Genomic DNA, 46,484 nt, shown 5'->3' with positions numbered 1-46,484 from the left:
GAACGACTAGAAGGGGATTTTTTGGCTGAATTGGACATAACCAAGGTGATTTGAGTGAAACAATTTAGGAAATTGTCTCTTCTCATTTTCACCCCTTTTGTCCACTTTCATTTGACGACGTACAGTTTTTGGGTAGGATTTATGCGTAATGTACAAGTGCTTAATAGTCAGCAGATTGAAGGTGCTTGGGATTATTATAAAGAACAAAGTTGGTTAGATGAAATGCGTCAACAAATTGCCAATATTGATTCTACACAAATAGACTTTTCCAACTATGTAGGAGAAGCAATCTTTAATATTCGATTCAAGCCGGAAGAGGTGACAATATACTCTGATCCAATAAAAATAGGGAAGGAAAACCCGGTAGTGAGTTTCCAACGATATAAATTTATTGGAGTTCAAGATGTGGTCGTTCCAGAAGTGATGCAGGAAGAGTCGTTTCATTTTAGAACTGGAGAATATGGAACGAGTGATAGAGTATTAACCTCAGAATACGATAGACCAGCCAAGACAATTCAGTTAGCTAAGCAACATAATAACCTCTGTCAAAAATTATATAAATATCTTGTAAGTGTTTATGGATCAAATAATGTGGGTAGAGAAAATAGAACTCTTTACAATACATCCATCGATATTGTTCGTCGTGATGGTACTAAACTATACTTCTACGAGATTAAAACTTACCCGTCTCTAAAGCAAAATATTCGTGAAGCTATTGGGCAGCTACTCGAGTATTCTTATTGGCCGATGGGGCAATTAGCACATGAATTAATAATTGTTACTGAGTTACCCGCAGATCAGGAGACTCTCGATTATATTTACAATCTCCGAGTGAGGTTGAACCTACCTATATCGTATCAACAATTCGATTTATCTAACAACAAACTACAAGAGTAGAAAAGAATAGCTAGTAGCTTATACTATACATCGGCTTCTTCTGCATACTCCTCATATTCCTCTAGAACTGTATCTTTCATATACTCGAGCCTCTTCTCTCTCGAAAGCTCATATATAGACTCATAGGAGAGAAAAGTACAGGATTCCGCTAGAGGACCTCTATCAAGAAATGCAAATATGGGTCTTGATATTTCTTGTAATACCTTTTCTTTCCGATCCGTAGGAGCAACTATGTGAGCGCAGATGTTAAGGTTAGGCTGTAAAGCCATAAGGTCAGCCATCCTTAATATTCCCGAGTATATAGATGTAGTGTGTTCTACCTCAAAGGCCCTTACAATCGAACGTCCTCTAATCCACAGTACGTCAATATTTTCTATAGTCTTTAATGTAGCATCATCATAGTTTAATGGCAATGCTTCAATCAAAACTTTGTCTTTAGGCTGCCATATATCTAGTACCCTTTGCCGGTCATTACGGGGTAACCAAATTTTCAAATTCATTCTTTCTCCAATTTCAGCAAGCAGGGCCTGAACCTTAATAGATTCCCTCTGTAAAGATTGTTGTTGTTTGGACGAAGCTACGTCAACCTCTTCGTTATCTGGAATAGAAACCGTTATCTGCTTGCTATCTTGCGTCTTGACAGTCAATGCCTTAAGCTTTTTCTTGTCAATTTCACTAAGTGGATATATTGTGGGTGAATCCAACTGTTTAAGCAGTATATTTTCAAGATACATCCCATCTGCATCTTCAATCTTTCGTAAGCTTCCACGAACCATGCCAGTCCAAGCCAAGCTCTTTTTGGGAAGTTGCTTTGTAAAGGATAAATTATTCCAACAAACATCACTGTCAATGGGAATACCTTTATCAAGAGGTAAGTATACAGTCGATTTCACTTCAAAACGAACTACAAATGGATCATTAATCTGTACAAATAAGGGGCTATCATTCAAGAAGTGCTTGCTTGATACTTCTAGTATACCAACCCACCTTGATAGCTTTGTTACATAACAAATTAGCTTGTCTCCAGGATTGAGCTTAGATGCTACCCCCTGCTGCCTCTCTCTAAATCCTGAAACAGTGCGGTCTGAGTTGGTAAAAGCTTCAAATGTTTCCGGTGAAAACAAGTCTATATAATAAGCCATATTGTGAAACTAATCGAATGATGGGTAGTGGCTGAATTGCGTTGATTAACAAGCGTACCTATTGACTGGATATTTCATAGGCCATTGAAAGGGGCATACTTACGCCTTGAAGCCTTATAGGCTTTCGTCCGTCGATAATCATTGTCAACACAGTTCAGTCACTACATAGAATGTAGAAACTATTATCAGACCGCTTACCATCTCGGAGCGAAAAAATCAGTGTTATGATTAATACTGATTATCAACCCAGCATAAACTACCCTTGACTAATCGATATGGTTATTACAAATGAAAAATTACCTTGAGCACTTTGGATTTCCGGATGCCACTCTTTGCCTAATTTACCTGTAATTACATCATCTAACAAGAATGATGCAAATGTCTCTGAATATGGGAGAATATCTTCTGGTTTATTATTTCGGAATTTCTCCCACGTTTTAGAACGAAGAAACGTCACTGGATAATTACCCTTAATGCTTGCCGAAGCCATGAGTTTGCTGTCTCCAAACAATTCATCAATGTATGGAAGTAATTGCCAACTCAATGTTTCAGAGGGATAGCTATTTATTACAATATTACCTGTTGGTTCTTCTTCAGTCGAGTAGAGTAGTATATAGCTAAATTCAGGATTATAAGCGTGCATTTTAGCCACCTGACTGGACAAATGTTTATTCCCAGCATCTGTCTCACCAAATAAGCCTTTACTGGCTATATACTTCTTAGCTTGAATCAAAACGTACCGATCAAATGAAATTTCTGCCTTGTTAACTATTACTCTCAATAACATATCCGCACCTGTGCTTTTTTCAGAAGGTTTATGGACATTAAGATTGATATAATACTTAATGAATTTTAAGTGATCGAACATTTCTTGCAACTGATCAAGTAATTCATCCGTCAAGCCACGCTCATCAAAGCTTGGGTTACGTCCGAGTTTTATGCCGAGTCGATAAGAAATATGATTTATAATCCATCGAAGTTTATGGTAATCTCGATTCAATAAATGGTTAAATTGCTTCATTCAATTATAGTTAAACATAGGTAATTACATCAAAGTATTATTTATCAACTTAATCCTACCTTATAGTCTCTTGTATCCAGTCTAAATATTTGAATTGCCAACCAATAGTCGGATTGATAAACAGCCCGATTGCTGTGTCGTGAACCACCACTGACTTTGAATAGCAAATGGTTCGACGGGCTAATCGTTTTAGACGTGTTCGAAGAGTAAGATGCTTCAGCTCAAGTCCTTGTAATGCCGCTTTACGAACCAAGCGTAAGCGTTGATCTAAGCAGTCAAAGTAAGCCCACCAGGAGTCTGTTATCCACCTGATTACCTCAATTTTAGCTTGCTCTAAAAGGCTAAGAAGTTGGCGAAATGTTTGGTTGGTACGGCGGCCAAGAACAAAGGCAATGATCTCAACTGTTAGCGCACCCTCTACCCACCATAGACAACGAGATAATTTTTTACTGTCCACATATGTCCATATCTCATCAACTTTAAGATTCTTTTCAAGCCTCTATCGACATTAAAGGAATTTACATGAATCACTTTACCTCTATTTTTGAACTGAGCGCTGAAGGTGTTCCTGTTAATGCCCAAGACACGTGCGGTATCGCGTACGCCTGGCTCCGTTTAAGATTATTTGAACGGTCCGCGGTAGAAGTGATATGCTCTTTGAGCAATGGGTGTAACGAGCCTTGTGGATTTAAGTTTGAACGGATTTACTACCGCAGTCATAACAAAGGTAACTTTGAGTGCTTGCATGAGTTGTATTATACCATTTGACTTATTGTGCTTGACCACAATGCTTATAGACAACAGCTTCTAATACCATTCACAAATACACCTGATTTAACGCAGTTATGTTACTACAGTGTTTTATATAATGGTAGACTTCAAATCTACAGTAATATGAAATTTTTCCTCAATTACCTTCTCATCGTATAGACGAACTAACCCATTGGAAGTGTTTAGTTCAACTTTACTTTGAAAAAGAGAGTCCTTAAAAAACATAAAAACTGAAAAATGGAAAAATAAGACTTCTGACTCTTCAAGAAAAACATTTTCTTCAAATAAAAAGCTTATTGGCTTAACCAGATTGTTTAACTTTTCAATATCCTCCTCTTTGTCTAAATCAGATACATTATAAGCCCAAGGAATATCTTTTATACTGCTTTCAAGAATATAAAATTTTCCATGTTTACCTTCAACACAATCAAAGAAGAACCTTATGTAAATTTTGGCCACCTGCTTATCATTAAGTAATAATTGATTGTTAGGTATATTATGCAATGGTTGATTCGAGTAGTCTAATAAGTGAATTTCATCAATATTGTTATAGAAAAAATATCGAGACATATTCATGCCCAAAGCTTTATACTCTATGTGGACTAATTGTATGGTCTTATAAAATGGTAAAGAGAAGGCAAAAACTTTAATATCTTCGTTATTAGAAGGTAAAATAGCTAAATACTTTCTTCTGACAGTTTCCAATATTAGACTTGAAGAATCAATGTAATTTAAATCAAATTCATTTAATCTTATGTCTGAATTTCTGATTTTTTCTATAGAGATATAATGATTATCAAGTATTTCTCTATTATCTATTGAATCAATTTGATACATTTTTTCTATAATTTTTCTAATTATTAAATGATGAGAGCCAAGATTGATATTAGCTAAATCATATACATTTATCAATAATGTTTTACATTCTTTTATTGCATTTAACTTTAAAAGCATATCTGCGTATAACAAATAATATTCGATAAATTCTTTATAGTTTGGCTGATAGTATTTACATATAAGGTCAAATGACTGTTTGATATATATATAAGCTTTATTTATGTTATTATTATACAATTCATTTGCAGCTAAGCAGTTGTATGATTTTACATTAAATTTTTCATTATTTAATTTTGTAAAAATATTAATACTATCTAATATGGCTTCTCTCGCTTTACTAAATCTCTTACCTTCGCTTTTTTTGTTACTATTTATAATCACGTTAAAATGAGCTATGCCTGACTCTCGCAAAGCTGCCGCGTACCATAAATTATCTTTATCTCCTTTTGTTTCTTTTTTCAAGTGCGACTCTTTGACTTTAAGTGCTTCATCATAGAATCCTAATTCCTCGTAATAAAGACCTAGTTCGTATAAAAAGACTTTATTATCCGCAAATTTAATATCTTTATTATCATAATCTGATATAATTTTCTTAAAGATAAGTAATTGATTTTCAGTATGTTGAAAAAAACTAAAGTACTTGTAAATTCTAGCTAATTCCCGCTTCGTATATGATGAAAGTAAAATATTGTCTGCTTCGAGGAAACTGCTAACTGAACTAAAAAATTTATTTTCTTCGGAATAAATTTCACCCTTCGTAATATATGCTTGCCAATACCATTCAATGTATATGTCGTCATTTATTTGCTCATTATTTTCTTCTACAATATCTTTAAAAATATTAATACTAGTATCAATAGCAGAAATTGCAGAATTGTTCTCAAACTTGTACACATGAATTTTTGCGAGACATACTAACACAATCGCTTTATAAATCTTCGCATAATCGTTGTCCCGGTTCTCTTTAGAATTTAAATAATCAAGCGCTTCTTTTAAAAAAGGAAACAAGAAATCATATTCCTCTTTTTGTAATAAATTTGAGATCGATGGAAAAATAAATTTACCATAAATATTTATAGGAAGTCCCTTTGAAAGCCTCATTAATTCAGAATATATATCTTTGTATTTAGCATTATCAATTTTTAATAATTCTTTACTATAAGAATGTGATATTATTTTTATTAAGTTTTCTACGTCAGTAATTTCATTAATTTTATCATTATTATAATTCCTAAAATATTGAAACATTTTAGGAATTTTTATGTAATACCCATCATTAAGTTCATATAAAAATAACAGATCATTTAAATCTGCATCTTTATTTAAATAGCCTGCATGTTTTAGTTCATCAAAGAGTTCCTTAGTAAGAAAATCTACATTAAATAATACATTTATATCAGAAATAAAATTTTCCGATATATTTTCTTTCACTAAAAAAAGATCTATGATAGAACTAAAGGCAATTGATTTCATTTGCGCTAAACTTTAAAACTAGGAAATAGCTAAGTTGAGAATTTTTTTGTTTTTCCTTTCTTCAATATCTATCTGATTAACCTTGAAAATAGTGTTTTCCTCAAAATAAAGGATTGAGCGATTTTTTTCATAATTTATCAGATTGCCTTCAGTAACAACAGTATTTTTTGAATTTCTATTTAAGGCGATTAATTGCTCTTGTGCCTTGTAAATCCAGTCAGGCTTAAATTGAGATAACAATATCTTAGCCTTATTCTTCGAAAATAAAACCTCTTCTTTTGTTAATTTACCATGTTCATATCTCGAAGAGGTACTATAATCCACTATCGGATCACTAGAGTTATTTAAGGCATCAAATGACTCACTGACTTCAATTGGTAAATCATTTGGTGATACCTTTGTTTCATCAGAAGAATTTTCCGACTTGCTTATTGTAGTTTGGTCTAAATCAGTCTGCAAAAAATGAGCATTACATTCTATGTATCCCCGATCAGACAATCTATAATTAACATTCAGACCACTTTTTTCTTCAATCAATAATCCTTTGTCTATGAGCCAGTTTATATTGTAGTGTATATTCTGCCTTGTCACTCCTTTGTTGCTGTTATTAATATTCTTAATTTCTGTCTTTATCAATTGTAAATTAAATGCCCGATTAATACTATTGCTTTTTTGTTGACTCAAACTAAATAGTGCTTGCAAAATGGTACGGCGAGTTTCATTTCGCGTTCCAATAAGCATAGAATTATAGCTGGCTGACGTGTTTACTTTGAGATATAAGCTCAACATGGCGCAATGACTTCTCAATTGTAAACCAAACCGCTGCTTACCTGTGAGACTTTTGGGAGGAGCCAAATCCGGGTTACTAAAAACTACCTTTTTCAGATGATTAAGTGTCTCTTCAACGTCCTCATTACGCCCACGACCAATCCAATTTAGAAAAGCAACACTGATCTCATTGTAGAAGTGGTGATAAATGTGACTTGGTATTTCGTTAAAGTTTTGGTGATCAAGGTTTGAAAGCAAATTTGCAACTCGACTAATGTCAGCCGGTGTATGTTTCATTAGTAAAACTGACTCCTGAAGAGTATTAGATGATTCCATTGCCATTTATCAATTATTTCGCTTAATAACTACTTACTAACGTTTCTAAGTGCCCTCATAGTTTTATCAAATATATTTTTTATTTGACAGCTATTTGACGCCTTGCCTGTTTTTGCTAATATTTTTTAGTTTGTTTGATTATGTGGGTGTTTATATATACGTTAAAATGATTTAAGTATACAAATTTTAAGCTTGTTTATATTGTATAAGATATATATAATATAACATAACGTTGAACTTTATAATACAAGCTTAGCCCTGTCTTCTAGTAAAAGGTTTCTGCACTGTGATTTCTATGGTTTCCAGTAATAGTCATATGTACGAGTCCATTTGGCGGTAATTTTTTAACTTTTCTATTATCATTATCAACATTTCTAAAATACATTTCTTGGTTCAGGCCATTTTTTGCAATTAGCCTTCCTGGTAATCCCCAGAATATAACTTCAGTTTCGCTATCGACAGAATCTATTACTTGGGTTGCATTAACATAAAATCCTGCTGATAACGCACTTCGTTTCATATCTTTTTTCCATCCATCCCAGAATTCTCCCGCTTTCTTATTCATGGATACAATAAATAAATAGTCGGGTTCGAGCTCACGATATTTCGCTAAACACAAATTATAAGTTATCATGTCTTTACAAATTAAAATTCCAATACTTCCTATTGGTAAATTCAATAAGAGAATATTCTCATCACTAATAGTATCTTCGCGTATGTAATATTCTTTGTTCACGTTTGTAAACGTGCTAACATAGTTGTGAATAGCCTCTAAGCCTAAATCTGGTGTTTGGTATACATCTACATGAGTTTCAAATGCTTCGTACTTCTTATAAAAATGCTCATTAATATGTCCTAAATAATCAATGAACCATACGGGAGTTTCATTATAGTTATTTATATGGTAACTACCAGCTATAATAAGACCCAAATATTCTAATTGCTTCTTTTGTCCTAACTCTTTGATATATTCCTTCATTATTTTACGCCCTGTCAAAGAAATAGTTAGTTCAGGTAAGCAAAGTATGTTTACTTTATTAGTAATAGCCCAATCTATGCAAGCAATCAATTCCTGTTCATATACTTCTGCTGGTTGGACATCTGTGGCCAAAAAGGCGACTTTAGTCTGATTGTATGGAGCACTGAGTCGCCTGGTGGGTAGGAAATAAGTATGACAATCTCCAGAAAAAGCTCCTAAACCTATTGTTAATTCAGGACTAGTCAATTTGGCACAACTAGATGACAAAGGGTCTGTGCCATTGCCGTATCCATCCATATGTGCTTGAATTAGTTCCGAGTTAAAATCAACCTGAATTTTAGGCAGAAGAAATATCCTACGGTAAGGATTCCTAACACTGAGAGGAGCACGTTCGGTATTTGGTTCACTATTAGATAATAATGGCCTACCACCAACCACTAAAATACCATACTTAGTCATTTCATAAATACGTTGACCTGCACTGATCTTCTCCGCATCTAATAACTTGCTTTCTACTAAATCGAAAAAAGCATCTAGTTGTGCAAATCGTTGAGATGGGTCATGATTTTGTTGTACAAATGCATCCCATATCAGTACCATATTATCCAACATTAGATAGTAATTAGAACTGTCTTCTACACCTGAATTAGCATCGTTAGTAGATATTTTTAAATGTTCTAAAATTTCTGACCATATTACCTTATGAGCTAAGTCAATTAAAGGGTTATTTTGAGCTGCATGCATCCGCTCGTTAAGTAATTCAGCTAATTTCTCTAGACATTTCAATGGAGTCATGTTATAAAAACAGAGTTTAGTGGGATAGTATATTAAGTAATTTAATGATATTATCGTGAAAGTTTAAAAGTTACACATTAAATATAATATGTAACTATAAGGCTTTTTTAAATTGAGAGAAAGATTCGTAAAAAAACAGTATCAGCTTATCTTCGAGGATGAGCCGACCGGAGCTATACCCTTCCGTCTTGACTGATTCCGCCTGGAATATTATTGAACAAATTTTGGCTGACACGCGAAAACGAAAATATTCACTTCGCAGCATTTTTATGCCCTGTTATGTATTACCAAAAATGGTGGTCGAAGGAGGCAAATGTTCAATTAATTACTTTCCTGACTATTAAACTATTATTATTTCTAGAAGTGGCTTAACGACGGTATTAGGGAAAAGCTCAACAAAGCACTAATGGAACGAAGGTGCAAGAAAGCGAATCACGGAGCATTGCTCCGTGTAGGGGATTAACACTATAGCATCTTGGTCCTAAAGTATTAAATGTAGCGAACGGATGTTAGTACCCGAAGGCAATGACGGCCATAAGAAGGTAAATGGTTGTAAGCGGCACATTGTCGTTGATATCTTAGACTTAATCTTGGTGGTGGTCATCCACACAGTCATATTCATGACAGTCCAGCGACTCGAAGAGTAATTTTAAAAAGGCTCCTGAAATGACTCGTCTGTTATTCATTCTTTTCGCTTGCTAGTAAAATCTATATCAATGGTAAGCCTAACGCCGTTTGATACTCACAATCTACTCAATAGTTAACTTCACTCATCTGTTATCAAATCTATAACAAGTCCATTCACGCACTTTTTAAACTTGAGTGAATCTTTTTGCATTTCTCATTTGATCCATTCATGTTAAGATATATTGGTTAGATATGAAACTAGGCGTATTTCTATTTTAAGAAAGCTACCTTGATCTGTAACCGTTCTATTTCCTATGATTGCTATTTAGTATACTCATTACTGCTATTGAATTGCCTGACTTAGTACAATTTACAAATAATAAAACGCGAAAAGCCCCATATTCGGCGAATTTGGGGCTTTTCGTAGGAAGTAGCGAACTCGAACTGCTGACTTCTTCATATCAACTATACTTCGCTTAATTTAAGACTTTTGCCCAATTACTATTCACGTTCAAGGTATAGCAAATTTACTAATAAGGTGCAATGAGGGTGCATCTAAAAACAAAAATTCTTCAAATCATTAAAATTTGAAGAATTTTTGTTTGTTGGCGGTCCGGCCGGGTCTCGAACCCGAGACCCCCTGCGTGACAGGCAAGTACTCTATCGTTAAGATTCAGTACACTGAAAGTCAAGCAGGAGATATGTATTGCAACTTGTATTGCAAGTAAATAAAAAAACCACTTAGTATTTCTACTAAGTGGTTAATTATCAGGCTCCCGAAGCTGGGCTCGAACCAGCGACCCTCTGATTAACAGTCAGATGCTCTAACCGACTGAGCTATTCGGGAATCGTGGTGCAAAAGTAGGCCGTAGAACCATATTGCGCAAGCATCAGACGAAAAAAAATTAACTTATTTCTCAATCGTATGATACTCAGGCCCTACTTTATCGAAAGGCGTCGGGCCGGTTGCTGGGTACTTTGTCCAGAATCAGCTCCTTGATGCGCCGGGCATCCCCTTTCGAGAAATTCCGGATCACAATCTCGGGCCGGGCGCGTGGAATCACCCGAATGGTGGAGAAGAAGACACCGTTGTCGATCTCCACCCCCGAGATGTCGGAGTAGAAAACGAAGTTGTCGGTGCCGCCAATCAACTTGCGGGCACGAAACGTAACACCCTTGTCGTTGAACTCAACCTCATCGGGGTTGAGGGGGTCTTTAAAGCTACTGGAACGGAATTTTTCTGCCATGATGTCTAAGCCGGGATTTTTATGATTTCATCAATTTGCCTGATTGTACAAATCGGCTTTCTGGGAAAGCAAAATCAGATAAATCGATGGAATCACAAAAGCCCGGTTATTTTTTAGGTATGTAGATTACTTTTTTGGTTTCAAAGAAAGGCTCCTCAAAATAGTCGGAGAGGTCATAGACGCGGTAACGGTCCGGTACTTCGGCCAGTTCCTCACTCAGGTCGCCCCCTTTGAGGTACAAAACTCCGTTTGGCCGGTCGTTGTTACCCGACTTGTGAATTTTGTAGCGTATCCAGCCCAGAAAGGGCTTTAGACGGGTAACGGCCCGGCTTACCACAAAATCATAGGTCGTGTTCAGCTGTTCGACACGGCTTTGTTCGGCTTTCACGTTTTGAAGGCCCAGCGCATTGGATACTTCCTGCACGACCTTTATTTTCTTGCCAATGCTGTCGACCAGATGAAAGTCGACCATCGGAAATAGAATGGCCAGTGGAATACCCGGAAAACCACCGCCCGTGCCGACGTCCAGAATTTCGGTGCCGGGCTTGAACGATACGATCTTGGCAATACCCAGCGAGTGCAGAATATGCTTCTCATAGAGGGCATCGATGTCCTGCCGCGAAATAACGTTGATCTGGGCGTTCCACTCGCGGTATAGCCCATCCAGGGCGGCAAAGCGTTCTTTTTGCTCAGCCGTCAGGTTCGGAAAGTATTTTAGAAGAAGATCGATATTCATGAGTTAGTGAAGCGTAAAGAATGAAACGTAAAAAATAAAGTCAAATGACTAGCGCATTATTTATCGTTACGTTTCATTCTTCACGCTTCATTTAAGGTTTTATCGCCAGTAAAGACGTTTTTTACGACGCCTGAACAGTGTTTTTAGACCAGCCATGCCGTAGTAGGCGGCTAGCAACAGGTCAATAAACGGAATAATGGCCCAATGTACGGTATGCGCGAGCCGGTAACTAATGCGCCCGACGATGCCCCAGAAGGCGAGTTTCCGGAAAATAAATAGGCCCGTGCCGATCAGCAAAAGTAACCATTCGTTGGCGGTAAAGGAATGGTGCCGTAATTCATATACCAGCACAACGATGCCGACCACCAGCCCCAGCAGCCAGCTTAGTACGTGCGAACCCGTCAGCAGCCCCAGCCGGAACTTATGGCCTGGTTTGTAGTATTTGCCCACGTTGAGGTGGCGCCGTTTCTGGGTTCGCCAGTCCACCCAGGTTTCTTTGGGCCTCGACCACATGAATGTATCGGGGTCAAGGCAAACGGCGGTGTTGCGGGCAGTGGCTACCTCGTTGATAAACAGATCATCGTCGCCACCGACCACGTTCTTGTGGGTGTAAAAGCCCCGATTGGCAAAGAACACGCTGGTGCGGTACGCCAGATTCCGACCAACGCCCATGTAGGGGCTACCCGCCAGCGCCAGCGAAAAATACTGCACCGCCGTCATCAGGGTTTCTGACCGGATCAGCAGGTTCAAAAAGCCGGGCTGATAATCGTAGGGCGAAAAACCGAGCGAAATGGCCGTTTGGTCATCCTGCAGGGGCGACACCATGCCCGCCAGCCAGTCGGTGGAGGCCGGGCGGCAGTCGGCATCGGTGAGCAGTACGGTGGGATAAATGGCTTTTTTCAGGGCAATCGTCAGGGCGTATTTCTTGGGCGTCACATGCTCGTGTTCCCGGTCGATCCGGATGAACCGGACCCGCGACAGCTCCGCAATGTCGTTTTCCAGAAAAACCTGGGTGCCATCGGTTGAGCGGTCGTCCATGACCAATACTTCGAAGTCGGGGTACTGCTGGTCGTTCAATAGCGGTAGTAACTCGATCAGGTTTGCCAGTTCATTGCGGGCACACACAACAACCGTTACGCCGTTCGGGGCTGGATCGGTGGATTTACCCGATGGAACTGGTAGTAAAGTGGGATCGCTTCGGTGGGGCTGATGGTAGAAGGCTGTTCTTGAATAAACAAGTAAAATGTAAATAAGCTGAATGCCGACTATCACTAGCCAGGTTATCAGCAGGGCAGTAATCACAAAGGGGAGACGTTTACTCGCTAATGCGTTGATTTTGATTGAACGGGCAAAGATACGCAAAGATGGTTGTTCAATGGTCAAGGTTTCATGAACCAGCAGGAGGTAACCTTGATACGGAACGCGTACCGGCGACCGTTGAACGAACTTGGGTTCGTATCTTTGCACTATGACATTTTCGATTACTGCCAACGACCCACAGTCAAAGGCGCGAACGGGGACGCTGACGACGGATCACGGTCCCATTCAAACCCCCATTTTTATGCCCGTTGGTACGGCCGGTACCGTAAAGGCCGTTCATCAGCGTGAACTTGAAACGGACATCGATGCCGAAATTATTCTGGGGAATACCTATCACCTCTACATGCGGCCGGGTCTGGAGGTGCTCAGCCAGGCGGGCGGACTGCATGGTTTCAATGGCTGGCGTCGCCCTATTCTGACCGATTCGGGGGGCTACCAGGTCTATTCGCTGTCGAATACCCGAAAAATTAAAGAAGAAGGCGTTACGTTCAAGTCGCACATCGACGGCTCCAAGCATACGTTTACGCCCGAAGGCGTGATGGATATTCAGCGAACCATCGGGGCCGACATTATTATGGCCTTCGATGAGTGTACGCCTTATCCCTGTGAGTACGGCTACGCGCGCCAGTCGATGGAGATGACCCACCGCTGGCTGGGTCGCTGCATCGATCGGTTCGACGCAACGGAAGGCTTGTATGGCTACAACCAAACGTTGTTTCCGATTGTGCAGGGGAGCACCTATGCCGATTTGCGCCGTCAGTCGGCGGAGGTCATTGCGAGCAAAGAGCGCGAAGGAAACGCCATTGGCGGCTTAGCCGTTGGCGAACCGGCGGAGGAGATGTACGCCATGATCGAGCTGGTGAATGGCATTCTACCCGCCGATAAGCCCCGTTATCTGATGGGGGTGGGAACACCCGCCAACATTCTGGAAGCCATTGCGCTGGGCGTCGATATGTTTGATTGCGTGATGCCGACGCGCAATGCCCGGCATGGCCTGTTGTTCACGACGGAAGGAATTATCAACATCAAGAACGAAAAGTGGAGTCGCGATTTTAGTCCCATCGACGCCGGTCTGGGCGGGTACGCCAGCACGTTTTACTCAAAAGCGTATTTGCGTCACCTGATCAAATCGGAGGAGTTGCTGGGTGGTCAGATTGCCAGCCTGCACAACCTGACATTTTATCTCTGGCTGGTGCGTCAGGCCCGCCAGCACATCGAGGCAGGTGATTTTGTTACCTGGAAAAACGAAATGGTTGTCCGGCTAATGCAGCGTTTATAAAGCGACGAGGCTCTTCCCGGAACCTTGCTACCAAAAGTCTCCTGCTATCGGTTAGGAGACTTTTTCGCTGTCTCGCCGTCATAGGGTCATTTCAGCGGCTGCGCCTTATAAAGTGCTTATTCCTACATACGTTGCATGATCGTTTCGACCGACCCTAGACCGACGTTATTGACCAATCGCTGGTTGCGTTTACCCGTCGATGTGGTTATCCGAACGCTCTGGCTGGAACGGTATAAACTCCTGCTGGCGACGGTCCTGGCCATCGGAACTGGCGTCGCTATTGCGCTGATGCTACCGCCCGGGTTCAGGTCAGAAGCACGACTGATGCCTGAGATGAACAATGGATCGGGCGATGTACTCAAGCGGCTGGCCTCTATGGCGGGCTTTGCCGGTGTCGATTTTTCTGAGACCGAAGAGATGGACGCTGTCAGGCCCGATTTATATCCGCATGTATTGCAGAGTACGCCCTTTATTTTATACCTGATCGATCAACCAATTACCACAACGGCTGGTCGGTCGCAAACGATTGGCCAGTTTCTGCTGCCCGATGATGGCTGGTCATTCCGGACGTTTCTGTCGTTACGTAAAGTAGATCGGGCCGACTCGCTGCCGGCACTGCCGTCGGAACGGACGATACGTCTATCCGTTCATCAGCAGGCGTTTGCCGAGGAAATCGGTGAGCGCGTCAGGGCTAAATTCGATACGCGGTCGGGCATTATTACCATTACCGCCACCATGCCCGATGCCAATGTGGCGGCAACCGTAGCGGCCTTGGCCATGCGTTATCTGACAGAGTACGTAACGACCTACCGCACCGAAAAAGCCCGGCAGGATTTGACTTTTTATAGCCGGCAATTAAGCGCGGCCCGTCATCGGTATCGGCAGGCGCAACTGGCTGTTTTTCAACATGATGACCATCATAAAAATATTGTGCTGCTGGCTACAACCATGGACCGGCACCTGATGGAAGCTGAACTGACCATTGCCCAGACCGTTTATACAGAACTCGCCCGTCAGTTCGAACAGTCGAAACTCAGGGTGCAGGCACGAACGCCAATCTTTAAAGTGCTTGAACCACCGGGCGTGCCGCTTAACCGAATATCGCCCAGACGAACGCTGATCGTACTGCTTTTTGCAGTTGTCGGGTTGGTGTTCGGAGCGTTGTTTGTACTCGTCCGGAAGGCTGATGTCGCCGGTCAATGGCAGGCGATGGTAACTGATCCGTGCCCGAAAAAAAATTTACCCGTTTAACGAACCCGACCCGTTGCTGAACGCGCTCCGACAGAAAGAAAAACAAATTGCCGTCATCGGCCTCGGCTATGTGGGCCTGCCGCTTGCGCTTGCCTTTGCCCGCCAGTTTCGGGTCATTGGCTTCGATACCAACGCCGACCGGGTAGCCCGTTTACAACGACGCGAAGACCCATCCCGGCAGCTAGCCGCCGATGCATTCGAGGGGGCTGATATTGCCTTTACGGCCAATCCTGACGATCTTCAACAGGCCCATTTCTTTGTCGTTGCGGTGCCCACGCCCGTCGATGAGTACAAAGTGCCCGATCTGAAGCCGTTGCAGCGGGCATCCGAACTGATCGGCCGGGCGCTGAAGCCTGGTGACTACGTCGTTTATGAATCGACGGTCTATCCGGGTTGCACCGAAGACGATTGCCTGCCCGTTTTGATCCGTCAGTCGGGCTTGCGGCTGGGCGATGAGTTTAAACTGGGGTACTCGCCTGAGCGCATCAACCCCGGCGACAAGGTGCGAACCCTGACGGATATTCTGAAGGTCGTTTCGGGGAACGATGCCGAGGCCGCCCGGACCATTGCGGAGGTATATGGCTGCATTATACGGGCGGGTATTTACACGGCACCGAGTATCAAGGTGGCCGAAGCGGCTAAAGTGATCGAAAATGTGCAGCGTGACCTGAACATCTCGCTGATGAATGAGCTGGCCATCATCTTCGATAAAATGGGTATCGATACCCAGGAAGTTCTCAAAGCGGCATCGACGAAATGGAATTTTCTGCCCTTTACGCCGGGGCTGGTCGGCGGGCATTGCATCGGTATCGACCCGTATTATCTGCTCTATAAGGCCCGACAGCTTGGCTACGACCCGCAGGTGATTAATTCCGGTCGGCGGATCAACGACGGCATGCCCGCATTTGTCGCCACCAAGCTGGTGCAGATGCTGTTGCATCGCGATACCAATCCGGCCCAGACGAAAGTGCTGGTCATGGGGCTGACGTTCAAGGAGAATATCGCCGATATCCGAAACTCGAAAGTAGCTGACCTGGTGCGGGAGTTGATGAAATACGCCATCAACGTTCATATTGTTGATCCGTATGCGTCGCCGAATGAGGTAGCGCAAACCTACAACATGAGTCTGCTGGACAGGCCGTCTACACACTATGATGCCGTGATCGTGGCCGTTGGACACGATGCCTATCGGTCGCTGGATGTCGCCTATTTTAAATCGCTGATGAAAACGCGCCCCATTCTGCTGGATTTGAAAGGGTTGTATGCGGTGCAAAAAGACGACGAAATCGACTACTGGCGGCTCTAAACGGGATGATACGATGACGGTCGCTATAGTGGGAAGCCGGTTGTTCGATTCATTTGAGTACCATTTGGGCGACTCCTTCAGGGCGCTGGGGCATGCGGTTTCTATACTGGATATACCAGATGTATGGCCCGTGCCGGTCCGCCTGACGTATTGGCTAGCTCGTTTTAATGCCTCCTGTGACCGGCTGGTTAGCGCCCGGTTAGCCAGTAAAATTGCTGCGCTCCAGCCCGATCTGGTAATCATCGTCTACCGCCACCTGCACCCGGTCATTGTGGAACATATTAAGCAATATTTGCCGGATGTGCCCGTGGTTCAACTGAATCCGGACGCCCTCTCGAACCTGGAAAAGCAACAGATCATTGCGGCCGATTTTGATTACTATTTCTCGAAAGAGCCCTACATCGTTGATTTTTTGCGGGCTAAACTTGGCGCAAACGCACATTACTTACCCGAAGGATTCAATCCGCGTGTTCACCAAAGGCCAACTCTTGACAAGGTCGTTGCCGAAGAACGAACCAATATAGATGTGCTTGTTTATGGAAATTTGTACCCCTACCGAGCCCGTATGGTTGACCGACTCATACGCGCCGGTATCAACGTAGCGGTGTTTGGAACTAAGGGCCCTTATTTGGGTCGGACAGTGCAGTCGGCCTATCGAGGGCAGTATCTGGTGGGGGCGGAGAAAAACCGGCTGCTGTATGGCGCCCGAATCGTGTTCAACAATTTGCATTATGCCGAAATCACGTCCATCAACCAGAAATACTTCGAGATCAACGGGATTGGTGGGTTTCAGCTGTGCGATGACAAGCCAACCATCGCCGACTATACGGGCGTTCCGGCCGACGCAGTAACCTTCCGGACGATTGACGAGGCCATTGATAAAATTCGATATTATCTGGCGCACGCCAGCGAGCGGCATGAATTCGCCGACCGGCAGTACACCCATTTTCAGCAGCACCACACCGTCGATCACCGCGTCGGGCAGTTGCTCCATACGTTGGGAATGCACACGCTGGCGAGTTCGGCAGGGCCAAAACGGACTACCTGATGAACTGCCTAATAACGAGCATTATCGCCTTTGGATTAGCCATTTATCTGGTTGATAGTACCGTTCCGGAGGCTTTGGCGGTAGCGTTATCGGTCTATGTATTTCTGGTATTTATCGCGGGTATTGGCAAAACGATTGCGCTGCTGGCCTGTATCAGTTTCATTGCGTCGTTAGAAATTTTGCTGGTTCCCGCCCTAACGTACTGGCTGTTTCCGGCATCGATGCCGATTGAATCAGGGGTTTATTTTGGCTACGCCTTACCCGCTTTTCTGGCGTTTTATGCGGGCCTAAACGGGTTGGGTAGCCGTGGATCGGAGCGCCCGCATGTCGTCTGTATTCAAGCCGCAACGACGTATCTCCAGACAACACCAACGACCTGTATTGTCCTGTTAACCATTGGTTTGCTGGGGTTCACCGTCAAAACGATTGTGCCGACAGCACCAGCCATGGTCGGTACGATACCGTCATATTGCTTATGCATCAGTGCGTTTTATGCCTATTATTCCCGCAGCCCCTACCGGTTTGTCGTTATCGGTATAGTGGGGGCCGTGCTACTGGTCAATACGGTTTGGACGGGTATGTTTGGCGACTTGTTCTTTTGGCTGCTGTTGGCCGCTATTTTCCTGGCAGCCGGTAAGCCCGAACGGGTAACCACTCCGTTGAAAACGACCGTTCTCGTTTCCGCTTTTGCCTTTTTACTGCTGATTCAGTCGATCAAAGGAGAATACCGGTACAACACTTGGGGCTATAATCGGGGAGAGCGGACAGCGAATACGGCGCTGATGGCCGAACTGCTCGCGGATCGGCTTACCCATCCCGAAAAATTGCTGAACGCCGATCATGCGTTTCTCTCCTTCGTTCGGTTCAACCAGGGTATTATGATTGGAAGTGCCATGGCAAAGGTGCCGCTGCATGAAGATTTTGCCGGAGGGGAGGTGCTGCTCTCCCTGATCTACCCATTTATTCCCCGCCTGGTCTGGACGAATAAACCGCAAACGGGCGGCTACGAAAACATACGACGCTTTACGAGCCTGCGACAGACCGAAAATACGAGTATCAATCTGTCGCCGTTGGGAGAGGGCTATGTGAATTTTGGGTATGGCGGTATACTCTTCGCGCTCTTCTACGGGCTATTACTGGGTGGCACTTTTCAGTATGTCCTGCACCTGGCAGAACGCATGCCTTCGCTTGTCTTTTGGTTACCAATCCTATACATCGGCTGTCTAACGATGGAAACCGATCTGCTCTCAACCTGGGGCAGCTTGCTGAACAATGCCCTGTTTATTGCGCTGCTCTTTTGGGGATTCAAGCGCGTTGACATCCATCTATAATCTGCCTATGACTGTTCTGTATCTGTTTCGAAGCCCCGGTACTGGCTATAGTATTGATCAGTTGTTCGATACAATCCGCGTTGAACTAGCGCGGCAGGGTGTAAACACGAAGGCCGTTCGACTGCCGTACGTGAGTCGTGGATTACGAACGGTGTGGCAAAATCTGCGGTTTGCCAGACAGCTTACGGCCGATCTTTTTCACATCACGGGCGACGTGCATTATGTCACGCTGGCCTTACCCGCGTCGCGCACGATACTGACCATTCACGACTGCTTTTTGTTGACGAATAACCGCAGACGACCTGTCCGATACCTGATTTTCTGGCTGCTTTGGTATTACCTGCCCATTCGTCGGGCTGGCGTCGTGACGGCTGTTTCGGAGAAAACCAGGCAGGAATTGATCCGGTATGTGGGCCGTATCGCGCACAAAGTGCACGTCGTTCCCAACGGCTATGACCCTCTGTTTACGTATCGTCCAAACGCCTTTATGCACCAGCCGCCGAGGTTGTTGCAACTGGGAACGGCCCGGCATAAGAATGTAGCTCGCCTGATCGCGGCCATCGAGGGTATACCCTGTATGCTCCTGATCGTCGGCTCCTTAACCGACAAACTAATGGCTGAACTAGAGCAGCGGCAGATTCAGTATCGGCAGTATATCGACTTATCCAAAGAACAAATCGCTGAGTTATACCACGAAAGCGATATTGTTACGTTTATCTCGACCCGGGAAGGCTTTGGCCTGCCCATTCTTGAAGCCAATGCCGTGGGCCGAGTGGTAATCACGGCCCATGTTTCGCCAATGCGGGAGCTGGCCGCTGATGCTGCGCACCTAGTTGACCCAACCGATATAGCCGCCATTCGGACGGGTATCGAGCGACTCATTCAGGATGATAGCTACCGGCAAACCCTGATCGAGGCAGGGCTGAAAAACGCCCAGCAATATACCATTAGTCTGGCTGCCAAGCGCTACAAGGCGCTGTACAACCAACAATACCAGCTTGTTCATTTTTATTCGTCTGCTGTTTTATGAAGATAGTCATATCGGCCGACCGATTTTACCCGGCTCAGGCAGGGGGAGCAGCCCGCACTATTCATTGGCAGACTGTAACGTTGACAAGAGCCGGGCATGAGGTTACGGTGGTGGCCACTTCGGAGGATTTACCCACCGGCATACCGCTCGATCGTTGGTTGACGCGGGAGTTTGGGCGGGTGATCTATACACAAAATCCTTATTTTTATCTGCCCATTAAGCACATCTGGTATGGCTGGAGGGCTATCCGACAGGCGGATGTGGTGCATGTGAACAGCCTGTTTTATCCTGCTTCATTTGTCTGGATTGTTCTGTGTCAACTCCTGAATAAGCCCGTCGTGTGGTCGCCCCACGGCGAACTGAGCCCGGCGGCACTCCAGTTTCGACCACGCCTGAAGCGCTTTTTACTACTCATTTTTAGGCGGTTCCGATCAGGCGTTTTGTTTCATGCAACCTCTGCGGAAGAGGCCAATCAAATACATCATCACTTTGGTCCCGATGCACGTGTTGGAGAGCGCCGAACGATGATGGAACTGCCGGCTTTAGTCAGGCGGGTAGCCAGGTCGTATTTGTTGTTTATGGGACGATTACACCCTATAAAAGCGATTGACCGGCTACTGGAAGCGCTGGGTACATCCGCACTGTTTCGGGAAAGCGGCTACTCACTGGTAGTGGCTGGCCCTGAAACGGACAAGCTGTACGCACAGGAACTGAAAGCGTTAGTGATAAGGCTGGGCCTTTCCGAAAAGGTTTCGTTTGTTGGTCCGGTGCAGGGTCAACGCAAAGAACAGCTATACGCCGATGCTCACTTGCTGATTCTGCCCTCGCATTCCGAAAATTTTGGTAACGTGGTCATCGAGTCGCTGGCGCAGGGAACACCGGTCATAGCCTCAGCCAATACGCCCTGGCAGGTGCTCGAACAGGAGGGCGCTGGCCGTTGGGTACCTAATGAACCGGCTTCACTTCGGCAGGCTATCGAGCCATTCCTGACGATGCCGCCCGACCTGTATGAACGTTATCGGGCACGAGCCATTCATCTGGCCCGCCGGGATTATGACAGCTCCGTCAACTCGTCTATTTGGCCCGAGTTTTACCAGGCCGCCATACTGAGAACCGTACCCGAACGACTATGGACTATACCCGGCAACCCCTACGTGTCAGCCTCCGAAAAGTAATTCGGTATGTGCGGCTGTTTGGCCTTTCCAGAACCTGGATGAAAGTGCAGGCGCATTACCACATGAAACGGGTGTTTCCGGGGCGGCAGCCACTGCCCGTGCCCACTGAGCCGACGGGTAAGCAGGTAGGTATTTTGGGCTGTGGAAAGTTCGCCTATGCCAACGTGGCCTACTACGTTTATAGAAACTTCGGTGCGGTCATTCGCGGTGTTATGGATACCGACCTAAACAAAGCCATCTCGCTGGGGCAACGATACGGGGCCGACTACTACACGACCTGCGCTGACGATCTCATAAACGACCCGTACATCGATCTGATTTACATTGTTTCCAACCACGCATCACATGCCGAATATGCCATTGCGGCCATTCGGCAGGGTAAAGCGGTGCATATCGAAAAGCCGCACGTAGTCACGCACGATCAACTGGTGCGTTTGTGCGCGGCTATCCGTGCGTATAAGGGCCGCGTTAGGCTAGGGTTCAATCGGCCGGAAAGTAAACTCGGCCAATTCCTGATGCGGCAATTGGACGCGCAGGTTGGGCCGACAATGGTAAACTGGTTTGTGGCGGGGCATGCCATTCCCGATGATCACTGGTACTTCACTGAGGAAGAGGGCGGGCGGATTCTGGGGAATTTATGCCATTGGATTGATTTCACACTACGGTTAATTCCTGAGCCGGATCGGTTTCCTGTTCAGATTATTCCAGCCCGTTCGCGCCGGGCCGATTGCGACATCAGCGTCTCGTATCTGTTTGCCGATGGTTCCATCGGAACCATTACCTTCTCGGCCAAAGGGCATACGTTCGAAGGGGTCCGGGAAACACTAAATGCCCACAAGGGAAATCTGCTAGTTAGCCTGAGGGACTTTCAGGAATTGAGGCTGGATAATAAAGCCAGGGTGATTCGCCGTCGGCTTTGGTTTCGGGATCACGGACATCAGCAATCCATCAAAACCAGTTACCTCATGCGGACGGATTCGTCAAAGCAGGAAAGCCTGAAAATGATCTGGGAGACGGGCTATCTCATGCTCAAAACGAAAGAAGCACTGGATACGAACAAGCCAATCCGGGTAATGGGTTTTCGTGAGCCGTAAACCAGCCTCTAAACGCACTCGATATGAAAATTCTTAGCATCGTGGGTGCCCGTCCGAATTTCATGAAAGTGGCGCCCCTACACCGGGCTTTTCTATCGCAGCCAGATACCCAGTCTAAAATTGTCCATACCGGGCAGCACTACGATAGTCAGTTGAGTGATGTGTTCATTCGGCAACTCGATTTGCCACAACCCGCTCATTTTCTGAACGCATTACCCGGATCACCAGCTGAGCAGATGGCCGATATCATGCACAAATTTGACACGGTACTCCGTGTCGAACGGCCCGATTGGGTGCTGGTGGTTGGCGATGTGACTAGTACGCTGGCCTGTGCTCGGGTGGCGGCTCAACGGGGTGTTCGGGTGGCGCATGTCGAAGCGGGCCTGCGGTCGGGCGATAGCCGGATGCCCGAAGAATTTAATCGGGTTGAAACCGACCGGATCGCTGACTTACTCTTCGTAACCGAGCAGGCTGGCCTGGACAATCTTCGGCGCGAAGGCATCTCCCCCGAAAAAATCCATTTTGTTGGCAATGTCATGATCGATTCGCTGGTGCGGTACCGGCAGAAAGCGGCTGAGCTGAACACCCTTGCTCTGCTGGGAGTAGGACCCAAACAGTATGTGCTGATCACCCTGCACCGCCCCACGAATGTGGATACGGAACCTGGCCTGGAAAAACTTCTGCAACTGGTTCAGGGCATTGCCCAACACAAAACAGTACTGTTCCCGATTCACCCGCGCACCCGCACCAACCTAACTCGATTTGGCCTGATGGACCGTTTGGTGGCCATTCCGGATGTTCATCTTCTGGAGCCGCAGGGATACCTCGAATTCCTGAATCTGATGGAAAATGCGGCCATTGTCCTTACGGATTCGGGTGGGATTCAGGAAGAAACGACCTATCTCAACGTGCCTTGCCTGACCTTTCGTCATTCGACCGAACGACCGGTAACCGTCGACCTGGGTACCAATCACCTACTCGCCGACCTGAACCCCGAAACGGCCCTACAAAAGGTGAAGGAAATCCTGGATGGCCGCGTCAAAACCGGGCAAGTACCGCCTTTGTGGGATGGCCAAACTGCCGGGCGAATCGCGAAAATAATGGCTTCATTATGAAACAACTCATCCAGAACCTCAAAACCGGCGAGACGCTGCTCACCGATGTGCCAACGCCCCAGGTGCAACCCGGACAGGTGTTGATTCAGACACGAAGGTCTCTGGTGTCGTTGGGTACGGAACGGATGCTGGTCGAGTTTGGGAAAGCCAGCCTGCTGGAAAAGGTCCGGCAGCAACCCGATAAGGTGAAGCAGGTCGTTGAAAAAATTCAGTCGGATGGACTCAGGCCAACTATAGAAGCGGTCATCCGTAAATTGAACCAGCCGCTACCGCTGGGCTATTGCAATGTCGGAACCGTACTGGCCGTGGGCGACGGCGTTATTGATCTTCGCGTTGGCGACCGGGTGGCATCTAATGGGTATCATGCCGAAGTCGTTTGTGTACCCCGAAACCTGGTGGCGCTCATTCCCGATGCGGTAAGCGACGACGAAGCAACCTTCACCGTTGTTGGCGCCATCAGCCTGAACAGTATCCGGCTTTTGGCCCCGTCCGCTGGTGAAACGGTTGTGGTCATTGGGTTGGGGCTACTTGGCCTGCTGACGGCGGAATTGCTCCGGCTCAGTGGTTGTCAGGTCATTGGCGTAGAGATTGACGAAGTAAAATGCCGCTTGGCGGCAACACGTGGCATCACTGTTATCAACCCGGTATCGGGAGTAGATTCGGTCCGAGCAGTCATGTCAATGACCAGCGGGATTGGGGCCGACGGTGTGATCATCACCGCTTCTTCCCAGACGGATAAACTCCTGTCGCAGGCAGTTCGTATGAGTCGCCGGAAGGGAGCCATTGTCGTCCTGGGAGTAATCGACCTGACGATGAGCCGGGCTGACCTGTACGAAAAAGAGGTCGTTTTGCGCGTGGCGCGTTCCTACGGGCCCGGCCGTTACGATGAGGTCTACGAACAAAAAGGCCATGATTATCCAATAGACTACGTTCGCTGGACGGCGAATCGTAATTTTCAGGCCGTTTTGCAATTTCTGGCTATGGGCCAATTACAGGTGAGGTCATTCATTACCGACTCTGTGCCGTTGGCTGATTACCAGAAAATATACAGTACCCTACAGTCGTCAGGTCGGGTTGCGTCGCTGCTTACGTATGCTGAACAAGCCGAATTAAATCCGGTGCTCCGGTTGCGGGAACAGGCGTATGAGCCACGTTCCGGGACTATTGGAATCATTGGAGCGGGAAACCATGCGGGTGCCACGCTGCTGCCCGCTCTGAAAGCGGCTGGCGGAGTAATGAAAATCATTGCCAGTGCTGGTGGTCTGAACGCAACGGTGTTGGCCAGAAAGTTCGGCATCGCCCAAAGCACTACAGCGTACCAGCAAGTTCTCAACGACCCGGAGATTGACCTCTGCGTGATCACAACCCGGCACGATAGCCACGCCCGGCTGGCCATCGAGGCTCTGAGAGCCGGTAAGCATGTGTTTGTGGAAAAACCACTGGCTATATACGCGCATGAATTACCCGCGCTGATCGAACACCAACAGCAAGCGGGACGAATTGTGATGGTTGGTTTTAATCGGCGGTTTTCGCCTTACGCCCAAAAAATGAAGGCGTTGCTGGGTGGCGACCGGTCGGCGGATTTGCCGATGAATATTGTCGTGATCGTCAATGCCGGTTCTATTCCGGCTGCATCGTGGGTGCATGATCGGGCTGTTGGGGGCGGCCGTATTCTGGGCGAAGCCTGTCATTTTGTCGATCTGATCACGTTTCTGACGGGTAGCCGGGTCGTGCGCGTATGCCTGAACGCGATGGGGCACCAACCCTCCGAAGCAAGTGATTCGGCCTCTATGCTGGTCCACTACGAAAATGGCTCCACCGGCACCATCAATTACTTTAGCAATGGCAGCAAAGCTTACGCCAAAGAGCGGGTAGAGGTTTACTGGCAGGAACGTACGCTGATACTGGATAATTTTAGGGCGTTAAAGGGCTACGGATTTAAAGGATTCTCGACGTTATCGGGCCGGCAGGATAAAGGTCATGCCGAGCAAATGAAGCGCTTGATTAACCAGGTTCGCACAGGTCAGGAGCAGACGAATGAGCCGGTTGGCTCAGGGCAATCACTGATCCCATTTGACGAAATTATCAACACCACACAAACCATGTTTGCGGCTTTACAAAGCTTGCGGGAAAGGCGGTTTGTCGCCGTTACAGATATAACTTCTCAGAAATCAGATGGCGCGGATCGACCTGCGTAAGCCCGGACTAATCTGGCGAACAATCAGGTACCTAACGGTGCGCCAATTGTTCTTTCAGGTGCTTACCCGTCTGCGTACGCGACCACGGCTCCGCTTACCCCGGACGACCCCAACGGCTTATTTCCTGACGGTGCCTGATGCTGAAAAGCCCATATCGTGGCAAAACGGGACGTTTCTATATCTCAATCAGTCGTATTCGCCGGGGAGTGAACCAATCAACTGGAATTTCCGACAAACTGGAGCGATGGATTATAGTAAGCTCTGGACTTATAATCTGAACTACTTCGACTTTCTGAACCAGCCCGGCCTACATCCTCCGACAGGGCTGCATCTGATTCACGATTTTATCCAGAAAACCGATTCACTCCGCGATGGGCTGGAGGCTTACCCAACCTCACTTCGGCTTATTAACTGGATAGCGTTTTTGAGCCGACATCGAATTCGGCAGGAGCTGATTGATCGACATGTATTCGCTCAGATAAGCTTATTGCGCCACCGACTGGAATACCATATTGGTGGGAATCACCTGCTCGAAAATGGGTACGCTTTGCTCATCGGTGCTCTTTATTTTCGGCATAAACGGTGGTCTCGTCTAGCCGCAAGGCTTGTGCGTTCCCAACTGAACCGGCAGATTTTAGTCGATGGTGGCCACGACGAACGTAGTCCTATGTATCATCAACTGCTGCTCGATCGGCTGTTGACGGTTTTGCTGGCGTTGCAGCACGATACCTGGCATAAAGACCCTACGCTCGTTCATGATCTGTCCAACAAAGTCTGTCAAATGCTCAACTGGCTCACCGCCATTACGTTCCGTAACGGCGATATACCGTTGGTGAATGACTCGGCTACCGACATTGCGCCCACAACGGCACAACTTCTGGCGAAGGCAGAACGAGTGTTAGGTAGCCGATTGGGCTTGACAGAAACCCAGGAAATTCTCCCAACGGCAACTCGGCTACGTGACAGCGGCTATCGTATGTTTCGGACTGACCGGTACGAACTCTTTGCTGATGTAGGCCCGGTTGGGCCCGATCATCAACCCGGTCATGCCCACGCCGATACGCTTTCCTTCGTGCTCCATGTGGATAACCTTCCGATGATTGTGGACAAGGGCGTATCTACTTATCAGGTTGGCCCGCGCCGGGAGCGGGAGCGGAGTACGGCCGCCCACAATACGGTTGGTATTGACGGCGAGAATTCCTCCGAGGTTTGGGCTGGTTTTCGGGTGGGCCGCCGGGCCGGGGTAACCGTGCTGACTGATACACCAACCAGGCTGACGGCCCGGCATGATGGGTACCGCCGACGTGGGCTTATCCATGAACGGACGTGGTCTGTTGAGACGAATCAACTTCTACTGACCGATTGCCTGATTGGAATTCGGAGTCGAAAAAACTGGGTAGGGACGGCTCGGTTTCATATCCATCCCGACGTTCGGGTACAACTTTCCGGCGATCGAATTCTCGTTGGTCCGCTGCAATTCTCATTTTCGTCGGAAACCAAACCGGTCGTGTCCGTCACAAGCTACGATATGGCCGACGGCTTCAATCGGTTGCGTACCGGTCAATGCCTTGAGGTCGTATTTACTGCCTGTTTAGAGACCACCATGCGCCTTCTCGGATGAACATACTCTACCTGACCTTTTATTTTGAGCCGGACATCGGACCTGGTTCGTTTCGTAATACCGCTTTGGTGCAGGAGCTATCCCGCCAGCTTGGTTCAAATGATGCCATTCATGTCATCACAACGCGGCCCAATCGGTATCAAGCCTACACACCAACAGCTCCTGAACATGAGGAACAAGGCTACGGCAATTGCCCGGTTACCATCGATCGTGTTCAGGTCCCAGCGCATAAGAGTGGTCAACTGGATCAAATTCGCGCCTTCCTGACCTACTTCCGGGCCGCTTACCGACTTGCCCGGCAGCAGAACTATGATCTGGTTATCGCATCCTCATCCCGTTTGTTCACCGCTTTTCTGGGGGCTATACTGGTCCACCGTGGATTCGACCGTCGTGGATTCAGCCGTCGAATTCCCTTGTATCTTGATATCCGGGATCTATTTCGGGAGGTTATGCTGGAGATGCACAAAAATCCACTGGTTCGTTGCCTATTGAATATAGTTTTGTGGCCTGTAGAGTGGTTTACATTCAGCCGCGCCAGCCATATCAATCTGGTCTCCGAGGGCTTTCAACCTTATTTTCGACTCTTTAGCCAGGCGACATACAGCTATTTTACCAATGGGATCGACGATGTATTCTTGACGATTCCCGAACAGGTACCGGCGCCAGCGACATGCATCAAAACCCTTCTTTACGCGGGAAACATTGGTCAGGGGCAGGGCCTGCATAGAATTATGCCACAGGCGGCCCGGCAGTTGGGCGAAGGCTATCGATTCGTAGTCTTCGGCAGCGGTGGTGCAAAACGGGAACTGGAATCCGCGATTCGGGCGGAGAACGTCCGGAATGTCGAGATACGTGAACCCGTTAGCCAGGCGGAATTGATGATTCATTATCAGAACGCCGACTATTTGTTTGTGCACCTGAATGAGCTGGCGGCTTTCACACGCGTTCTGCCCTCAAAACTGTTCGAATACGGTGCGACGGATAAACCCATTGTCGCCGGTGTGGCGGGCTATGCCGCGTTGTTTGTGCGTCAGCACCTCGCCAATGCCATCGTTTTTGCTCCTGGGGATGTGGCTGATATGGTCAGGCAAATCCGCGAAACGCCCTATTATACTTCCCCTAGAACAGACTTCAGAGCAACCTTCCGACGGGATGCGGTCAGTCGGGCTATGGTTCGGCAACTACGCGAAAGACTGGATAATGGCTCGCCAAATGGGTTAAATACACCTAACGAGACTGCAGTATGAACATTCTACTAACGGGTGCTTCCGGATTTCTGGGGAGCCGAATCCATCAGCAGCTGGTATCGGAGCATTGCATTACCACGCTGGGCCGAACGGCCTGTAGTTCCCGCCATATTCTGTGCAATTTGGCCGGGCAGGTGCCGAACTTAGCGGACCGTCGGTTCGATGTGGTTATTCACGCGGCCGGGAAAGCGAATGCCGTTCCCCGTACGGCGGCTGAACGCGCCGATTACCAACGGGTGAACGGACAGGGAACCGCTCATTTACTGAACGCGCTGGAAAAGCTACCCAGTCTGCCAACAGCCTTCGTTCACCTGAGCACGGTGTTGGTGTATGGGTGCTCGTCTGGGCAGGAGCTTCAGGAATCGACGCCCCTCTTGGCTACTGATCCGTATGGGGCCAGCAAAATTGATTCTGAAAAGTGGCTACAAATATGGGCTACCCGAACGGGCGTCCGGTTGGCCATTCTGCGTCTGCCGTTGGTTGTCGCTGAACCACTACACGGGAATCTGGCTATTCTGCAAACGGCTATTCGGCGGGGGTATTACGTTCGGATTGGCAACGGGCTGGCTCGCCGAAGCCTGGTGCGGGCCGACGATGTTACGGCTGTACTTATCCGGGCGGCTCACGTCGGCGGTACGTTTAACCTGACCGATGGTTACCATCCGACCGTTCGCGAGCTGGAAGAGGCTATTGCCCGAAACCTTGGCCGGAAGAGACCGATTCCTTCCGTTCCACTGTCGTTGATCAACCCCATTGCTCGCCTGGGCGACGGCATCAATGCCGTTATTGGCCGTCGGTTTCCGGTTGACTCGATTGCGTTACAGAAACTAACCAGCACGCTGACGTTCTCCGACGAACGGGCTCGCCAACAGCTTGACTGGCATCCACGCCCGGTCCTTGACATATTCCAATGAGCTTAGCCCATTATGTTCTCCTAGCCCTTTTTCTGATCGGTGCCGAAGCGCTGTACATTCTCTTCGCGCGTTGGGCAGGGTTGTTCGATAAGCCCAATGGGCGAAGCGCTCACCAAAACGAAACGACCGTTCGGGCGGGAGGCTTCGTGTTTTATCCGGCGGTTATGGTGGCTATCGGGTCTGGTGAAGCCAATCGGTTGTACCTCGGGGCGGGTTTGACCGCTATAATGATCGTCAGCTTTTGGGACGATGTTTCTTCGGTGCCTAAACGCTACCGTCTGGCTATCCATGTGCTGGCGGTGGGGTTATTGCTAATGCAGGAGCGAGGTGCATTAAGCAGTTGGTATTTTGTTGCCGGGCTGCTGGTGCTGGGCGTCGGCATCGTGAATGCCTATAATTTTATGGATGGCATCAACGGCATGACGGCTTTTTATAGCCTCATTACGGTGGTGACACTCTGGTTTTGGCAAGCCCGATTGCCGGCAGAAACGGATAACCTGTTTCCGTGTCTGTGTATCGCGCTCCTGATCTTCGGCTACGTCAACGCCCGTCGGCAAGCCCTTTGTTTTGCGGGGGATGTGGGCAGTATTACCATGGGTTTCATGGTGCTCTATAGCCTTCTGGAAATGATTAATCAGAGCCATACTTACCTGCCCATTTTATTCCTTTCGGTTTATGGCGTCGATACGGGAACGACCCTAGTGTATCGGCTTTATTTACGGCAAAACATCTTCCGGGCGCATCGACTGCATCTTTTTCAGTTGCTGGTTCATCAAACGCATTGGTCGCATTTGCCGGTTTCGGCTCTTTATGCCGCCATTCAGGTGGGGATCAACATACTGGTACTTATGGCTATGCAATGGCCGCCAACGAGCCAGTTTTTGTTGGCCGGAGCCGTGTTGGGAAGTTTGACATTGGCGTGTGTATGGGCCAGAAACAGAGCAGGTAAACTAAAAGAGGTCGGTTTCGAAAAACCGACCTCTCATCAGGTATAAAAATGGCTAACTTCCAGCGCGACGGAAGTTACTGTTTCACACTTTTGCCAATGGCAATCAGGTTCTCTGGGGTTTGAAGGCCCAAAACCTTTTTCAATATTTTACCATTGCCGTCAATAAACAGCAGGGTAGGGTAGGCTTCCAACGGATAAACCTGTGACAACGCCGGACCTTCGCCTTTTTCCATATCCATTTTTACGTTGATAAACTTCTCATTGTAGAAGTCGCCAACGGCTTTTTTCGTGAATACGTTTTTCTGGAGCAGTTTGCAGGGCCCGCACCAGCTAGCGTAGGCATCCAGGAAAATGACCTTTTTTTCGGCTTTGGCCTTCTTTAAAATTTCTTTCCAGGAAGCCTCTGTGAACTGAATGCCCGCAGCATCATCGCTCAAAACATGCTTGCTGTCGCCTGTCCGGTGCACTTTTGGTGGATTAGGAGCAGCGTGGGTCGGTAAGGAGTGAACGCCCACCAGCAGAATCGCCAGTAGCCAAATAACTTTTTTCATAGTCGAACCGGAGAACCGGCGGTCTTTATGGTTTTCGGGATGATAACGAACGAACCGGCAACTTTCGTTTCCGCTCCTACGTCGTTTTATAGAACATAGTTAACGGATAGAACGGCAAATTACAAATCGCGTGCCATTCTCCTTAATCTTTCCGAACTTTGCGGCCGTTTTAGTCAATCATACTATGCCTGTTAAGCAAGCCGAATTTCTCGTCAGCAACTCCGACCCGTCCCTCTGTCCGAAGCCCGACCGACCCGAGTACGCCTTCATTGGTCGTTCGAATGTGGGCAAATCGTCGCTGATCAATATGCTGACGAGCCGGACGTCGTTGGCCAAGATTTCGGGAAAACCCGGTAAGACTCAGCTCATTAACCACTTCCTGATCGATAATGAGTGGTATCTGGTCGATCTGCCCGGTTATGGCTACGCGCAGGTAAGTAAAACCGAGCGCGAGAAGTTTGCCGCCTTAATTGATGGCTACCTGACGAGCCGTCCGAACCTGTTGTGCATCTTCGTGCTGGTCGATGCCCGTATTGAGCCGCAGAAGATAGACCTCGATTTTATGGCCAATCTGGGCGAGCGGGGGCTGCCCTTTGTCATTGTCTTTACAAAGACGGAAAAATTGAACGCCACCAAACTTCAAACTACGCTGGCCAATTACCGCACAAGATTGCTGGAAGAATGGGAGGAGGCTCCGCAGTTTTTTGTTACTTCTGCTATTACAGCCGCCGGGCGTGAAGATCTTCTCTCGTTTATACGGCCCTTGAATGAAGGATACAAAAAATAAAAAAGACCGGGAGTAGTTGCCGACAGGGCGACAAGCTGGTTAAGTAACCTTTCGCTCTTTCAGCCTTAAAAGACAATACACGCAATAAAACACACGTTACCAATTTACAAAGTCTCTCTATGGAAGCATTAAAACAGATTGCCAATGTGGCTGGCTACAGCGGCCTCTACCGAATTCTAAAACCCGGCCGGGCGGGCGTTATTGTTGAGTCTTTGGATGAAAAGAAGGCCAAAACAATGATGGGCCCAACGGCCCGTGTATCGGTCCTGAATGATATTTCGATTTATGTAGACGATGATGAGGAGCAATCAATGCCATTAGGCGCTGTATTGACCGAAATCAACGCAAAATATGGCGAGAACTTACTCGTTGACCCAAAAGGATCAAACGAAGAGCTGGCTGATTTTATGGCATCGGTTGTGCCCGCTTATGACCGTGACCGTGTTCGTCCGGCCGACATCAAAAAGCTAATTATCTGGTATGGTATTTTGCGCCAGTATGCGCCTGATGTGTTTGCCCCAGCGGTTGAAGAACCCACCGAAGCAGCACCAGAAGCAGCCGTGGCAACTGAAGACGCAGCCGTCGAGGAAACGCCCGCTACTGAAGCGCCTGTCGCAGAAGAAAAGAAGGCCGCAAAAACCTCAAAAGCGCAAAAAGCTTAAACATACCTTGTCGTACCGGGTTAGGTAATCAGGTAAGACGAATAAAATTCTTCATTTTCAGTGAGAACAGAAAAGCCGCGATGACCCTTGGTTTCGCGGCTTTTTAGTGTGCTGTAGGTGGTAAGTGAGCACTTACCACCTGAGTTTAATCTACCGTGCTTAGTTTCACCGTGTTGGTGCGACGGGCCTGCGTGAGCGGCATGCTGAGCGTATTGATGAAAATATCGCCCGAGGCCAGGTGTTTCTGGCTGACAAGCGTTTGCTTAATGCCTTCTACCGTCTGATCAATTGTCAGATTCAAATCTGGCTCGTAAGGCATCACCTGAACGCCCCAGTACAGACCCAGTGTGTTCCGCAGCTGAGCATCATTGGAGAAAACAAACAAGTCAGCTTTCGGGCGGTGGTGCGACAGGCGCACGGCGGTATAGCCGGAATTGGTGATTCCGATAATGGCTTTTGCTTTTGTGTCACGTGCTAAACGGCAGGCGCTCATCACCACATTATCGTTGATGGCGTTTTCGCTTGGGTGCTCGTTTACCTGAGCGTGGTACCGATAATAGATCTTATCGGTAGAGGTTTCAACCTGTAGAATAGTGTTGGCCATGCTTTCGACGGCCAGAACCGGGTATTTCCCCGAAGCCGTTTCGGCACTTAGCATCACGGCATCAGCGCCATCCATTACCGAGTTGGCAATGTCGTTGATCTCCGCGCGGGTTGGCCGTGGGGAGTCAATCATGCTTTCGAGCATTTGCGTTGCCACGATAACGGGTTTTGCGGCCCGGTTGCACTTCTCCACCAGCATTTTCTGAATCATCGGAACCTCTTCGGCCGGTAATTCAACGCCCAGGTCACCCCGAGCGACCATCAGGCCATCCGTAGCGGCAATGATTTCGTCGATATTCTGAATGGCTTCCGGCTTTTCGATTTTGGCGATCACGCGGCTATTCTTGCCTCTCGACCGGATGTATTCTTTGATTTCGAGAATTTCGGAGGCTTCACGAACAAACGACAGGGCAATCCACTCGGCATCGTGCTCCAGGCCAAATTCCAGGTCGGCCCAGTCCTTCTCGGTTACGGCAGGCATGGAGACTTTCGTGTTGGGCAGGTTCACGCCTTTTTTGGATTTCATGGAGCCGCCGTAAACGACTTCCGTAACGACATCGGTGCCTTCTGTCCGGAGTACTTTTACTTCCAGTTTACCATCGTCCATCAGAATGCGTTCGCCCGTATGCACATCGCGGTACATATCCTTATAAGGTGTGCTGACCCGCTGGGCTGTTCCGATGATATCGTCGTTGGTGAAGACCAGCTCCTGGCCCGCTTCGATCAACACGCCATCTTTATTTTCAACATTACCGATGCGGATTTTTGGGCCCTGCAAATCCTGTAAAATACAAAGATTGAGGTTATGCTCTGCATTCAGTTCGCGAATGCGGTTGAGCCGCATCAGGTGATCTTCGTGGGTGCCGTGGGAAAAATTGAGCCGGAATACGTTTACTCCTGCTTTGGCTAAGGCCAGTAGTTGCTCTTTCGTTTCGGAAGCCGGGCCAACAGTAGCCACGATCTTGGTTTTCTTAGACATGAGGGGCGGAAAAAAATTGGGCAAAATTGGCCAATAGCCAGTGCAAAAATAACCGGCTGGTCTGATAAACGGTGGTATTTGTGTAAATTTTACGAGAAGCCTTCCTCTACTCCCTTCCCAAGTGCCCTCGATGAGGGCGTTGTAAAGCAGAAAATTGTGATGCGCTCAACCACTTGTCAGTCCATCTGCCGTCGTCAATACCCTCTGTCCGAAAAAAGTGTTGTTAACGTTGAAAGTTGACTGTTTCCGAAGGGAATTGTCAGTTGACGTCTTGTATTGGCTCTCCGGTATGCTGACGCAGCCATAAGTCACCGTTCTTTGTTCTTATTCTGGCCAAGTGCCCCTGTTCAGTCAGGTTCTGCAAATACGCTTCGCTGTCTGGCCGTGGAACGCCCGACAGTTCCGAAAATTCACGTGCGGTCAGAGAAGGGTAGTGAGCGAATAAACTCGGCCACTGGCTGTCGATCTCGTTCTTCTGCGCTGAAGCGTATATTTTTTTAAGCGCATCCTCATATACGCTGTAGTGCTTGGACCCGTAAACGAATTCCTGCTTACCCGAATCATCTACGAAAAACAATGACGGAAACCCCCGAACACCTAGTTCCTTCCCAAGTTTTAAATCGTTCGCAAAGTATGTTTGAGCTTCCCCTTCGTAGTCTTTTTTTAGCTGAACAACGTCCAGCCCGACCGATTGAGCCGCAGCTTCAAGGTGCTCCCACCTGGTGATATTCTTCTTTTGCAGGAAAACCATCTCCCTAATTTTACGCAGGAAGTGGACAGCCTTCTCCGGGTTTTGCAACTGGGCGGCCTTGAAAGCAATGGAGGGCGGGTAGGAGGAATTGAGCGGATCTTCCAGCCATATATCCCCGTCAATGGGCATGTCGTAATGATGACTTACTTCGTCCCAATGATGAGCCACATCGGACGGTTTACTAATGCCACCGCTGTTATAGCTCCAATCGGGCAGTAGCCCTCCCATTCGGTAGTCCACTTCCAGAGAGTGACCATATTCGAGTTTTAGTTTGCGCAATTGGGGCTCGATCCCCCAACATGATGAACAGATCGGGTCTGTGTAATAAATAAGTTTGACAGGCTTTTTAGTCGGAGAAATAGCCTGCACTGGTGACGCTGGTAGTGAATCGGGAAGTTCACACAGGCCGGTTTCTATGGCGCATAAAAGCGGATTTTGAGTTTTATTGTCCATCGTGGTTTTAGTTGGTTAGGTCGTGCATACAATGACCAGACCCATGTTGCATTAAAAAATTTCGTCTATCTTGATCTTCCGATGCGCAATTCCAGCAGGATTACCTTTGTTTCCTCTGAATAAATGGGTTGATCGGCGCATCCTGAATCCCTGCTCAATTAAAGACGGATACTAGCTGATCGTCCAGTTCCAGTCGTATCTAATAGGTAACGGCAAAGTTGGGCAGTGTATAGGGACGGATCAATTAGTCAAAAAAAGTTGACTATGGAAAAAAATCAAAAAAGTGAAAATCGTTGCCCGGCTGAAGAGCTGTTGAAAATACTTTCCGGAAAGTGGAAGCCTCAGCTGTTTAAGCTGGCCTTAGATGGTCCGTTACGCTTTGGTTCGTTACTGCGTCAAGTGGAAGGGGCCAATAAACAGTCGCTGGCTACTTGCTTAAAAGAGCTGGTAGAGGAAGGGTATCTGGACAAAGTGGTCATCAGGGACAAACCTCTGCATATTGAATATTCCTTGTCAGAGAAAGGGAAGATGATCATTCCAGTCTTTGAGCAATTGGAAATTCTATAAAATAGCCCCTCCAGTTCAAGCGTCTCTTAAAATGGGTATGGGTAATCCCAAACTCATTTGATTTTACCCCATTGCGCCGAATGAACCGCTTCTTTATATGAGTCTTGAATGTTGAGTACCCTAACGATTTACAGACAGTCTACATCGGTCACGATGCTGACCTGGCGCAAACCCTTGTCGGTCAGGATGTCGTTGATGCGGTCCTGAATGAACGTCTTTACGGCCTTCATGTTTACTTTCTCCCGCTCGATTTTGATCAGAATGTCGTACAAAAACTGATTACGAATCCGTTCGACCAGCGGTTCTTCGGGACCTAAAACGCGGCTACTTCCCAGCGCATCGGTTAGTTCAGTGGCCAGCCGACTGGCGGCCTGTTGACTAATGGCGCGGTCTGTGTGCCGGACGGTCAGTTTGATCAGGCGGCAGAAGGGTGGGTAATTAAAGTTCTGCCGTTCCTGAAGCTCTTCCTCATAAAGACCTTTGTAATTGTTGTCGATCACTTTTTGCAGAACCGGCTGCTGGGGGTTACTGGTCTGGATGAGTACCGTTCCCTGCCGCCCCGCCCGTCGTCCGGCCCGCCCGCTCACCTGCGTAATCATCTGGAAAGCCCGTTCGGTCGCTCGGAAATCGGGAAAGTGAATAAGCCGGTCGGCATCGAAAATACCAACCAGACTAACATTGTCGAAGTCGAGGCCTTTCGTAATCATCTGGGTCCCGACCAGAATATCGACTTGCCCCCCTTCAAATTCCTGAATGATTTGCTGATACGCATTTTTGGCCCGGGTCGTATCCAGGTCCATCCGCAACACCCGCGACTGGGGGAAGAAAATCTGCAACTGATCTTCCAGCTTCTCGGTCCCGAAGCCAATGGTTTTCACCTTCGTTGAGCCGCAGGTGGGGCAAGTGCGCGGAACGGACTCTTTATGGCCGCAATAGTGGCAGCGCAGTTCCGCGTCCCGCTGGTGGTAGGTCAGGCTAACGGCGCAATTGGGGCACTCGGCCGTCCAGTCGCAGTCTTCGCATTGCATGTAGGGTGAATATCCCCGTCGGTTCTGAAACAGAATGCTTTGTTCTTTCCGCTCCATATTGGCTTCCAGAGCACCCAGCAGCGCCGACGAAAACTCATTTTTCATCGTTTTTTGCTTTTTCTCCTGCTGCACATTGACCAGTACGATATTGGGTAATGTTGCCGCACCAAACCGCTGAAACAGTTCAACCAGCCCATAGCGCCCCTGTTTGGCCTGGTAGTAGGTTTCCAGTGAGGGCGTTGCCGAGCCAAGCAGGACTTTTGCCTGCTGCCAGTGGGCCAGCATGATGGCCACATCGCGGGCGTGGTAGCGGGGCGCCGGGTCGTGTTGCTTGTAACTGGTTTCGTGTTCTTCATCGACGATGATCAGGCCCAGGTTGTCGAAGGGCAGAAATACCGCCGACCGCACCCCAACCACAAACTGATACTGCCCGGAGACAACACCTTTCCAGACTTCTACCCGCTCATTGTCCGAGAATTTAGAGTGGTAAATTCCCATTTTATCGCCAAAGACCCGCTGCAGCCGAACTACGATTTGGGTCGTCAACGCAATTTCGGGGAGCAGATACAGTACTTGTGAGCCGCCAGCCAGGGCTTGCTGAATAAGGTCGATGTAGACCTCGGTCTTGCCACTTCCGGTAATACCGTGGAGCAGTACGATGTTCTGGTTATCGAACTGGCTCATGATCTGGATCGAAGCAGCCCGTTGAGCGTCCGTCAATTTTATTTCTGCCTGGGGCGTTCCGGCGTCGGTATCGGCAAAGCGCGGCTGGATAACCTCAAACGTTTCGAATACCTGGTTTTTGATCAGCGTCGACAGCGATGACTGGGAGAGCTCATCGTCCTGATTCAGAATGGTTTTATCAAGGCCTTTCTGGTTGAGCGAGGGCGTACGCTGCATTGGGATATGGCTCAGATAGCGCATCACGATCTCCTGCTGTTTGGGCAGTTTTTCGAGTCGTTGCAGCAGAACCAGAAGCTGCTCCCGTTCTTCGTACGTGCGGTGCAGGCGAACCTTCCGAATCATTTTCGGGACGTATTTTTCCCGGACTTCCTCAAAGACAATAATGGCCTTTTTGCCCACCAATGACTTGATCAGAGCGGCTACGTTACTGCCTTCGCCCATGAGCCGCTCCAGTTCTTCGTAGGATAAGGCCGAGTGTTTTTTTAGCTCTGTCAGTAAGGTTGTTTCAAAGTCGGTGAGTAATTCAGGATAGTCGAAATCGGGATTGAACTGCACCTTCGACTGGCTCGAAATTTTCAATCCTGACGGTAAGGCGACATTCATTACCTCCCCGATACAACACATGTAGTACTCCGAAATCCACTTGAAAAGCTCAAGCTGGTAACTTGTGGTTAACGGATACTCATCAAGTAATTCATTGATGTAACGGGCCTGATAGCCCGTTGGTGGCGTATTATGAAGCTTGGCAACAATGGCGGTAAGGACACGGCCATTCTTTTTTCCAAAAGGAACAATAACTCTGGCACCAATTTTGAGAACCTCCGCCATCCCACGGGGAACGCGATAAGTAAATAATTTGGGGACAGGGATCGGTAAAATCAGATCGGCGAAGAATGTGATTTCTTCACTTTCGAATGGTAAAAATAATGTATTGGCTTTGTTTTCCACAATAAAGACGAACGTCAAGTAAATATACATACAAAACGACTCGCCACTGGCAAACCTTTTGCCTAAAAAGGACTGATCTATCCGGAGGTGTTAACACATTTAGTAAAAAAGGAACAGTGTTGTGATTTATAATGGCCTGTTTAGTATACATAGGTATATTTTTTTGCTGGTTATGGTGGTAACATATTTCCTGATTAACTAACAGCCTCTTTTTATGAGACAACTTTACCGGTTTGTGGCCTTTTGGGCTGTTTTTGCATGTATTGGAACGGCACATGCTCAAGTGAAAGGAGTCGTCTTTCGAGACTATGACCTGAATGGAGTTCGGTCTGATACCTTACCCATCGAGCTTGGCGTTGCCGGGGTCATGGTTCGTGCATTCGTTGACCTGAATAAGGTGCCTATTCAGACGACGACCGATGCGCAGGGTAACTATGCCTTCAGTGCTGTTGATGTGCCGGCAGGAATGCCGGTACGGATCGAATTCAGCAACCTGCCAACCGGCGATTACAACGGTCCTTCCGGTAGTGGCAGCGGGACCAGTGTGCAGTTCACAAAAGCGCCTGCCGTCAACGTAAATGTTGGTATCAATTATCCCGCTGACTATTGCCAGCCCAAAGGTGTGCGGCTGGTCGTTCCCTGTTATGTTAACGGAAATACGCAGATCACGACGGATGCGAATGGCAATCCCGTGCCCGATGATAAACAGGCGGCTAAGGCCGATGTGCTGGTTGACATTGCTTATCAGGCAAGTGGCGTGGCAGGTGCCTCTAATTTTCCTCCGGTTCATCTGGCGTCCGGCAGTCAGACAGGCGCTGTCTGGGCGTTGGCTTACCAGCGCCGGAGCAAAAAAATGTTTAGTGCAGCCGTCGTCAAACGACACATGAGCTTCGGGCCCCTTGGTTCGGGAGGAATGTATGCCACCGACATGACCACCCAAACGACGTCCAATTTTTTAGATGTCAGGACGCTGGGCATTGATACCGGCGACGATCCGCATAGTGGTCTTTTCGGCGATAAAACCCTGACCAGTACAGATCCAGGGGCTATGCACGCCGTTGGGCGGCAGAGTTTCGGGGGAATGGATATGTCGGAGGATGACAAAACCATTTATTTCATTAACCTCAACGACCGAAAGTTATACAGCATTTTTGTCAATTCACCAGCCGTGACTCCCTCCTCATCTGGCGCTGTCAAATCGTGGTCAATTCCTGATCCTGGCTGTTCAAACGGCGATTTTCGGCCCTGGGCGCTCAAAGTATACCATGGTAAAATCTATGTAGGTGTGGTTTGTTCGGCCGAAACGTCGCAATTGCAAACGGACCTGAAAGCCACAATCTATCGGTTTGATCCGAACGAAGCGACACCGACGTTTGAAGAAGTATTATCCTTTCCGCTCGATTTTCGCCGGGGGAGCGCCGATTTGACCACCGACCCGTTGAATCCGGATAATACGTGTGCTAAATACGATCATTGGTTGCCCTGGACGGATGCCTGGCCAACACCCTGCGGCCTGGGGAACACCCCAAATTTTGTTATGTATCCGCAACCCATTCTGACCGATCTGGATTTCGATGACGATGGGTCTATGCTCATTGGCTTTATGGATCGGTTTGGCAGTCTTGCCAGCGTGGCTAACCATGATCCGCAAGGAAATGGCTTTTATGATGGTTTTACGGCGGGCGATTTGCTGCGGGCCTATGCTACTAACGGAACGTATGAGTTGGAAAAAAATGGCAAATCGGGTCCATTGACTGGTAGCGGGGTGGGAAATGGGGAAGGGCCGGTTGATGCCAGCAACGTAGGGGGCGAGTTTTTCGGCAATGATAAGTGGTTCTTTGTGGACCATATAGCCCATGCTGAAGTAACCAATGGTTCACTGTCGTTTATTCCTGGTTATTCAGAAATATTCACATCGGCTTTCGATCCAATAAGCAATGTCTACCAGTCGGGTGGCCTGAAAGTATTTAACTCAAAGACAGGATATACGAACCGGGACTATGTCCTATTTACGCTCGAAGGCGTACCCGGTTCGTTTGGGAAAGCCGGTGGTTTGGGAGACATAAAAGCGCTATGCGATGCGGCTAGTGTTGAAATTGGGAACCGAGTATGGTTTGACGACAACCGGGATGGTATTCAGGATGCTTATGAGCCGGGTATCGATGGGATTGTACTGACGTTGCACGATATGGAAAATGGCGGCTCCCTGATAGCTACCCAAACGAGCCACGATGGTGGTCAGTTCTACTTCAATAATAGCACCGTGCCCGGTGGCCTTCAGTATGACCACAAGTACGAAATACGAATGGATACGCTCCAACTGTCGACGTTAGATATTACCCTAGCGGGGGCCAAGCCTCTTGCATCGGCTGGCGGTCGCCTGGCGGCCCGGAAAGGAATTGCCAGCTTACAACGATATTATACCGTATCACCGGCTAACCGTGGAGGTTTTACGGATGCTGATTTGCGCGACTCGGATGCCAACCTGATTGGTGGCTCGGCCGTCATTGCCGTAACAAGCCTGAATGCTGGTCAAAATGATTTTACCAATGACCTTGCGATCTATTCGTGTCCGGAAGTCAAAAATGAAAAAGATACCATTTCACTCTGCCCGGGCATAAAACTTGATTCGATTGCTGCTGTAGGAACTTATCTATGCCGGGTTGATTCTGTCCGGTTCGTTTCGTTCAGCAGCCCCCAGTCGGGGACGGCCATGTATGGCAGCGGAGGTGTGGTGCTGGGTACAGTGTCACCCAATGCCGCCACGGGCCGCGCTGTGCTTATGAACCCTTTGACCAACACGTCGAGCGGTTCGTCTAATCAATACATCTATGCCATTATTTACCCAATGCCCGAGAATCCCGCCTGTCGCCAGTCGTCGGTCACTGTGATTCGTCTCTTGCCCTCGCTTGTAACTCAGACCACAGGGGGCATACTGACCTGTTCGCAGCCCGCCGTAACACTGGCGGGTGTGGCCCAGCATGGCGATGGCTCGCCAGCGGCTCAGGCCAGCTACAGCTGGATTGGGCCCAATGGCTTCACTGCTTTGATTCAGAATCCAGTCGTTTCGGTGGCGGGTACCTACACGCTGACGGTGAGTGACCCGGCCTGTCCGGCTAGTTTCACCACCGCTACGGCAGAGGTGACATCCAACACGGTCGTGCCCCCGTTGAGCACCTCGGTGGTGGCTAAGCTCTGTCCCACCTGCACGGCCACCATCTCCGCCAGTGCCCCTGGTGCCAGCCTCATCTGGACAGGCCCTAATGGCTTCGCCGCCGTCGGTGCACAAGCTGATGTGCAGCTCGATGGAGTGTACAGTGTGACGGCCACGGGTAGCAATGGCTGCTTTGCGACAGCTCAGGTTAGCGTCGTGCCCAGCTTCTGTCCCAGTCTGAGCAATGCCGTAGCGTCGGTGTCCCTCTGTTCGGGCAGCCAGTTGGACTCACTGGTGTCGGGGAGTCAGTACCTGAGCGCAGGCGAGTCTGTGCGGTTCGTTTCGTTCAGCAGCCCCCAGTCGGGGACAGCCATGTATGGCAGCGGAGGTGTGGTGCTGGGTACGGTGTTACCCAATGCCACCACGGGGCGAGCCGTGCTTCTGAATCCAACTTTGACCACAACCAACACCACGGGTGGCGTGTTGAGTCAGTATATTTATGCCATCGTGTTTCCTACTCCTGCTCTGGTGGCGTGTCGGCCGTCGGCGCAGACCATCATCCAGATTGCCCCCTCGCTGGTGGCTAAACCCATGGATGGTGTGCTGACCTGTTCGCAACCTTCTGTAACGCTGGCGGGTGTGGCTCAATATGGCGATGGCTCGCCAGCGGCCCAGGCGACCTATAGCTGGAGTGGGCCCAATGGCTTCACTGCTTTGATTCAGAATCCAGTCGTTTCGGTGGCGGGTACCTACACGCTGACGGTGAGCGATCCGGCCTGCCCCGCCAATCAGACAGCAGCCCTGGCCGTAGTACTGGCCGATACAACCCAACCAGAATTGACGGCTTTTGGGGCGGCTTTAGCTTGCGTTGGTTGTAGTGCAACCCTTTTTGCCGAAGCGCCGGGTGCTACATTGCACTGGACTGGGCCAAACGGGTTTACGAGTACAGAAGCTGAACCAGTCGTAACCATTCCGGGCGAATATACCGTAACGGCAATAGGAATAAGTGGTTGTCGTGTATCCTCAACTGTAGACTTGTTGCCCGTCGACCGGGACCCCTGTGCCGATAGTCGACCTAGTTGTATACCCTTCACAATCAGTCGTATAAAATAAGCGGTCAATAGGGGTGTTAAAATCCATACAGTAAGTCCACATCGAGTTTCTACAAGGATATGACTCATCTTGATAGAAACTCGATGTGGACTTACTGTATGGATCTATGGATACATGTACCTGACTGTTTTTATGTCCGTTGCTGATAAACTAACACGCTGACTCGCAAACGGTGAGCCATCCTTCTTCGTCATTGTAGGCTGCCCATTTTTAGAAAAATCATACGAGCCGTAAAGCATAATCGAACTGAAGTCGAGACCTCCCTGATAGTCGAATCCATCCAGCCCCCGTTGTGTATATGTCTGAAAGTCAGATTCATATCCGGTGGCTATATTGGCTGTGTTGATTGTTACGTATGTATCCCGGTCAACACGCGCGTGTTCATGCCAGAGCCCTATGGTATGGCCAATTTCATGGATGGTATTTCCTGTAGTACAATTGCTGCCCAGGTTTATGTACTGCTGGCTCCCTGAAAAGCCCACGTTCGATGAACAGCCAGCGCCTACCCGAAAAAGTACATACCCACGTTCTGTTGTGCGTTGAATGAAGCGGATGGGTGTGTTGGCTTCCCAATGAGCAATGGCGTCTTTTACGCGTGCCTGATTAGGAAGGGCGGGATCAATGGAATAATAAATGATTTTGTTCGGCCAGCGGGATGAGGCTTTTAATCGCCCCGTGCCATCCATATGTACGTCATTTCGCTCCTGTAAACTGGCTGGAGATAAAAGGATATCGCTCTCAAAGATAGCCTGGTCGCCAATAAGCTGATAATTTATTTTTTGTCCATCGAGATAAGCACTCTGCAAGGCTCCCCGCTGGTTGGGGAAAGCCTCTTCAGGCCTTGAGACGTGAGATACTGGGCTCATGAAGTCCGGAGCTTTTTCGGCTGGATCCTGTGAGCAGCTAACCAGTGTAGCTGCAAAAGCGTAGGGAATGGTAAGATAAAAATTAGCTTTCATTGTTGAGGTGAGTTAGAATGTAGATGTAAACGGAATGGTCTACACTATGTTTATTTACGTAATTGATAAAAGTTAGATTTATAAGATACTATTAGTTCAAATAGTTTATATATGCTCGTTTAGGCAACCTATTGATAATGAGCACAAAAAAAGACTAAAGCTTAATGGTTCGTCTTACCGAATATACTTATAGACTGATTTTATTGTCTTTTTTTTAACTATGAAAAATGGAAATAGTGGATATTTAATATTTATAATACGGTAAATTAATTACTAATAAGTTATTTATTAGTTTTCTAGAATAGCGATAATAAGCTACCTGACAAGTAAGAGTGGAGATAAAAAGAATAGCTGAAAATTGCTTTGTAAAAGACCGGACTCGCGCAACCTTTGAGGACTTTTTGCTTGTTAAGACAATGGGTCGTGCCTGTGGGACATGCCCGTATGAACTATCGCGCGTTATCGATCACTATATGCAAACATACGATGTCATTATTGTTGGCGGAGGCCCTTGTGGGCTGGCGGCTGGCATTGAAGCGGCTAAAGCTGGACTAACTCATTTAATTCTGGATATGGGTAGCCTGACGGAGTCCATCCGGCAATATCCACGCCGTATGCGGTTCTTTTCAACCGCTGAAAATATCGAAATCGGTGGGCTTCCTTTTGCCATTTCAGACGTAAAAGCCGGGCGCGACGAAGCCCTTCAATATTACCGCAAAGCAGCCGCCTATTACCATCTGAACTTCGAGCTGTTTAAGGAAGTCTGGGCCGTACGCAAAGAAGGTGATTTGTTTGTGGTGACAACCACGGCTGGCGAGCACTTTCAGGCCCGAAAAGTCATTATGGCAACGGGTTACTTTACCCGGCCCCGCTGGCTTAACATTCCCGGCGAAAATCTGCCGCACGTATCCCATTACTACGACGAACCGTTCAAATACTCGTTCACCAATGTCGTGATCATTGGCGGGTCGAATTCGGCCGTCGAAGCCGCATTAGAGTTATACCGGCACGATGTAAACATCACGGTGGTGCACCGGGGCGATGACTTCCGGAGTACAGTGAAATACTGGCTGGTTCCGGATGTAAAAAACCGGGTGAAAGAAGGAAAGATAAAAACAGCCTTCAACTCCGTGGTGACGCAAATCAACGGAAAGTCAGTTATGATCAATAACCTGAAAACAGGCGAAGAAACGGAACTTCCGGCCGATTTTGTCCTGGTCTTAACGGGGTACATTCCGGATGCAGACCTGCTGCGTCGATGCGGGATTGACCTTGATCCAGTTACGCAGGTGCCCAGCTATAATAAGGAGAACTTTGAGACCACAGTGCCGGGTCTATACGTTTGTGGTACCGTTATGGCGGGCATCTATACCGAAAAAGTATTTATTGAAAACGGCCGCGAACATGCCCGGGCCATCATCGACCACATTATGGGACGGGAAGTACACAAGGTGGCCGAGTTGATTCAACGTATTTGAGTGTTTGCCGGGGCCGCGCAGTCGGCTGGCCCCGGCAAACACCGATGGGTTAATTCGACAGAACCTGATTGGCAAACAGCCGTCTGACGGTAAACCAACGGCGACGCGATACGGGCAGAACGCCCCCCGACCGTAGGTGAACCAGTCCTCCTTTGTCCGGATCGATGCGTTCCATCCGATCTATATAATGAAGATTGACGATGCAGTTACGATGCAGGCGAACGAACCAATTGGCAGGCAACTGAGGTACGTAATATTTTAACGTGCGGGGCATTAGTATACGCTGGCCGTCCTTCCAGTGGAGCCAGCTATAATTACCGGTTGCCTGTAGGAACATGAGGTCTGATATTGGAAAGTCAAGTTGCCCGCTAGACCGCACATACATTTTCAGTGCGCCGGTAGGCACAGTAATCGATGGGGTAGGGTAGAGGTTATTATTCATAGGCTTGCGCGTAAGGAAAAGTTAAAAACGTTGCTCAACCAAGACAGTTATAAGTACACTTATCTGAGAAAGATCAAAAATAATCGTTGGTAAAGACCCGGTAAGATTTATGTTGTCAATCGCTAAAGATCGTAGCTGAATAACTGTATATCGTTGGTAAACAACCGAAAGCCCACCTACAGCAATGGCTATAGATGGGCTTTCGGTTGCTTACGTTAAACGGATCGTCAGATCGTCAGTGCGTGATGCTTGCGGTTGAATATCCGGTAAATAATCGGGAAGATAAGCAACGTCAGGATGGTAGCCGTAAGGAGTCCACCTATAACAACAATCGCGAGTGGTTTCTGGGTTTCCGAACCAATACCTGTTGACACCGCTGCCGGTAATAACCCAATGGCCGCCATGAGGGCAGTCATAACCACCGGCCGAACTCGCGACCGAACACCCTCCCGAATGGCCTCGTCGAGCGGCATCCGGGCTTTGCGGTTGTTGTTGAACACCGAGATCAGAATAACGCCGTTCTGTACACAGATACCGAACAGGGCAATGAAGCCCACGCCGGCCGAAATGCCGAAGTTCATGCCTGTTGCGTGCAAAGCCAGAATTCCACCAATGAGGGCGAACGGAACGTTGAGCAGCACCAGCCCCGCATCTTTGGCGCTTCCGAACAGAATGAACAGAATCACAAATATTGTTGCCAGACTAATGGGTACAACCTGCCCCAATCGGCCTGTTGCCCGTACCTGATTTTCAAACTCGCCGGTCCAGCTGATGCTGTACCCTTTGGGAAGATCCTTGATCGCTTCGCTCACTCGTTG

General features: G+C 47.9%; 36 protein-coding genes and 2 tRNA genes (1 of these 38 only partly in view). 20 read left to right on the top strand and 18 right to left on the bottom strand.

Translation table 11 applies throughout. The annotated features are described in order from the left end of the window. Nucleotides 1–141 precede the first annotated feature (141 nt). Nucleotides 142–897, top strand: a complete 756-nt coding sequence (locus ACYVAM_RS30175; RefSeq protein ID WP_461073876.1) for a hypothetical protein — start codon at nucleotides 142–144, stop codon at nucleotides 895–897. A gap of 23 nt (nucleotides 898–920) precedes the next feature. On the opposite strand, the gene ACYVAM_RS30170 is transcribed toward ACYVAM_RS30175, so the two are convergent. The 11 genes from ACYVAM_RS30170 to ACYVAM_RS30120 form a co-directional block, all read right to left on the bottom strand. Continuing rightward, complete coding sequence (locus ACYVAM_RS30170) at nucleotides 921–2,039, bottom strand: hypothetical protein (RefSeq protein ID WP_461073875.1); 1,119 nt, start codon at nucleotides 2,037–2,039, stop codon at nucleotides 921–923. 256 nt (nucleotides 2,040–2,295) lie between these two features. After that, nucleotides 2,296–3,060 carry a hypothetical protein gene (locus ACYVAM_RS30165; protein WP_461073874.1) on the bottom strand — a complete coding sequence of 255 codons (765 nt, stop codon included), beginning with the start codon at nucleotides 3,058–3,060 and terminating at the stop codon, nucleotides 2,296–2,298. Nucleotides 3,061–3,115: 55 nt separating this feature from the next. Then, nucleotides 3,116–3,529: an IS1 family transposase gene (locus tag ACYVAM_RS30160; RefSeq protein ID WP_461073879.1), complete on the bottom strand. Its 414-nt coding sequence runs from the start codon at nucleotides 3,527–3,529 to the stop codon at nucleotides 3,116–3,118. Nucleotides 3,530–3,921: 392 nt separating this feature from the next. Then, nucleotides 3,922–6,141, bottom strand: coding sequence for a hypothetical protein (locus tag ACYVAM_RS30155; protein ID WP_461073873.1), 2,220 nt, complete (start codon nucleotides 6,139–6,141; stop codon nucleotides 3,922–3,924). Nucleotides 6,142–6,159: 18 nt separating this feature from the next. Next, nucleotides 6,160–7,245 carry a hypothetical protein gene (locus tag ACYVAM_RS30150; protein WP_461073872.1) on the bottom strand — a complete coding sequence of 362 codons (1,086 nt, stop codon included), beginning with the start codon at nucleotides 7,243–7,245 and terminating at the stop codon, nucleotides 6,160–6,162. Between the two features lie 265 nt (nucleotides 7,246–7,510). Beyond that, complete coding sequence (locus ACYVAM_RS30145; protein WP_461073871.1) at nucleotides 7,511–9,019, bottom strand: hypothetical protein; 1,509 nt, start codon at nucleotides 9,017–9,019, stop codon at nucleotides 7,511–7,513. Between the two features lie 1,233 nt (nucleotides 9,020–10,252). Continuing rightward, nucleotides 10,253–10,319: transfer RNA gene (locus ACYVAM_RS30140), tRNA-Asp, on the bottom strand. 100 nt (nucleotides 10,320–10,419) lie between these two features. Then, nucleotides 10,420–10,493 (bottom strand) — tRNA-Asn (locus ACYVAM_RS30135). Nucleotides 10,494–10,590: 97 nt separating this feature from the next. Next, nucleotides 10,591–10,893 carry a hypothetical protein gene (locus tag ACYVAM_RS30130; RefSeq protein WP_461073870.1) on the bottom strand — a complete coding sequence of 101 codons (303 nt, stop codon included), beginning with the start codon at nucleotides 10,891–10,893 and terminating at the stop codon, nucleotides 10,591–10,593. Nucleotides 10,894–10,999: 106 nt separating this feature from the next. After that, complete coding sequence (rsmG, locus tag ACYVAM_RS30125; RefSeq protein WP_461073869.1) at nucleotides 11,000–11,629, bottom strand: 16S rRNA (guanine(527)-N(7))-methyltransferase RsmG; 630 nt, start codon at nucleotides 11,627–11,629, stop codon at nucleotides 11,000–11,002. A 99-nt stretch (nucleotides 11,630–11,728) separates the two neighbouring features. Continuing rightward, nucleotides 11,729–12,931, bottom strand: a complete 1,203-nt coding sequence (locus tag ACYVAM_RS30120; RefSeq protein WP_461073868.1) for a glycosyltransferase — start codon at nucleotides 12,929–12,931, stop codon at nucleotides 11,729–11,731. Nucleotides 12,932–13,097: 166 nt separating this feature from the next. Here ACYVAM_RS30120 and tgt point away from each other — a divergent pair, with 166 nt between their 5' ends. The 14 genes from tgt (at nucleotide 13,098) to ACYVAM_RS30050 (ending at nucleotide 30,553) form a co-directional block, all read left to right on the top strand. Further along, on the top strand, nucleotides 13,098–14,228 hold the full coding sequence (tgt, locus tag ACYVAM_RS30115; protein WP_461073867.1) for a tRNA guanosine(34) transglycosylase Tgt: 1,131 nt from the start codon (nucleotides 13,098–13,100) through the stop codon (nucleotides 14,226–14,228). Between the two features lie 135 nt (nucleotides 14,229–14,363). Continuing rightward, entirely contained in the window at nucleotides 14,364–15,479 is a 1,116-nt protein-coding gene (locus ACYVAM_RS30110) for a GNVR domain-containing protein (protein WP_461073866.1), read from the top strand. 13 nt (nucleotides 15,480–15,492) lie between these two features. Beyond that, nucleotides 15,493–16,785 carry a nucleotide sugar dehydrogenase gene (locus ACYVAM_RS30105; RefSeq protein ID WP_461073865.1) on the top strand — a complete coding sequence of 431 codons (1,293 nt, stop codon included), beginning with the start codon at nucleotides 15,493–15,495 and terminating at the stop codon, nucleotides 16,783–16,785. Between the two features lie 13 nt (nucleotides 16,786–16,798). Beyond that, nucleotides 16,799–17,833 (top strand): CgeB family protein, encoded by a 1,035-nt coding sequence (locus tag ACYVAM_RS30100; RefSeq protein WP_461073864.1) that lies wholly within the window; start codon nucleotides 16,799–16,801, stop codon nucleotides 17,831–17,833. Further along, the gene (locus ACYVAM_RS30095; RefSeq protein WP_461073863.1) at nucleotides 17,833–19,164 is read left to right on the top strand and encodes a hypothetical protein; all 1,332 of its coding nucleotides are present in this window, start codon (nucleotides 17,833–17,835) and stop codon (nucleotides 19,162–19,164) included. The genes ACYVAM_RS30100 and ACYVAM_RS30095 overlap by 1 nt, the downstream gene beginning before the upstream one ends. 7 nt (nucleotides 19,165–19,171) lie before the next feature. Then, nucleotides 19,172–20,194, top strand: a complete 1,023-nt coding sequence (locus ACYVAM_RS30090) for a glycosyltransferase family 4 protein (RefSeq protein WP_461073862.1) — start codon at nucleotides 19,172–19,174, stop codon at nucleotides 20,192–20,194. Beyond that, entirely contained in the window at nucleotides 20,191–21,369 is a 1,179-nt protein-coding gene (locus tag ACYVAM_RS30085; RefSeq protein WP_461073861.1) for a glycosyltransferase, read from the top strand. The genes ACYVAM_RS30090 and ACYVAM_RS30085 overlap by 4 nt, the downstream gene beginning before the upstream one ends. Next, nucleotides 21,324–22,463: a Gfo/Idh/MocA family protein gene (locus ACYVAM_RS30080; RefSeq protein WP_461073860.1), complete on the top strand. Its 1,140-nt coding sequence runs from the start codon at nucleotides 21,324–21,326 to the stop codon at nucleotides 22,461–22,463. The genes ACYVAM_RS30085 and ACYVAM_RS30080 overlap by 46 nt, the downstream gene beginning before the upstream one ends. Nucleotides 22,464–22,486: 23 nt before the next feature. Beyond that, the gene (gene wecB / locus ACYVAM_RS30075; RefSeq protein ID WP_461073859.1) at nucleotides 22,487–23,578 is read left to right on the top strand and encodes a non-hydrolyzing UDP-N-acetylglucosamine 2-epimerase; all 1,092 of its coding nucleotides are present in this window, start codon (nucleotides 22,487–22,489) and stop codon (nucleotides 23,576–23,578) included. After that, nucleotides 23,575–25,776: a bi-domain-containing oxidoreductase gene (locus tag ACYVAM_RS30070; protein WP_461073858.1), complete on the top strand. Its 2,202-nt coding sequence runs from the start codon at nucleotides 23,575–23,577 to the stop codon at nucleotides 25,774–25,776. The genes wecB and ACYVAM_RS30070 overlap by 4 nt, the downstream gene beginning before the upstream one ends. Then, complete coding sequence (locus ACYVAM_RS30065; RefSeq protein WP_461073857.1) at nucleotides 25,754–27,397, top strand: heparinase II/III domain-containing protein; 1,644 nt, start codon at nucleotides 25,754–25,756, stop codon at nucleotides 27,395–27,397. Before ACYVAM_RS30070 ends, ACYVAM_RS30065 begins: the two co-directional genes overlap by 23 nt. After that, complete coding sequence (locus ACYVAM_RS30060; RefSeq protein WP_461073856.1) at nucleotides 27,394–28,644, top strand: glycosyltransferase family 4 protein; 1,251 nt, start codon at nucleotides 27,394–27,396, stop codon at nucleotides 28,642–28,644. Before ACYVAM_RS30065 ends, ACYVAM_RS30060 begins: the two co-directional genes overlap by 4 nt. Beyond that, complete coding sequence (locus ACYVAM_RS30055) at nucleotides 28,641–29,558, top strand: NAD-dependent epimerase/dehydratase family protein (protein ID WP_461073855.1); 918 nt, start codon at nucleotides 28,641–28,643, stop codon at nucleotides 29,556–29,558. The genes ACYVAM_RS30060 and ACYVAM_RS30055 overlap by 4 nt, the downstream gene beginning before the upstream one ends. Further along, on the top strand, nucleotides 29,555–30,553 hold the full coding sequence (locus ACYVAM_RS30050; RefSeq protein WP_461073854.1) for an MraY family glycosyltransferase: 999 nt from the start codon (nucleotides 29,555–29,557) through the stop codon (nucleotides 30,551–30,553). The genes ACYVAM_RS30055 and ACYVAM_RS30050 overlap by 4 nt, the downstream gene beginning before the upstream one ends. A gap of 28 nt (nucleotides 30,554–30,581) precedes the next feature. Here ACYVAM_RS30050 and ACYVAM_RS30045 read toward each other — a convergent pair whose 3' ends face one another. Beyond that, nucleotides 30,582–31,058, bottom strand: coding sequence for a thioredoxin family protein (locus tag ACYVAM_RS30045; protein ID WP_461073853.1), 477 nt, complete (start codon nucleotides 31,056–31,058; stop codon nucleotides 30,582–30,584). Between the two features lie 184 nt (nucleotides 31,059–31,242). Here ACYVAM_RS30045 and yihA point away from each other — a divergent pair, with 184 nt between their 5' ends. Further along, nucleotides 31,243–31,845 carry a ribosome biogenesis GTP-binding protein YihA/YsxC gene (yihA, locus tag ACYVAM_RS30040; RefSeq protein WP_461073852.1) on the top strand — a complete coding sequence of 201 codons (603 nt, stop codon included), beginning with the start codon at nucleotides 31,243–31,245 and terminating at the stop codon, nucleotides 31,843–31,845. A gap of 119 nt (nucleotides 31,846–31,964) precedes the next feature. After that, on the top strand, nucleotides 31,965–32,507 hold the full coding sequence (locus ACYVAM_RS30035) for a DUF5606 family protein (protein WP_461073851.1): 543 nt from the start codon (nucleotides 31,965–31,967) through the stop codon (nucleotides 32,505–32,507). A gap of 145 nt (nucleotides 32,508–32,652) precedes the next feature. Here ACYVAM_RS30035 and pyk read toward each other — a convergent pair whose 3' ends face one another. Beyond that, entirely contained in the window at nucleotides 32,653–34,089 is a 1,437-nt protein-coding gene (pyk, locus tag ACYVAM_RS30030; RefSeq protein WP_461073850.1) for a pyruvate kinase, read from the bottom strand. A gap of 259 nt (nucleotides 34,090–34,348) precedes the next feature. Further along, on the bottom strand, nucleotides 34,349–35,293 hold the full coding sequence (locus ACYVAM_RS30025) for a ClpXP adapter SpxH family protein (RefSeq protein WP_461073849.1): 945 nt from the start codon (nucleotides 35,291–35,293) through the stop codon (nucleotides 34,349–34,351). A gap of 264 nt (nucleotides 35,294–35,557) precedes the next feature. Here ACYVAM_RS30025 and ACYVAM_RS30020 point away from each other — a divergent pair, with 264 nt between their 5' ends. Next, the gene (locus ACYVAM_RS30020; protein WP_461073848.1) at nucleotides 35,558–35,860 is read left to right on the top strand and encodes a winged helix-turn-helix transcriptional regulator; all 303 of its coding nucleotides are present in this window, start codon (nucleotides 35,558–35,560) and stop codon (nucleotides 35,858–35,860) included. A gap of 128 nt (nucleotides 35,861–35,988) precedes the next feature. Here ACYVAM_RS30020 and priA read toward each other — a convergent pair whose 3' ends face one another. Beyond that, nucleotides 35,989–38,550: a replication restart helicase PriA gene (priA, locus tag ACYVAM_RS30015; RefSeq protein WP_461073847.1), complete on the bottom strand. Its 2,562-nt coding sequence runs from the start codon at nucleotides 38,548–38,550 to the stop codon at nucleotides 35,989–35,991. Between the two features lie 184 nt (nucleotides 38,551–38,734). Between priA and ACYVAM_RS30010 the strand changes: the two genes are divergently transcribed. Beyond that, entirely contained in the window at nucleotides 38,735–42,787 is a 4,053-nt protein-coding gene (locus ACYVAM_RS30010; protein WP_461073846.1) for an SdrD B-like domain-containing protein, read from the top strand. A 104-nt stretch (nucleotides 42,788–42,891) separates the two neighbouring features. On the opposite strand, the gene ACYVAM_RS30005 is transcribed toward ACYVAM_RS30010, so the two are convergent. After that, the gene (locus ACYVAM_RS30005) at nucleotides 42,892–43,746 is read right to left on the bottom strand and encodes a M12 family metallopeptidase (RefSeq protein ID WP_461073845.1); all 855 of its coding nucleotides are present in this window, start codon (nucleotides 43,744–43,746) and stop codon (nucleotides 42,892–42,894) included. Nucleotides 43,747–44,219: 473 nt separating this feature from the next. Here ACYVAM_RS30005 and ACYVAM_RS30000 point away from each other — a divergent pair, with 473 nt between their 5' ends. Continuing rightward, nucleotides 44,220–45,224 carry a YpdA family putative bacillithiol disulfide reductase gene (locus ACYVAM_RS30000; RefSeq protein ID WP_461073844.1) on the top strand — a complete coding sequence of 335 codons (1,005 nt, stop codon included), beginning with the start codon at nucleotides 44,220–44,222 and terminating at the stop codon, nucleotides 45,222–45,224. A 49-nt stretch (nucleotides 45,225–45,273) separates the two neighbouring features. Here ACYVAM_RS30000 and ACYVAM_RS29995 read toward each other — a convergent pair whose 3' ends face one another. Both ACYVAM_RS29995 and ACYVAM_RS29990 read right to left on the bottom strand, forming a co-directional pair. Beyond that, complete coding sequence (locus ACYVAM_RS29995) at nucleotides 45,274–45,666, bottom strand: LytR/AlgR family response regulator transcription factor (protein ID WP_461073843.1); 393 nt, start codon at nucleotides 45,664–45,666, stop codon at nucleotides 45,274–45,276. 227 nt (nucleotides 45,667–45,893) lie between these two features. Further along, on the bottom strand, nucleotides 45,894–46,484 hold the 3' end of the coding sequence (locus tag ACYVAM_RS29990) for an efflux RND transporter permease subunit (protein WP_461073842.1). Its footprint extends 2,514 nt past the window's final position; the window shows 591 of its 3,105 coding nt (coding positions 2,515–3,105); the start codon falls outside the window, past its right edge; the stop codon is at nucleotides 45,894–45,896.

The organism is Spirosoma horti (assembly GCF_054776595.1).
The sequence above is the reverse complement of the archived record's forward strand: the minus strand, read 5'-3'. Positions and strand labels throughout refer to the sequence as shown.

Bases quoted from the DNA above. Each gene is read 5' to 3' on its own strand.
- ACYVAM_RS30175 (WP_461073876.1), top strand. From the start codon at position 142: ATGCGTAATGTACAAGTGCTTAATAGTCAGCAGATTGAAGGTGCTTGG.
- ACYVAM_RS30170 (WP_461073875.1), bottom strand. From the start codon at position 2,039: ATGGCTTATTATATAGACTTGTTTTCACCGGAAACATTTGAAGCTTTT.
- ACYVAM_RS30165 (WP_461073874.1), bottom strand. From the start codon at position 3,060: ATGAAGCAATTTAACCATTTATTGAATCGAGATTACCATAAACTTCGA.
- ACYVAM_RS30155 (WP_461073873.1), bottom strand. From the start codon at position 6,141: ATGAAATCAATTGCCTTTAGTTCTATCATAGATCTTTTTTTAGTGAAA.
- ACYVAM_RS30150 (WP_461073872.1), bottom strand. From the start codon at position 7,245: ATGGAATCATCTAATACTCTTCAGGAGTCAGTTTTACTAATGAAACAT.
- ACYVAM_RS30145 (WP_461073871.1), bottom strand. From the start codon at position 9,019: ATGACTCCATTGAAATGTCTAGAGAAATTAGCTGAATTACTTAACGAG.
- ACYVAM_RS30130 (WP_461073870.1), bottom strand. From the start codon at position 10,893: ATGGCAGAAAAATTCCGTTCCAGTAGCTTTAAAGACCCCCTCAACCCC.
- rsmG (WP_461073869.1), bottom strand. From the start codon at position 11,629: ATGAATATCGATCTTCTTCTAAAATACTTTCCGAACCTGACGGCTGAG.
- tgt (WP_461073867.1), top strand. From the start codon at position 13,098: ATGACATTTTCGATTACTGCCAACGACCCACAGTCAAAGGCGCGAACG.
- ACYVAM_RS30110 (WP_461073866.1), top strand. From the start codon at position 14,364: ATGATCGTTTCGACCGACCCTAGACCGACGTTATTGACCAATCGCTGG.
- ACYVAM_RS30100 (WP_461073864.1), top strand. From the start codon at position 16,799: ATGACGGTCGCTATAGTGGGAAGCCGGTTGTTCGATTCATTTGAGTAC.
- ACYVAM_RS30095 (WP_461073863.1), top strand. From the start codon at position 17,833: ATGAACTGCCTAATAACGAGCATTATCGCCTTTGGATTAGCCATTTAT.
- ACYVAM_RS30090 (WP_461073862.1), top strand. From the start codon at position 19,172: ATGACTGTTCTGTATCTGTTTCGAAGCCCCGGTACTGGCTATAGTATT.
- ACYVAM_RS30085 (WP_461073861.1), top strand. From the start codon at position 20,191: ATGAAGATAGTCATATCGGCCGACCGATTTTACCCGGCTCAGGCAGGG.
- ACYVAM_RS30080 (WP_461073860.1), top strand. From the start codon at position 21,324: ATGGACTATACCCGGCAACCCCTACGTGTCAGCCTCCGAAAAGTAATT.
- wecB (WP_461073859.1), top strand. From the start codon at position 22,487: ATGAAAATTCTTAGCATCGTGGGTGCCCGTCCGAATTTCATGAAAGTG.
- ACYVAM_RS30070 (WP_461073858.1), top strand. From the start codon at position 23,575: ATGAAACAACTCATCCAGAACCTCAAAACCGGCGAGACGCTGCTCACC.
- ACYVAM_RS30065 (WP_461073857.1), top strand. From the start codon at position 25,754: ATGGCGCGGATCGACCTGCGTAAGCCCGGACTAATCTGGCGAACAATC.
- ACYVAM_RS30060 (WP_461073856.1), top strand. From the start codon at position 27,394: ATGAACATACTCTACCTGACCTTTTATTTTGAGCCGGACATCGGACCT.
- ACYVAM_RS30055 (WP_461073855.1), top strand. From the start codon at position 28,641: ATGAACATTCTACTAACGGGTGCTTCCGGATTTCTGGGGAGCCGAATC.
- ACYVAM_RS30050 (WP_461073854.1), top strand. From the start codon at position 29,555: ATGAGCTTAGCCCATTATGTTCTCCTAGCCCTTTTTCTGATCGGTGCC.
- ACYVAM_RS30045 (WP_461073853.1), bottom strand. From the start codon at position 31,058: ATGAAAAAAGTTATTTGGCTACTGGCGATTCTGCTGGTGGGCGTTCAC.
- yihA (WP_461073852.1), top strand. From the start codon at position 31,243: ATGCCTGTTAAGCAAGCCGAATTTCTCGTCAGCAACTCCGACCCGTCC.
- ACYVAM_RS30035 (WP_461073851.1), top strand. From the start codon at position 31,965: ATGGAAGCATTAAAACAGATTGCCAATGTGGCTGGCTACAGCGGCCTC.
- pyk (WP_461073850.1), bottom strand. From the start codon at position 34,089: ATGTCTAAGAAAACCAAGATCGTGGCTACTGTTGGCCCGGCTTCCGAA.
- ACYVAM_RS30025 (WP_461073849.1), bottom strand. From the start codon at position 35,293: ATGGACAATAAAACTCAAAATCCGCTTTTATGCGCCATAGAAACCGGC.
- ACYVAM_RS30020 (WP_461073848.1), top strand. From the start codon at position 35,558: ATGGAAAAAAATCAAAAAAGTGAAAATCGTTGCCCGGCTGAAGAGCTG.
- priA (WP_461073847.1), bottom strand. From the start codon at position 38,550: ATGTATATTTACTTGACGTTCGTCTTTATTGTGGAAAACAAAGCCAAT.
- ACYVAM_RS30010 (WP_461073846.1), top strand. From the start codon at position 38,735: ATGAGACAACTTTACCGGTTTGTGGCCTTTTGGGCTGTTTTTGCATGT.
- ACYVAM_RS30005 (WP_461073845.1), bottom strand. From the start codon at position 43,746: ATGAAAGCTAATTTTTATCTTACCATTCCCTACGCTTTTGCAGCTACA.
- ACYVAM_RS30000 (WP_461073844.1), top strand. From the start codon at position 44,220: ATGCAAACATACGATGTCATTATTGTTGGCGGAGGCCCTTGTGGGCTG.
- ACYVAM_RS29995 (WP_461073843.1), bottom strand. From the start codon at position 45,666: ATGAATAATAACCTCTACCCTACCCCATCGATTACTGTGCCTACCGGC.